Raw genomic sequence first — 51,088 nt, 5'->3', positions numbered from 1 at the left:
CTCACACAGTTTCACATTTGCAGCCCGTAATTTCTGGGGTTAAAGGCCAAAAATGTGAGCCTTTCCGGCGGCGTGGTTATCTGACCCAGCCTTTTCGATGCCGCCTCCTCCCCCATAGTCACTACCGAGTAGCCACCAAGCCTGCATCCGCGGACTGCAGCTTGCCGTCAACCATCTCCACGATTCGGTCGGCACCGTGAAGCTGCCCCAGGTCGTGGGTGATGTACAGGGTGGCCACACCCATCTTCCGCGTCACATCCATAATCAGTCGCGTCACCGCCCCTGCACTCTTCTGATCCAAAGCCGCGGTCGGTTCGTCGACTAGCAGCACTTCCGGCTCATTCATCAGTGCGCGCGCAACATTGACGCGTGCCTGCTGACCACCGGAAAGCTGGCTCACGCGACGGTTTCCCAGCCCAGTCAGGCCGACTGCCTCTAGCAGCTCATCCGCGCGCTTCTCCGCTTCACGACGGCCACCCGCCGGCCACCCGAAAACACGGCCCAGTCGCCGCATTGCGATGAGCTGCTGCTTAACCGTCAGCGCTGGCAGAAGATTCGGCTGCTGGAAAACGATGCCGATGTGTTCGCGACGAATCTTGGCAGCATCCGCGCCGCGAGCGCTCAGATCAATGGCCTTCCTTTCCGCACTCTCGTCCGCGCCTGCACCGTTCGCGTCCTGCTTGTTGGAGTACAGCGTGACATGTCCGGTATCGGCACTCTTCAAACAACCTGCGATGGTCAACAGAGTCGACTTGCCGGAACCCGATGGTCCGACCAGTCCCACTACCTCGCCTGCCCGGATCTTCAGCGAGATGTCATCCAAAATGGTGCGTTTGTTGTCGCCATCTTGGACGGTCAGCGAGATGTTCTTTAGAGCGAGTGCCACGGGAGCCTGGTTGTCGATGTAGGTAGTCATTTTGTCCTCAATTCCTCAATTCCTCAGTTGCAGGTTGTGCATGATTAACGCGATGTGAGTGTTCTGTGGGAAGCCGCCGTGCTAGGCCGTACTAACGAGCCACTACGCATTCGCCAATGCGGTGGTCGGATCGACGCGGAATACCGGCACCAGTGCCAGCAGCGCACCAACTACGCCGGTCACGGCCAGAATGAGCCCCGGTACGACGGTCGTGGAAGCATCGACCACAATTGGCATGACGTCGCCGCTCTGCAGAGCCCAGCCCGCCGCTGCAGTCACCGCAACACCGCCGCCGACTCCGATTGCCAGCACGGCCAGGACCTGCGCCAGAGAGTCAGCCACCAGCACGGAGCGGGACGCACCGAGCGCCGAGGAAATGGCCACACCACGCAGTCGTTGAACAGTCCACACGGTGAAGAACGCGCCTACCACCAGCGCAGAAATCACATACAGCATCGAGGTCATCGCGTTCAGCGAAGTCTGCTCACCCTGGTAGGAAGCCGACAGGTTATTGCGCTCGCCGTCGCGCAGAATTGTTCCTTCCGGGACATTCGGCAGCTGCGTCGCAGACTCGTCGACAACCATCGCCGCCGGCACCATCTGCCCCGGCGTCAGGTCTTCCATCACACCGCGCCCGGCATAAATGACCGCTTGGTGATCCAGCCACTTATCCCCCGCCACGCGAGCAACGGTGGTCTCGTGCTCGCCCATCGCGCCAGATAGGGTCAGCGAGTCACCTTCCGCAATGGCGGTTTCACCGACACCGTCGGTGACGGCCACCTGGTCGTCGTTAAGCGAAAAGTCGGAGATGACGGTGACGGGCGTTTCATCGACGCGCGCACGACTGACGTAGACATCGCGGACGTTTGCGCCGTTGTCGCTCGCCCACGTCTGGACGCTCTTTCGCGCCGTCTCGCCGATACTTGACGACGACAGCGACGTGGCCCCCTCCGAGATGACGACGGCGTCGTTTTTGTCGTAGACCTCGTCCAGTGCGGAGACGGACTGGGCGGACAGGCCGGCGGCCAAAGCCGAGAGGAACGTGACCATCACAGCAATCATCCCGACGGTGATGGTGATCAGTGCGGCACGGCCTGGAGCGGCTCGAAGTTCTTTCATTGACTGGTACATACTCATTATGGTCGTGGATTCAAAGGCGGATTTAATCGCCATGGAGGTTGAACTTCGTCTCCAACTTTCGGTTGATGTTGACAATTCCGGCTCGTCAGCGGTGTTTTGGCAGGCGGAACTGCCCTAAGCTCGAGAGCGTGGATACTCCTGAGACCCTGAACCGCAGCTGGCAATTACTGCGGTTTGCCCTGGATGTTTTGGTGCTGGTGCTGCTGGCGGTATGCGTGGTTCCGGATCCGCAGTGGCGAATCATCACCTATGCGGCGTGTTTTCTAGCGGTGTACATCGCAGGTTCGGTCGGGCCGATTGGTCGGGCTCGGCATGGCAACGTAGCCAACGAGGTCGCGCTGACTAAGCCGCGTGGCCTGCTGTTGGGCTGGCTTGTGATTCTGCTGCTGTGCTGGGCGGCAATGTCGTTTGCGACGCTGGATGCCTCTTTCCTGGTCTTCCCGCTGTTTTTCGTAATTCTGCAGGTCACCGGTGGCCTAATGGCCGTGGTTATGGTGGTGGCAACGACGGCGACGGCAATCGGTGCTATCGCCGTCCACACTCCGCTGACATTTGGTGGTGTCCTCGGCCCCATTCTGGGTGGGACGTTTGTACTCACGGTGGGGCTGGGGTTCCGGCTCCTGCAGAAGGAGACTATCGAAAAGACCAAGGCGCTGGAGGAGCTCTCGGCTGCCCGCGCCCACTCGGAAGCACTGTCCCGTCGTGCCGGTGAGCTGAACGAACGCGCACGCCTCGCAGCCGACATTCATGACACCGTGGCGCAGGGGCTTTCCTCCATCCAGCTGCTGCTGCATTCGGTGGAGTCTCGCATGAAAAGTGCTCCCACTCAGCATGACCAGGCCTCGGTGGATTCGCTGCAACTCGCTCGCAAGGTCGCGGCCGACAACCTCGCCGAAACTCGGCGCATTATCGCAGCACTTCAGCCGGCTCCTCTCGAAGGGGCTGACCTATCCGGCGCGTTGGAGAAAGTCTGCTCCTCCACGGTGCTGGGCGATGCGGTCAGCTTCTGCGTTGACGGCACACCCACGCGACTGCCGGCCACCGTCGAAGCCACAATTATCAGGGTGGCCCAGGCGAGCTTGGCGAACGTCGTCAAGCATGCACACGCCACGCGCTGTCGCGTCACTCTGACCTATCAGCCCGACGAGGTTCTGCTCGACTGCGTCGACAACGGCATCGGCTTCGACCCCACCGCACCAACCAACGACGACAGCGTGGGTATCGCCAACGCGCGCCGACGCGTGGAAAAGCTCGGCGGCACCTTCACAATCGAGTCGGAACCTGGGCGCGGCTGCGGTGTCAGCGTCAGCATCCCGCACGAGCTCGCCTCTTAAAGTCCCGCGCCTGGTATGCAGGTAGGAAACGACCATTCACATCACCCGAGGAGTTAGCCAGGTGACCAAGCCCATCGGAGTCCTCATCGCCGACGATCACCCCATCGTCCGCGCTGGTCTTCGCGCAGTCGTTGAATCGGCGCCGGATATCGTCGTGGTTGGCGAGGCGGCCAGCGGTGACGAGGCGGTCGAGAAGGTGCGCGCATCGCTTGACGACGACTCTTGCGACCACATCGATCTGGTACTCATGGACCTTCGCTTTGGTGAGGCCCCTGGCACCGCTTCCCGCGCAGGCGGAGTTGATGCCACTGCAGCCATCCGCGCACTCGCCGGGCGCGGCGTGAAGGCTCCGGAGGTGTTGGTGGTGACCAACTATTCTTCGGACTCCGATGTGCTCGGCGCTGTCACCGCAGGCGCAGTTGGTTATCTGCTGAAGGATGCCGCTCCGGAGGAGCTCATCGATGGTATCCGTCGTGCCGTTCGCGGCGAGACCGTGCTGAACACGCAGGTTGCCGGGCGCTTGATGGGGCGGATGCGCAATCCCAATACGGCACTAACCCCGCGCGAACTCGAGGTGCTCGAGTTGGTCGCGCGGGGTATGTCGAATAGAAAAATTGCAGAGCAGCTGGTGCTCACTGAAGCGACTGTGAAGTCGCATCTGGTGCATATTTTCACCAAGCTAGACGTCAGCTCCCGCACCGCGGCTGTTGCTCGGGCGCAGGAGCTGGGAATGTTGGATGAATAGTAAGCGGTCTAACCCGTGTGACTTAAGTGATGGCCTCACTTAGAGGACAGGGGGTTACCAAGAGCTGGTCTCGTCGGCGTTGCCCTTCTTCCAGGTCTCCCACGGGATGTTCCAGTCACCTAGTCCATCAACACCGGAGAGCGTCTCACCAATCGTATTCTTCACAATCACGATGTCACCGCGCTTAGTGTTGTCCAGGAACCACTTAGCGTTGGCGTCAGTGACGTTGATGCAGCCGTGAGACTGGTTGACGCTGCCCTGTGCCCACGTTGACCACGGTGCACCGTGGACGTAGATACCGGAGTAAGACATCTGCGTTGCATAGTTAACCGGCGTGACGTAGCCACCGTTTTCCAGAGACAGGCCGTAGGTACGAGAGTCCATCACCATGGTCTCGTTGCGATCACCGATGATGTACTGGCCATTCGGAGTCGGGTGAACATTCGACCCCATAGAGATAGGCATGGAGTTTACGACTTCACCGTTCCTCTTAATGACCATGGTCTTCGTCGCGTCATCAGCGATAGCAATGACTTCATCACCGATAGTGAAGCTGGTTTCGGCGGACTCCGCACCGTACATATCGTCACCAAGATCCGTGCCGTAAATATCGGACTTCACGGTAACCTTGGTCCCCGGCTTCCAGTACTCCTTTGGACGCCAGCGCACCTCACTGTTATTCAGCCAGTAGAAAGCGCCTTCCACCTTAGGCTCGGTGGTCACCTTAATTGCTTCCTCAGCAGCCTTGCGGTCCGAAATACTCGCGCTGAATTTCACAGCAATAGTCTGACCGACACCCACGGTGGAACCATCCAGCGGGGACAGGTAACCATTTACCTGAGAAGTCGGCTCGACGGTGGTGAAAGAAGTAGCCAGCTTTTCTGTGCCCGAGGTGGCGTTAATCTCATAGGTCTTTGAGTAGCCCAGGGGTTCTGCAGTGGTCCACTTGGTACCACTGGAGTCGAGCTTGCCCTTGACCTCTTTGCCCTCAGGGTTGGTCATAACAACCTTGTCCAGGTGATGTCCCTCTTCCACCTGAACCGAAATCGGGTCAACCACCGAAACATCGGTGGCATCGTCCTTCACACTGGCGACAAGACCAACGTCCGACTTCTCCGCCTCTTGCTGCTCGGCATTATCGCCGCCGACGGTACAAGCAGCTAGCGAAATGGTGGCCGCAAATGTCACCACCGCCGTCGACAGGCGCTTAAAAGATTGCCGCATGATCGTGCTTCACTCCAACAGTGCAATTATTAAGTAGTAAGTCCCGGGGACACACTGTGACACACAGCGGAGTCCTGCTACAGCCCCTGGTGCGCCCTCGAAAAAGGTCAGACTACCCTGCAACGGCACTAGCCGCCGATAAAACGCCCGCCCTAGCTGAAAAAGCCGTAATGACTGCCCAATCGCAGTTTTCAACTCTTCACAGGGCGCAGCACGCAAAGTAGCCCAACGGTTCCTACAGTTAACCCTCTGGAAAAATGCTGTGCAACCCCCAAAAACCGGGGCACTTCAACCGACCTGGGAAAACGATGCACCTTTGAGGCTGCGTTACCGAAAAGTAATCAGTTCGCTATTCAAAAGTGCCACCGGACGTTACTAAACACCGCCGAACGTCACCGAACGTACCTACGGCATCAATGCACGCTCCCGGCGTTGATGACCTTGATACAACCCCCACCCCACTTTGAGGATTTTCAAACTTTTTTTGAACTTTTTTCAAACGGTTGCGCAAAACCCTTCAAAAAACATGCAAAAACGTCAGCTCAAAAACAGCACCTGACCAGCCGATTTTACAAACAATCAGAAACCTGGTTATATATCTTCTCGTTGCCGGCGAGGAGCTCACACAGAGAGCACCAAGCAGGAAACAGTAAGCGCCATTAGCTCAACTGGCAGAGCAGCTGACTCTTAATCAGCGGGTTCGGGGTTCGAGTCCCTGATGGCGCACGATACAGACCGGGAAGGTAGAAATACCTTCCCGGTCTTTTTGTTGCATAACAAGCGCAGTCGCCAACTTGTGCCCCACGCCTGACTCAAAAAGGGATTAGATACGCAAAAGCGCACGACCCCAGGTAACCACCCGAAGCACGTGCGCTAATTACTGAAAACTACTTAGCAGCAGTCTCAATCATCTCGCGAATGCGGTCGATTTCCTTGCTGCGATTGCGGTTACGACGAATGCCCATTGCGATGCCGCCAACAACGAGTGCGGCAACGACACCCAGTGCTGCCTGCACCTTAGGCTCATTCAGAGCATCGAAAACACGGGTCTTTGCGTCATCCGCAACGTTCTTCGGATTCGTTCGCACGGTTAGCTCATCCAGAGTACGGGCGAGCTGGTTACGGTTACGCTCAATATCGCGCTGGATATCTTCAATGCTGCGAGCCACGTAAACTCCCTAAAAAGTTGAATATCTAAAGTGATTGTTCGCCTAAAAGACTAACACTTCCACTACAGCAACGTGGGCGAGCACGGGGAAAAACTCAACGCATTGCTTCAGAGTCGCCACGCACCGCTCCAGAGTCGATACGATTAAGCCATGACTACTTCTTCCTCCAGCGACAAAGAATACGGCCAGAACAACATCCGACTGGAAGCTGGCGATCCTGCCCCAGCGTTTACTCTTCTCAACGACGCCGAGGAGCATGTCTCGCTGTCGGACTACGCGGGCAAGCCCGTGCTGATTTACTTCTACCCGCGGGCCAACACCCCAGGCTGCACCACTGAGGCATGCGACTTCCGCGATGAATCCGCAGCCCTGAACGATGCCGGCATTCCTGTCGTAGGTATTTCTCCGGACAAGCCGGCAAAACTCGCAAAGTTCCGTGAGGACCACGGCTTGAACTTCACCCTCCTGTCCGATCCGGACAAAGAAACTATGACCGCGTTCGGCGCTTTCGGCGAGAAGAAGAACTACGGCAAGGTTGTTCAGGGCGTCATCCGCTCGACTTTCCTGGTTAATGCCGAAGGAGAAGTTGAAAAGGCCTGGTACAACGTTCGCGCCAAGGGGCACGTCCAGCGCGTGCTGCGCGATTTGGGCGTGGAGTCTCAGTCTTCCGACAGCTAACTTGTCGCAAGACCTGCTCTGGTCCCGGTCCCAAACTCTCATCTCACATCATCCCGATTAGACGGTTTCGTAGTAGTGACTCAATCCCAGGACGCACCGAATATTCTTCGTCCCCGTCGCACTCCGGCTCAGCAACGCAGCCGAGAGCGGTACGCACGCATGCTCAGCTCGGCACGCTCCGTGCTCATCGAGCACGGGTTTGAGTCTTTTACTTTCGACGAAGTCGCTCGCCTTGCCGATATCCCCATTGGCACGCTCTACCAATTTTTCGCAAACAAGTATGTGATGATCTGCGAGCTCGACCGTCAGGACACCGAGGCCGTCATTGAGGAAGTCTCACGCTTCGGTGAAACAGTCCCCACCCTGAAATGGCCGGAGTTTCTCTCGGAGTTCATCGACCACCTGGCAAAACTGTGGCGCGAGGACGTTTCTAGAAGAGCCGTATGGCTGGCCGTTCAATCGACGCCCGCTACACGCGCGACCGCAGAAGATACGAAGGCACGCCTGGTCACCGAGATTTCAAAGGTGCTGCGCCCGCTGGTGCCGTCGTCAAGCGGTGCGGAACTGAATTTCATCTCCGACCTCATGATTAACGCGACGTACGCCCTGCTGAATTATGCGGTTGACCATCCGGGAAGTGATGCTGAACGGGAAGCTCATTACGAGCTGACGGTGCAGGAAATCAAACGCATGACTATCTCTTATCTCATGAGCGTCGCAGAAGCAGCAGACTAGAAAGCTCCCCTCCTCACCTCGGCAGGGGCATTTATTGCCCTTACCAATACGCGGAGGGTAGGCTTGCCTTAGTTTACGCTTTACTCTGGTCAGCGCGGTGGGGTTGCTTGTTTTTCGCCGTGCCTGCGCCGGAACTCCCAAACAGAATCAGAGGTTTACATGTCCACGACGCAGGGCGCTTTCCGACGGAGCCTGCTTCCCCGCTCTATTGTTCTAGCTTCGGCAATCGTAGTGAGTACGGGATTTCTACCCGCAGTCCCCGCATCGGCACAGTCGCTGCCATCGATTGGACAGCTCGGCGGTTCGCTCCCCGGCATCGGTGACCTTCTCGGCGGTAGCATCGATCAGTCTGAGCGCCAGCTCTCCGTGACCCCTGCCACTGATCTTTCCGACGGCGCCACCGTGACCATCAAGGGAGTCGGCTACCCCGCTAACGCAAATATTTACCTGGCCCAGACAATCGAGAAGCCAAAGTCGGGCTACCCCTCGACCTATGGCGAAGCGGCCAAGGTCACGGTCGGCGCTGACGGAAGTTTTACGCAGGAGATGAAAGTCGCGACCAGCTTTGGCGATGTCGACTGCACCTCCACCCAGTGCTACGTAGCCTCCTTTACTGCGTTCCCTAATCTTTCTGACCGCAGCAATGACCAGTGGGTCCCCATCACTTTCAAGGCGGGTGCTACTTCCCAGGCTGCTCAATCGCAGGGTTCCACCGGCGCGGCACCGAGTGGTGGCCAGAGCACTGGTTCGGGCTCACAGTCACCGTCGCAGTCACGAGGTAGCGCATTGGTGAGCCTGTCCAAGACCTCAGACTTGAACCCGAGCGGCGACACCATTCGAGTTGAAGGCAAGGGATTCAAGACCTCTGGACCGGGCATCTACGTCGGTATCGCGCAAAATGACCAGATGGATGTGACCAACGCCGATTCCTTCGGCCCGGATACCAAGTTTGTGTCTACCTCTCGCGGCAACCTGAAGTCCGACGGCAGCTTCAGCGTGGATCTTCCGGTCAGCGCGAAGTTCGGCACGGCAGACTGCATGCAGAACGCTTGCTCGGTCTACACCATTGCTGCTCACGGTTCTTCCGACCGCAGCCAGGACACAGCGACAGCAGTATCGTTTGCCGGCGGAGCTGCTAAGCAGGACGCTACCCTGCCGTCCGGCGGTGGCTCCTCACAGTCCGCCGGCAGCGCAAGCTCCAGCGCCAGTGGCAGCACAGGGTCTAGTGGGTCGAGTAGCACCACCGGTTCCAGCGGCTCCAGCAGCTCCAACGACAGCAGCTCCTCGACCGGAACCCCGGCGGTAAGCCTGTCCACCACGGAACTGAACCCATCGGGCAGCACCGCAATTACCGTCTCCGGCACCGGATTCAAAACCAGCGGCAACGGCATCTACGTCGCAGTGGCTGAGAAGAACAAGTTCTCCACCACCAACGCTGATGCTTTCTCCGCCGCTGAGTTTGTCCGCACCTCCCAGATGTCCTCCGACGGAAGCTTCTCTACCACGCTCAATGTCGAGGCCGTCACCTCGGCCGCCAACTGCGTCGAAAATGACTGCGCACTCTACACCTTTGCTGCACATGGTTCTTCCGACCGCAGCCAGGACACGGCCACGGATCTCAGCGTCGGTGGCTCCGCCAAGGAACGCGAAGAAGCTGTGAAGGCCGGTGCCTCCAAGACCGGAGAGTCCAAGGCCAGCGGCGCATCCAAGGCATCTGGCAAGGCTTCCGCAAGGTCCAACGCTTCCGGTAATGGGCTCGACGAAGCTGTGCAGACTCAGCAGGCCGCGACCAATTCCCCGCTCCAAACCGCCGCAGTCGCCGGAACCGGCGCAATCCTGGGCGCGCTAATCTTCGGTGCTGGCATCCTGGTCGGTCGCCGTCAAAAGTCCGTCGATTAGCACCGCGCCGGACTAGTCCAAGCGTACGACGGCGATTGCGTAGTCGCCGTCGTGCGAGATGCTTAACGACGGCCCCAGCTGCCACTCCTGATCGTGGAAATGGCGGCTTACAGCTCCGTGGAGACTGATGCTCACGCGACCGTAGGCATCCGGCTGCACCTCTATTTCCCGCCAGTCCAGCCGATCTCGCGCAATCGGCGGCTGGCTGCCGAAGATAGTCTGCGACCAGGCCTTGATGAAGGCTTCCTTCGCAGCCCAGCGGCCCGCTAAGTGACGCGCCAGCGCGCCGCCGACTGCTCCGCGGCGCTTTGCTATCAGTAGCTCAGCCGGTGTGAAAACCGCCTGCGCGAACTGACTTCCTGGCATATTCAGCTGCTCTTCGAAGCTCGGAATATAGACGAGGTCTACGCCAATCATGGCTGGAGGACACCATCGATCAGACGGGCGCCATCGGAAAGCAGAACGGCCTTTTCCAATGCAGCGGGTGAACCGAACCGACCACCGTCCGCCAGGTTTCGCTCGCGTGGACGCTCGTAGAGAGTTTCCCCACCGTAAATAGCCTCATCAATGCGACGCAGACCAGCCGCTTCGCGGTTGTGCGCCGCGCTACGCCAGCGTTCCGCAGCCTCAGCGCCATCGTGCTGCACTATCGCTTGATAGAAAGCTTCCGGATGGACGACTGCCACCAGTGCCGAGACATGTCCGAACCCGAGCGAGGTAACAAAGCCAGCCTTCAGCGGCAACGTATTGCCGAAATTGACTGCCTTCGTTGGCCATACCAAACGAGAATGCTCAGCCAATGCGGGATCGACGCAGTCCAGCGATCGATTACCTGGCACAATGCCGCTACGCAATACTTGAGTCAGACCAATGATCTGGAACGCTGCAGCCCCACCCTTGGCGTGTCCGGTCAGGGATTTCTGAGAGACCACCAGCAGCGGGTTCGAGCGCTCGCGACCGAGTTCATCTGCAATGCGTTCATGCAGTTCAGACTCATTGGGGTCATTGGCATTGGTCGAGGTATCGTGCTTGGACAACACCGCGACCTGATCCCCAGTGACATCGAGTGCTGCAAGTGCGCGAGCCAACCGAGACTTCTCGCCGCCCTGAGCTGCCGCTAGTGCACCCAAACCCGGCGCCGGGATGGATGTGTGCGCGCCGTCGGCGAAGGACTGGGCGTATGCGACGACACCGAGCACGGGGAGTCCCATGTCACGAGCGATGTCTCCGCGAGCCAACAGCACCGTTCCGCCACCTTGCGATTCCACGAAGCCTCCGCGTCGACGATCGTTAGGCCTGGAGAAGTACGCATGGTCGATACCCTTATCTTCCATGGTGGCGGAGTCAGCTGTGGCGGCCATGTCGCCGAAACCTGTGATCCCCTCTGCGGATAGGTCATCGAAGCCACCCGCGACAACGAAATCTGCCTTACCCAGGGCTATCTTGTCGACGCCCTCCTCCACCGACACCGCTGCCGTCGCACAGGCTGCGACAGGGTGAATCATCTGCCCGTAGCCACCGACATAAGACTGCATAACGTGGGCGGCAATAACATTTGGCAATGCCTCCTGCAGGACGTCATTGGCTCGCGGTTGCCCCAGCAGGCCGTCGATGTAGAGACTGCGCAGCGACTCCATCGCACCAATACCTGTGCCCTGCGTCGACGACACTCGCGCCGGGTTGACCGCTTCCAGCAGTTGCGCTGGGCTGAAGCCCGATGACAGGAACGCATCAACAGTACAAACGATGTTCCACAAGCTCACGCGGTCCAGATTGTCCATCATGTCCGCCGGAATACCGTAGCGTGCCGGGTCAAAGCCCTGCGGAATTTGACCGCCAACATAGCGGCTCATCGCCATTCGGCGCGGAACCTGAACCGGCGTGCCAGCGGCTCGTGTCACAAGCCACTGCCCTGTCTCGGCATCGAAGCTCGCAGTGGTGTTGTCCGGGTTGGAACTGACAAAAGTCTCCGCTGCCGCGCGATCGCGCACCGCAAAGCTCAACGCTCGATCCAGGTAGACCGTGGTCAGCTCAGTCATCGTATTATCAACCAAATCGCCATCATCGGCGTAACGACGCACACCAACTCGCGCCAACACTTCATCGCGGTAGCGCGAAGCAATGTCGCTTTCTGCCAACGGTTGCCCATCGGCATCGTGCCAGCCGCCCTCATAGGAAATCAGCCCCATTGACCAGGCCAATTCCACAATTCCCGCTGCAGAAATATCATCGACTTCGGCCTCAAAGCGCGTCCGGGAAGAACCGTACGGTCCAAGCTCGCCGGCGCCCACGATGACCACCATGTCCTCCGGAGCCGCTGCGATGTCACCAAAGGTTGGTGTTGTCTGCGAAATCGGTCGACGCGGGCTTGGCAGGCTGCTTAAGACACGGCTTGACGACGGCTCCTGCGAGCGCGCCCCGCTAGCGACCTCGGAGTTTTGAGCTGATAGGCCAGCCGCCTGTGCAGCCTCCTGCGCCAATTGCGCAATGTTGAGGTCAACGTCACCCAATCCACCGGTGAGATCGGCCTGAATCGGGCGGGTTTGAGCATTCTTCCGAGTCTCCGAGCTCGCGAGCTCAATCAGTTCAGCTGCCATTTCTTCGGTGGAGAAGGTGCGAACTCCCTTTGCTTCCACTGCAGCAACCAGCGGATCGTTTCCACCCATCAGATTGGTTCCTCGGACCCAACCAATCTGTGCATGAGCCAGAGTGGTGCGGGTGCGCCAAGCGTCCTCCACATTCCAGCGCGCCACCACTGCGTCGAGGGCGGCCTTGGCTTCACCATAGGCACCATCGCCGCCGAAGCGACCACGGTTCGGTGAACCAGGCAACACCACATGCAAACGATGCTGCAGATTATTGTCCACGCCAAGTGCTGACATCCCTGCGATGAGTCGCTCCACCGACCACAGAAGCAGACGCATTTGGGTCTCGGACGCAGGACCGGCGTCGGCAAGCGAGCCCGAAACCGTAGGCGCCGCGAACGGGAATAGCAGCGTCGGTGACAGCGCGGGCTTGGTCACAACCACTTCCGCACCAATCGTTGTAGTCTGTTCGGTTCCAATCCAGTCGATAAGGGAATCCAAGTCCTGGAAGCTGGACAAGTTCGCCGGTACCACCCACAGCTTCGCCTCGCCCTGCGCATTCACGCGATAGAGCTGCTTGTAGAAGCTCAGGCGTTCGCGTCCAAGGCGTGAAGTGGTAACAACAACGGTTGCACCCTGAGACAGCAGCTGTGCAGTTACGGCGGAACCAATCGAATTTGGCGATGCGCCGGTAACAACTGCAATGTCGGAGCTCATCGGCAGTTCGTCCACATTCGTGATGACCTCGTCCGCCAACTGGCGGTAGATACTCGCCAACTGTGTCCGCCCTGCCTCGTCTGCCTTGGCAGCCCACCACTGTGCCTGCTCAACTGCGGTTTCATGGATACTGCCCGGCGCGGTGCCAGCCACATGCCCATCAGCGGCTACCCATAGGCGCGCAAGGTCATCGCGGGAGGTGGCCCAGCGGTCGTCGAGAAGCACTGCCTTGGTGGGCGTAAACGTCGGGGTGACCAGCTTCGGCCAGTCCGCGCCGAGTTCAGCGGTGACAAGATTTACCAGGTTGCTGTCGGCGTCTTCGGCATCGAAGTCAATGTCATCGGTAATCTCGTGGCCGAGTTGCTCCAGAATCGTGCGTGCCGCGGTAGCAAGAATGCCTCGCTGACCTGTCAGTTTATCTGCAAACTCAGTGAGTGCAGCCGAGTCGACCACCCCAGCACCACTGTCACTTGCCGACGGCTTAGCGACAGCTACACCTCGCTGCGTGGCGACCGCAAGGATCGCTTCATCGATCAGCTGGTTGAGTTCAGCAGTATTGGTTGGGGCGGCCGGAGCCAGATGCGCAAGATCGCCGCCGCGCAGGGATGCGCCCTCACGAGTACCGAGCATCACCTCAGCACTGACTGCGGTTGCCCACCCCTTGCCAAGCTGCCATTCACCCAGCACATAATCATCGAGGTAATTCGCGCCTGCACCGGCAGGACCGGTAATCCGGCGAATACCGTCGGCAATGGCTTCGGAGAGAATCGGACCGAATGCCGAATACGCACTGGCCAAGCTATCAATTTTGTCCTTTAGATCCGCCAGTTCCGCATCTGCTGCCCCCTCGATTGAACCGAGGTCGAATTCCACTCCGAGATCGAGCAGCAGTTGATTGCGTCGAGATGAGACTCCATCGACCAGAGTCTCGATGGAGTCAGCGGCACCGAGCTGGTCGGGGCGTACCTTCGTCCATTGGCAAATAAGAACTTCCAGCGCTTGTGCCGGGCTGACGGCAATATCAGCAACTTCGGTAGCCGGAGTGGCAGCACTCGTGATCGTAGTGGACTGTTCGGTCGCCGCGGATTGGTCGGGGGATACCGTCGGCGCCGCTGCTCCCGCTTCTCCTGTTTCTCCCGCTGCTCCTGATTCTCCAGATAGAGCCTGCGCCGAGTCCTGCTCCGTTGTCACCTCCGACTCGGGCTCAGTCTTTTCCGGCTGAATTTGGTCGCGCATAAACACTGCATCAGCATCACGTTCGAGATTGAGTACTCGAATGTCGCGGCTTCGGTGGCGGGGCAACTGGCAGGTACGAGCGGCCAGGTTTGCCAGTGTGGGCGCTGTGCCTACACCGACTTCAACAATGCGGCTGACACCGAGATCCTCAAGCAACAGATCCTGCGTTTCAATCCACCTCACCGGTGAGCAGAATTGCCAGGCCAGCAACTCGACCAGCAACATGCGGGCCAGGCGCGCCGGGTTTTCAGCGGCAGAGTCGAAATCGGCAAGGATGTTTTCCAGAATGTCTGAGTCGACAACTGCAGCCATCTGGCGGACGAACTTCTCAGTCAGCTCAAAAGAGGTCGCAGTGAGATTCGGGATATAGCGTCCCACCAGGAGTTCTGGAGCGATTTCCGCTGGCAGCAGCCGCTCCAGGTGTTTACGGAAGGAATCCACACCGTCGCGTAGGACACTGGAGTGGAATGGCACGTCAATACCTGGGATACGCACGTATCCCTTGCCGTCCGAGCTGCGGCGCTCGCACTGTTCAGCCAGTGCTGCAAGCCCCGCGACGGTGCCGGCGACGGCGTACTGCTTGCCTGCCAGGTTGAGATTTACGACTTCGAGGAACTCACCGATTTCCTGCGACAACCGATTAACAAACTCGGTGACCTCGTCCTCGCCTACGCCAATCTTGTCCGGACGCAGGGCGCACAAACCATAGTTGGACCTCCCCTGCTCATCACGTTCGACCAGTTCATGCATGGTCAAACCGCGGCGGTAGACAACCTCTAACACGGCGTCTGCGTCAAGCGCCCCAGCGAGAGCCGCCAGCGCGTTGTACTCACCGACAGAGTGTCCCGCAAAGTGAGCTGTTTCATCCAGCAGCCCTGCTTCACGGAGCTCCGCAACCTGTGCCAGCCCCAACGTCGCCATCGCAACCTGGGTGAACTGGGTCAGATTCAGAACACCCTCTGGGTGGAAGTAGCGCACACCATCCACGACCACCTCTACCGGGTTGTCCCGGACAATAGCCAGTACGGAAAAGCCAAGCTTCTCTCGGGTCATCGCATCAGCCTGGTCCCACACGCGGCGGGCCGCTACGCTGCGAGTCCGAGCAGACAGCCCCATCCCCTGTGATTGAATCCCCTGACCAGGGAAGACATATGCGGTCTTCGGTGCGGCGATTACAGCAGTGGCGGTCAATACCAGCTCGCCATCTACTGTGGCCGTGACTTCGCGGACTTCACCGGCGCCTGGGCGGTCATCAAAACCACGGCGTTCGACAGAGAATTTCACTTCCTGTCCAGGCAGAACCGGACTCAGCATAGTCGCAGTGAACTCAATCCCCCGGTTGCCAATGCCGGCATCCGACGTGGCGACAGCCGCATGCTCAGCCATCGCCGACAGCCACATTCCATGGACAATAACCCCTGGTAGACCAGCTAGCGCTGCTGCACGGGAATCGACGTGGATAGGATTGCGATCGCCCGTGACACAGCTAAATGGCTCCATCGCCTTAGGCGCTTCCACGGTCAACGCACCGCGGAAACTCCGTGGCGTATCCGTGACCGTTGGAAATGGCACAGTGTTGGTCCGTGCTGTCTCGCCGCCGTTTCGGCCACGAATGGCAAAGCATTCACTCAAGGTGGCGAGCAGCGTATCGCCATCACGAACCTCCGCGCGCACCACAACTAGTCGCCCTAAGTCCGTATCAACGATCTCGTCGACACGCGCACTAATCCGCAACGTTGTGGTTTTCTGCGGTAGAGCTCCAATCATACGAATGTGATGCTCAAGGTGAACAAGCGCGAGCATGCCCTCAACAACATCAATGCCGGTCTCAGTACGCGCCTGCGCGACTGCCGCAAAAATCGCTGGCCAAGCATGCCCAACCAACGCGTCCGGCACCGCCGCCTGTGACTCATCGCCGGCAGCTGCAATAGTGACCGCATCGTAGTCAGCCATCGCCATCGGATCCCACACGGATTCCCACTCCGCGACCCCATCGACGACGTTTGCAAGCTCACCGCCAGCTGCGATTCGCGTCAGCTCCCGCATCGCGGCCGCCGCATCCTCATGCTTAACGACGGGCACTGCGCCCACCGCTGCACTCTGACACAGGCGAATTCGCAGTTTCGTATTCTCACCCGCAGCATCGGGTAGCGGAACCGTCAGCTGTGCCCATACGAGGTCCTCCCCGCCCTCATCATTGCTCCCATCAGCTCCAATGATCTCCAAAATGGCACCAGTACCTGGGTGTTCTAGGCGTTGCGAACGAGAGACATCACTTGCATCAGATACACATACCCACTCATGTTCCGCGCCAAGTGCCAGCGCCGGATTCGGCTGCTGTCGGCCAGCCCACCAAATCACAGGTGCTGCGAGCATCCGGCTGAGGGCGTCAACAGGTACCTCCGGCAGGTAGCCGGTATCCATCAATGCCTGTGCGGTAGCTTTTTCAAACCGACCCAGAATCTCCGCTACTGGCTCATTCGCGCGGGTAATGCCCGAAACAGCCTGCGGCCCAGGGATGATGCAGACTTGATCCGCATCGTAGCGAGAGTCATGCGCCTGCCATAGGGAGTCCGATCGCCACCAGCGACGAACCTCAGCATCGATAACCGGAACGAACGGCACAGGCTTGCCCGGGGTGCGGCAGAGCTCAGAGATAAAGAAGGTGACATCTGCTGGATGGAGCTGGGTATCCAGGTCTAGCAGGCCGGACAGTCGCGAGATTTCGCTGCGCGGCTGGGTGCGCAAGCTGTCGCCGTCGGCAAGCGCGGCAAACGTGCCCGCGTCGACTGCACTTAGTCGTGCCTCTACGCGGTCGACGAGTGCGACGAAGCGCGTCGACCACGTTGGATCGAGGAACGTCCCCTCGGGCGCGCACAATTCGAGATAGCGGTTCAGCACCTCGGCATACGTCATGGTGCTGACATCTCCGAAGTACGGCTTCGCGGTGGAGTTAATTGCCTCGATGATCTCCGCGCGTCGTTCGGTGACCTTAGTGAGGTCACCTGCGACTTCGTCAAGCAATCTGCCTGCGCGTGCTGCGGCGTTTTCAATTTCGTGGATATCAGCACCCAACTGGCTACGCCCCGACGCCATGCCATCCATGGCGCTACCGGCGGGAATCCAGTTGTCAGTGCCGACGGTGTCGACCAGCATTTGTTTCACGGACTCAGAGGCGGTCGACTCCTTTGCCGCCATCGCAGCTGTGCCGATGATGACAGCATCTACCGGCATCGGCGCCAACCCGTAACGTGTCGACCACGTGCCCATCAGATAATCACGGGACTGTTCTGGCTTGCCGATGCCACCGCCAACAGCAAGCACTACATCTCGCCTGCGGATCTTTGCGTAGGTGTTAATTAGCAGGTCATCGAGGTCTTCCCAGGAGTGATGGCCACCAGCACGCCCACCTTCAACTTGCATGATGATTGGATACGGCGTGCCATGCTGCGCCAAGGTATCCGCGATTTCGAGCACCGACTCGATTTGTGCGATTGTGCCCGGCTTGAAGGAAATATACGGAATTCCGCCCTCGCGCAGCTGCTTTACTAGCTCTACTGCCTCGTCCACCTCGGGGATGCCCGCAGAGATGGTGACACCATCAATCGGTCGACCGGCTGCCACCGCACGCGGGAGCAAACGCCGGCTTCCAATGTGCAAACCCCACAGGTACGGATCCAAAAACATGGTGTTGAACTGTGCACTGCGGCCCTCCTCGAGCAGTTCGGAGAGTCGCGCCACATTAGCCTCGAAGATTTCCGGCGTGACCTGGCCGCCACCGGCCAGCTCTGCCCAGAACCCGGCATTCGCTGCAGCCGCCACAATTTCAGGGTCAACAGTTGTCGGGGTCATACCGCCGAGCAGAATTGGCGAGCGCCCGGTCAACTTGGTGAACTTCGTCTCGACACGGGGCTTAACCCCAGTGACCAGCCGCGGTGCAAACTCCAGCCACGATGTCGGATACTCAATGTCGCTCTCAGACAGGATGCTCCTCCCCGCAGCTGTTGCCGCAGCAATCACCGCCACGCCGTACCCTTCAGCGTTACGTTCTGTCAGCTTGACGACGCCCGTGTGTGGCCCCAGATCCAAAATGGTGGTTGCCCCTTGGTCGATGAGCCCCCGCACCTCAGCGCTCCAATCGCTGGAGTCAACCAAGATTGCACGCGCAAGCCAGTCAGCTGTTTCTGCATCCAGCCCAATGCGCTCAGCTCGCTCCACTACCCATGCCGCAGCAGGCGCCAGTGCTGGGTGATGGAATGCGCCGCTAACTGGCAAAACTGTACATTCGACAGCCCGCCCCTTCTGCTGCTGCGCTGTGAGCTGCTCTGCCAGCTGTTCTAGTTCATCTTGCTTGCCGATAACTACGCTGGTGGTCTGCGTATTCTTCAGACCGATGACACAGTCCTGGGAGAGGAAAGGTTCCAACTCCTCGACCGTTAGGCCAGAGATACTCATCATCGGCGCGCGCCCAAATCCGGCTACTCGGCTTCCGCGCGCACACGCCACACCGATGAGGCGAGCTAGTGCAAGCAGTTCTGCTGCCTTCTCTGGATGAGCGACAATCTCAGCGGTAAGAACACCTTGCGAATGACCGGTTACCGCTATCGCGTCATCGATATTAATTCCCTGCTTTGCCAGCAACTCAACAATGCCCAACTGTGCTAATACGATGCCCGGCACGCTGACTGCAGGGTTGGTTGTATCTCCGGTAAATGGGTCGTCTGTCACGAGTGAGATTGCCCAACCAAAGGGGTCGAAACCTGCGGGAAGCTGGCCGATGAGATCGTCGTCAAGCGGTGCGAGCAGTTCCTCAGCGCGAGTGAAAACTTCCCGTAGTTTCTTTGAGTTGCCACTGGCCATGACGCTGGAGAGAGTGTCCAGCCATGGTTGCGATTGACCGGCGAAAGTGACTGCAAAAGTACCCAGATCTGGAGCATTTACGACATTGGTCTGCAAAGTGGCGAGTTTTTCGTATTTCACGTGGCTGAGGTCCTTGTCTTGTGGGGTACGAAATGAAAACATCTTTTGTTTCCAAATCCTTGCCAGGACACTATGCCATAAATCATGAGGAATCCATCATGTTTTTCTGATGCGGTTCTGTGGTCATGTCAGAGGGAAAATAGTTTGGCCCCCTAAAGTAGGGAGTCCGGAATAGCAACGAGGTCAACGGGTCCAGCACCCCAAAAGCAAAAGAATTCCGCAGGTAGGAAACAGTGTTTCCCCGCTGGGAAACTACTTGCGCTTCATCCCCGCGGCAGCATCGGCTACGGAAAATGAAGCCACGATGACTGCGTCGATTTACACCTAATCGGTGATGAACATCACACTCAGAATGAGCGTCAATGTGCGACTAGAACGCTCAGTTTTCGCCAATTAATCGCCTAGCGCATCCAAGATTGCGGACTCCGCTTCTTCTAAGCGCCGCTCTGACTCTTCAAGGTCCTGCTGCGACCTACCGTCGCGCTCGACTTTGCCGTCGAAGATTGCGCAGGGATCATCGTTGACCACAGTGTCGTCGGGAACTATGCCACGACGCGCCATGTACTCATCCAGATGCATCGAGATGCTCAAGTTGCCTCCCTGCTTCCACCTTACGATTCAAGTTACGATTCGAGCAGCGTCATTGTATCGACAGGTTCGATCGCCCTACGCAGTGGAATGAGCGAACAGAGGTTTCCCAGAATGGTACTCACACGCGCTGTGCGGCTGCCCCGTTTTGTGTTCCCGCCAAAAGAGGCGGGACTGTCGCAGGCCTACAACTGGTCTGGCGGCCAGGGCTTTCCATCGGGGAAATACCGGTCATATTTCCAGCCCAGGCGAAAGGGGAGGACGTATTTCTGGGGACTGTTGTTCGCTTCCCACATTGATTTTGGCTTAGTCGCTTTCTCGGCTTCTTCCCGGTCGGTGTACACCCCGTAACAGATGGGGTCCCAGAAGTTGCTATCGGTGATTTCAAGAGTGGGGGTGCCGGTGAACACTCCGTAAAGGAGTTGGTCGCGGCTTTCGACCTCGACTTCGAAATCTTCCCAGGTGCCCATCATTCCGCCGGGTTGCGCGCGCCACCAGTTGTCAATCGCGAGGGCAGTTTCTTCGGATTCGACAAAGCCGCCGAGAGGTTCAGTGTTATCCGGGTAGCGGGGATAAACGACGCAGACAACAATTTTCATAGGCAATATTCTTGCGTTCTGCGGGAGGCCTACAGCTGGTCTGGTGGCCAGGGCTTTCCATCGGGGAAATACCGGTCAAACTTCCAGCCCAGGCGGAACGGAAGCACAAACTTCGGAGGGCAGTTGTTGGCCGCCCACATCGTCTTAGGTTTTGCCTCGCGCTCAGCTACCTTACGGTCTGTGTACACCCCGTGACAGATGGGGTCGTAATAGTCTGGCTCGTCAATTTTGTGGGCGGGCGTACCACTAAATACCCCGTAGAGAATCTGGTCGCGGCTATTGACCTCGACCTCGAAATCTTCCCAGGTGCCAATCATGTCGCCAGGTTGCGCGCGCCACCAGTCGTCTATCTTGCGGGCGGTCTCCTCGGACTCGACGAACCCGCCGAGAGGTTCCGTGTTATCCGGATAGCGGGGATAAACGACGCAGACAACAACTTTCATAGTCATGGTTCTACACCCTGCATGGGAGATTGGCGACCTCGGAGTAGCTTCGGGCGTAGTAGGTCTTCCCCCGATAGACGATAGTTCCCAACGTGACACCGATGAAGCGGGTATCTACTTTCCCGTTACATGTAAATGCAATGTTGTTCTGGTCTAGACGATTCGTGTTGTAGGCAGAATCGCGCACCCCGCTTAGGGCAAGCCTCCACGCGGTGTAGTATTTGTACCTCAAGTCGGAGCTGTGTTTGATACTCGTGACTGGGACGCTGCACTTTGTGTGTGGCTTGAAGCCAATGGTTCCCCAGTTACCTGACTTCCGTAGGTGGATGTAGTCCAGCCATAGGGTGCAGGGGCCATATTCCTTGACAGCCCGAACGGCGGTGGTGCCCTCGTCAAGTGGGGTATCAGATAGGACATAGGGAATCGCGATAGACCCAAGACTCTCGTCCACTTGGGCCTGGGCGGGCGCTGCTGTTCCTAGGCTGGCGACGCTGATTGCCACCGCTGTGAGTAGGGATATTGTGCGTGTGCGCATGGTTGGAGCCTTCCGTGAGTACGCTTACCAAACCGTTGGCGACAAGCTGCCCCGCGGTATTTTATTAGCTGGGCGACTGTCACTTATAGAATGGTTCACTTCCTGCCTCAATGAAAGACCTGTACCTTTCGGCTACCCCAAGCCGAGCTAGCCCGTGTCTACTCCTCTAGACACGAGCAGCTTGCCCCACGAAACTTGGCACATGCCTACATACACAGCAAAGGTGGAACGCTCCGGAGACCGGTGGGCTGTTGCAGTGCCCCAGGTTTCAGGACTATTCACCCAGGGTCGCAACCTTGTCGAGGAAAAAGACAGTTGCGCCGGGCGTTAGAGCTGTACCCGGAGATAGAGACAGACCCGGACACCGCCGAGATAGTCATTCAGATGGACACTCCCCGCGGGGAGGAGGCCGCCACAGCTATTGCCCGTAACCGTACCCTCCTCGTGGAAAAGGCGGCAGCCGCAGCCGCAACTGCTCGCGCCTCCCGCCACCTCGTAGACCGGGGATTGGCCTACCGCGATACAGCCACGCTGCTCGATATTTCATATCAACGGGTTGGGCAGCTCGTCACATAACCCACCTGCCACCTATCCACACACCCCGCCCGACGCGACTGTGCACCGCCCCATGCAGCAGTGCCCTCGCGCCGGGCGTTTCCTGTACGTGACCTAGGAAAAAGGAGACTTTTGATCGCGCCGAAGCGGCGTGCCAGGCGCTGTGACGGAGCGCACTGGTACCTACAACGAGGTGAAAGTCGAGCGTGAGCGGCGCATGACCGCGGTGGAGGGTAAGCAGGCACGTCAGCGTGCCACCCTTGGCGCAGAGATAGACTCCGACTACGCCGAGACGCTGGCCGAAGCAGACCGCACGGTGAACTCTGCGGTGGAGACAGTCAATGCGGAACTGGACGCGTGGCGCGAAACTGTCACCGCCGGGGTCTATTCCAAGACGGTCACGCGCTCGGAGACGGACCGCACGGTCATAGGCGAGACTACTAAGACTGGCGAGAGCGCACCATCTCTATGCCGCCGCAGGTTGTCGAGCAGCTGCGCCCACGGGTTGCAGGCCGCCACCCTGCCGAGCTGGTGCGGTACACCCTCCACAGCGACCCGTTTACTGACCCGCTGCTCTACCGACGGGTTCACATTCCTGGTGGACCTCCACCATGAGCACGTGCGCGGATGACGATGACACGTTTCCTAAGAGACTAGGCTGTCATGACCTCCTCACACCTCTGCCTCACTGCTCATTGCCTCTAGTGCCAATGTCATGCAGGTGCATAGGCAGCTGGGGCACGCGCGCGCCCGTCCATCACCCTCGATGCGTGCTCTCATCTGTTCGACACCGGACTGGGTGAAATCGGGCGGGAAATGGGCCAGATTTTGGGCACGCGGCCTAATGAGGGCGGAAAATCTGACGGGCTGGAGAACGAAGATACCCCGTGACCTGCATAGTCACGGGGTATTTATGTGTGCGCCTGGGGAGACTCGAACTCCCACGCCCTAAGGCACTGGAACCTAAATCCAGCGCGTCTGCCAATTCCGCCACAGGCGCCCGTCGCGAATCCGTGACAGTTACGTACAGTCCCCGTAAGCATGGACTACTTATTAGCCACCTACAGGCACAACGAACTTTCACAGCTCATTTGGACTGTACACACTTTAACGGGTTCGCCGCAGATTTCCTAATGTCCTAGCAGAATTCGTAATGCCGGATCCCCTGCCTTATCCAGCGAGCGCGCTAGCTTGGCAGGTCACGGACTAGCTATGGTGGTTATGTGTCCACTTCACAGCATTCCAATACCACTGACAAGCCAGCGAAGATTCCCACTCGTACCCGCGTGGTGCAACTAATCTTCTTGGCTCTTGCAGTCGGCGCCACTCTTGCACTCGCCTACTGGCAGCTCAGCAGGTGGAACACAACCAGCTCATTCCAAAACCTGGGCTACGCACTGCAGTGGCCAGCTTTCGGCCTGTTCTTTATTTGGGCCTACCGCAAGTACATGGAGTACGAACGCGAACGCCTGAGCGGCAATAGCGAGGCCGCATTTGAGGCTAAAGACGATGTCATGACGGAAATTCCAGACGACTTCCTGCCGACCAACCCAGATGGCTCGCGAAAGGTGCAGCGTGTGGATGAGACACAATCGACGGATTCTGGCACCAACGCCTAGGCGATAACTGCTTATTCGAGAAAAGGACTTTTAGTGACCAACATCAATCCAGATCGTCAAGAGCGCGTAAGGAAGGCACTGACGTACTTCTCCGTCACCGCCTATTTCACGGGTGTGATGCTGCTCTTGCTGTGTGCCGAGATGATTTACAAGTACCTCATCCTCGACAACTCCGCCGACGCGCCGCGGTGGTTCTTCTACACCGCCCAGATTCACGGCTTCGGCTACATGGCATTCCTCATTGCCACCGTAAACCTGGGTACCAAGGCCCGCTGGGAACCAGCAAAGTGGATTATCACCGCGCTCGGTGGCGTAGTCCCGTTCCTCTCCTTCTTCGTCGAGAAGAAGCGCCGCGAGGAAGTCGAGACCGCTTTCCAGCTGAAGTAGCGGGCTCTCGGCAGCCCGAGGGCTCGCCCGTGGGCTCACCCCAGGGCTATCCCTCAGACTCTGCCTCAGCCAGGATTTTCAGCGCCGGAGTCAAGGCACGCAGTGCACGCCCCCTGTGACTAAAAGCGTCCTTGTCTTCGGCGCTCATTTGTGCCGCAGACAAAGTGGCCTCAGCTTCGTTGCCCTCTCCAACTGCGGGCGCGAACACCGGATCATAGCCGAACCCATTGTCCCCAACAGGCTCGCGCAGAATGGAGCCAGGCCAGCGGCCCTCTACAACCAGCAGCAGGTTACCGGCTTCATCGAGGACGGCTGGGAAACCGCCGTCGGCTAGCGCGGACGGCACCTCCTTGACACCGGGGACGACCAACGCGCAAGCGGTACGGAAGGACGCCGTACGACGCTCATCTGGGCAGTCCCCCATCTGAGCGAGCAGCAGCTCGTAGTTAGCGACATCGTCTCCGTGGGTGCCGGACCAGCGCGCCGAGAGCACACCCGGCATACCGTTTAGCTCATCTACGCTGAGCCCCGAATCGTCAGCCAAGCACGCGTAGCCGGTGTGTGTCGCACCATCGAAAGCCTTGATGTAGGCGTTGTCCGCAAAAGTGCGACCGGTTTCAGGGCGCTCTGGGTACTCCGGGACGTCGCTAAGCGAAAGAAGCTCCACCGAATCAATACCCGCCGCACGCAGGATGCGGTCGAGCTCGACTAGTTTTTTAGAATTTCGGGTAGCGACAAGGAGCTTCACGGCAGCTCACCCGGGTACGGCGCACGCAGAACTTCCTGCTGCAGGGCGATGAGCTCACGAAGACCCTTTTCCGCAGAGTCGAGCATGTCATTCAGCTGACCTCGGTCGAAGGTGCCTTCCTCGCCAGTGCCCTGGATTTCGACGAACTTGCCCTCTGCGGTCATCACCACGTTGAGGTCGACCTCAGCGCGAGAGTCCTCCTCGTAAGGCAGGTCCAGGCAGACGCGGCCGTCAATAATGCCGACCGAAACAGCTGCGACTGGTGCCTTCAGCGGGGTGCCCGGCACTGCGCCCGCTGCATGCAGGTAGGTCAGGGCATCAGCCAGCGCAACGTACGCACCGGTAATGGAGGCGGTACGAGTACCACCATCCGCCTGCAGAACATCACAGTCGATGTTGATGGTGTTCTCACCGAGTTCCTTCAAGTCGATAGCTGCGCGAAGCGAGCGACCGATTAGACGGGAAATCTCGTGGGTACGACCCTTGACCTTGCCGCGCATCGACTCGCGGGGCATGCGCTCGTGGGTAGAGGCCGGCAGCATGGAGTACTCAGCAGTCAGCCAGCCCTCGCCGGAGTCACGCTTGAATCGCGGCACCGACTGCTCAACGGAAGCGGTGCACATCACACGCGTATTGCCGAAAGTAACCAGCACAGAACCTGCCGGATTGTCGGTGAAGCCACGAGTGATGGTCACCTTGCGCATTTCATCAACCGCGCGTCCATCGGCACGGCGAAAATCGGAATTAGCTGTAGTCATGCCAACTACCCTACCGCCCGGCGCGAAAGCGGTGCGACAGCTGTACGGAAACCCGATAATCGATGAGACTAGCCGCCTAGCTCCATGCCCAGGTAGGCCAATTCAACGTCACCGGTAAAGGTACTCTTCGCAGCACCCAGTGCTTCCTCACCGTCGGCGTATGGCGGAATGTGAGTCAGCACCAGCTTCTTGACCCCCGCCAGCGTCGCTGCCTTTCCGGCCTCATAGCCCGTCAGGTGCATGTCCGGCGGTGTGCCCTCTTCGTTACTGCACCATGTGGCTTCACAGATGAAGATATCCGCATTCCGCGCCAGCTCCACCAGTTCATCGGTCCACGCAGTATCTCCGGTGTATGCAATGGTCAGACCATCTGCTTCAATGCGGTATCCAACAGCTGGCACCGGGTGGACCATGTTATACGGCGTGACGACGGCGCCTCCGTCCGCTTCGCCCCCACCGACTAACAGTGGTTCACCGGGGCTACTCACAACCTGGTCAAAAGTGTCTTCCAGGTTGGCATCTTCTTCACTTCCCAGTGCTTTGCACATGGTGCCTATCCGGTCGTGAATGTCTCCGGGGCCAACCAGGAGATTCCGGGAACTCGCCGGGGCTGTCGGGTGGAAGCGACGCCAGACGAGCAGCCCTGGAATGTCTGCAGTGTGGTCTGGGTGCACATGAGTTAGTAACAAATCACAAGCTGCAGGATCAGAGATCTTCTGCAATTCGGCGAGGACACCGGGACCCAAATCAATGACAAAGGTTCGACCGTTATCCAGCTCAATGAGGTAGCCAGATGCTGGCGCCGATGGGCCACCCATGCTGCCTGTACATCCCAGAACCTTCAATCGCATACTTCAAGCTTGCCATGTAATTGATCAAAACCGAGCAAAAAACCAATGGAGTGTCTGGATTTAATAAGAAAGGTCACATTTGGGAATGCATAGTGACCTGGCTAATACCGGGCCCGAGGAAGCGCTTTGCCAGTGATGCAAAAACTTGCGGATCTCCAGTGGATTCAAATGTGCGCACAGGGGTCGGATTACTCTCCGGGTCAGCGAGCATGTCGGTCTTTGTGAGGATGCGCAGAACGTCCTTCGACGTCTCCTCCGCCGAGGACACTAGGGCGACGTCCTCCCCCATGGCCAGCTGAATCACACCAGACAGCAGCGGATAGTGGGTGCAGCCCAGCACGAGCGTATCTACACCATCGGCCTGCAATGGCGCGAGGTAGCCCTCTGCAAGTCCCAGAATCTGGCGACCAGAGGTAATTCCTCGCTCGACAAAGTCCACGAATCGCGGGCAGTCGACCGCGGAGACATCCACGCCGGGCACTGCATCAAAGAGATCTTGGTAGGCACGGGAGCGAATCGTGGCGGCGGTACCGATTACGCCGACTTTTCCGTTCCTGGTGGTCGAGACCGCACGGCGCACGGCGGGCAGAATGACCTCGACTACTGGGACTGGGTAGCGCTCGCGGGCATCACGCAAAAATGCGGCCGAAGCAGTGTTGCAGGCAATGACTATCATCTTGCAGCCGCGTGCAACCAGTTCATCGGCAATCGCTTCAGCGTGCTGACGAACCTCGGCGATGCGCAGCGGGCCGTAAGGGCCGTTGGCAGTATCGCCGATGTACATAATCGACTCGTGCGGCAGCTGATCCATGATGGCACGCGCCACTGTCAGCCCACCGACACCGGAGTCGAAGATGCCAATCGGCGCTGTTCGGTCGGGGAAGCCGCTATCCTGCGCCGTCAGCTGATTGACTGCCTGAGTTCCTGCTTCTGCTCCCACCGCTATCTGGACTCCTCATATCGTTGGTCAAACACCGAAGCTCCTATTCTAGGCCGTTTCCGCCAGGAGCTGATGCCGCTTACCTCGGGCTCTTAGCCACGTGCGCGACCGCGCTTAAACATCACCGCAGCCCAGATGCCCGCAAGCCCACCGAAGAGGTGCATCTGCCAACTAACAGCCATCTGTGTTGGCAGCACTCCCCAGATAAGACCCGAATACATCGATGCCAGAATCACGCCCAAAATAATCTGCATCACCCGACGGTTCACGAAACCGCGTACGACCAAAAACGCCAGCCAGCCGTAAATCAGGCCGGACGCACCGATGTGGACGGTATTTACACCGCCGACCAGCCATGTCAGACCGCCACCAACGACCGTAATCAAGAGCGTGACCTGCCAAAATAGCCGCTTCGACGACATTGCAATCAAACCGGCGAACAACGCCCCGGGCAGAGAGTTCGCCACAATGTGCCCGTAATCTGCGTGCAGCAGCGGTGCGGTCAAAATTCCCCACAGCGTCGAGGTTTCGCGTGGGCGCACACCGAAGTTGTTCAGCGCCCCACCAAAGATGAAATCGTTGACAAGAAAGACCGTCCATATAAGTACCAGGTACCCAATAGCCGTACTGATGGCCGCCCCGAGCCCGCCGTCGCGATCCTGCGGAACAATCTGATTATTCCGCCGCGTCTGCACGGGACCGCGCATCGGGTACTGCGCATAGTTCTGGTAATTCTGCTGTTGTCCCGAGCTCCATTGCGGATTCATTGGCGAACTTCCCTCACTACTTGTCCAGCATCTCTGACAGCGCGGCTACTCCCGCGCGCCCCGTTGCACTCATCACGGCATCGACAATAGCCATCTGCACCGCATCGGCCGCCATCGCAGCCAACAGCGCCACCACATCCGAGCCCACGGGTTCAGCGTTTTCGCTATCCGCTGCCTCGGCCGAGCTGAGCGCAAACAGCGTGTCACCGTCCATCGGTGCATGAGCCGGCCGAATCGCTCGTGCCAGCCCATCATGACCGCACATCGCCAACCGCTTCAACTGCGCAGTCGTCACCGGCGCATTGGTTATCAACGTGCCAATCGTCGTGTTTCGCGTGCTTGCCGACGACTCCCCGTCGCCAGCCGCATCTGCGAGAATCTTGGTTCTACCGACGAAAATCTGGTCCAACTGGGCCAATGCCTCCTTGCTGGCACCGGCAGCCGCCGGCATTCCGTAAAGGTGTCCCTCCGGGTCAATGACTGCACCAAAGGAGTTAACCACCATTGCGGCAGCCACAAAGTACTTACCATCGGCGGAGGTCACACGGGCTTGTCCAAAACCACCCTTAATTGCCCCGGCCATAGCGCCAACACCGGCACCTACTGTTCCGGAGGGAGTGTCCTCCGGGACGTCGTCAAGCGCGTGCGACAACGCTTCGCGCCCGAGTTCAGCGGTGGGCAGCGTCGGCTCACCTAACAGCAAGTCGAAGATGACAGCACCGGGAACGATGGGCACGAGGATATCTGGACGAGTTGGAGTGACCTCAAAGCCAATGCCGCGGTCACGCAGTTCGCGCATAACTCCGTCGGCAGCTGCAAGGCCGTATGCGGAGCCGCCAGCCAAAACGACAGCGTGGGCGCGTTCGACGGTATTCTCCGGTGCGAGCAGGTCGGTCTCGCGAGTGCCAGGACCGCCACCGCGGACATCGACAGCGCCGACAGCACCGCCTGGAGCGGCGATGACGGTGACTCCGGTATCCCCCTCAGCAGCATGGCCGATGGAGATGCCGTCGATGGAGTCGAGACATCCTGCGCCAATGTCGATGCTCGTGCCCAACGCAGCACTGCTGGCTTGGTGTCGAATGTCGGTGGGGCTGATTGCGAAAATCTCAGAATTCATTGTCGCCTACGGCACCTTTCACCACAGTTCATGGCAGTTAGCCTCAGTTGATTACTGCATCTTTCGGGGTTTTGCTCGGATTCGTTACTCACTCATAAGCTGATCCAGCAGTGACTCTTGGTTGTAGGACAGCCACTGGTACATCGCGTCGGTCTGCTCAATCTGCTCGATGGAGCCATTGAGGTTCTCCATGGAAACGTGCAGGTAAATACGTAGGTCATTGATTCCTGCAACCCAGGCATGGGCATCGCTTTCCGAAATGGATACCTGCCCCGACTCGGCGGGCTCCAGTGCGTCGATAATCGCACGCAGGGAATGGAGCTTGCTCTCTACAATCTCCGACTCATGCAGCTGGCGCATGAGGGCGTTTTCCCCCTCCACGCTCTCCTCACCCGGCTTGGTGAAGTCCGGCAACAGTCGCGCAAGCTTAGGATCGGCTGGGGCCTCGGAGTGTCCGACGGGCATTCCCGTCATTTCCGCGAGCTCATCCTTCGGCGCCGACCGGGCTCGCTCCATCAGCGAGTCCGCCACAGTAGCAGCCAGATTCAGCAGCAAATCCCGCTCCGTGCCTTCAAAAGCCGTGACGTACTTGATGCCACCGCCGAGAAGGGATCGCTTGCGCTTCCAAGGACGCATGTAAATTCTCTCCCGCTGTCGAATATCGGCTTAGTCAGCCTGCTCCATTGTTGCCCACAAGCCCGCCTTGTGGAGCTTCTTCACATCGGCCTCTACCTTGTCACGCTCACCGGAAGACACGATTGCCTTACCCTCCGTGTGAACCGTCATCATCAGCGCGTGCGCCTTCTTTCGGTCCATGCCGAAGAGCATCTGGAACACGTAGGTGACATAACTCATCGAATTAACCTGGTCATCCCACACAATGCACTGCCAGGGTCGGTTCGATTCCGTCACGACATCGGCATCCATAGTGGGCATCGGTGTTGCTGCTGGCATGCTCATAGGCACCAGGATAGTACGGAGTGGCGCGCGCTCGCCGGAACCGACTGCCCCGGCCAGCTTCAGCCGACTAGACTATTGACCGTGATTGATAAGCATTCCTCCACCGCCCTTCTCACCGATAAGTACGAACTGACGATGCTGCAGGCATCGCTTGCCGACGGATCCGGCGAGCGCCAGGTCGCCTTCGAGGTGTTTGGCCGTCGTCTGCCGAATGAGCGCCGCTATGGCGTTGTCGCTGGGACAGCGCGTGTATTGGATGCTATCCGCAACTTCCGCTTCACCGAGGAACAGCTGGCTTCGCTGGACTTCCTCGACGACCGGACGCTAGATTACCTGCGTAACTATTCCTTCAGCGGCCAAGTCGACGGCTACCGCGAAGGAGAGCTCTACTTCCCCGCCTCGCCCATTTTGACTGTGCGGGGCACTTTCGCCGAGTGTGTCATTTTGGAGACTGTTATTCTCTCCATTCTCAATGCGGACTCCGCCATTGCCTCGGCAGCGACCCGAATGGTCACGGCTGCCGGTGGGCGCCCGATTATTGAAATGGGTTCGCGTCGTACTCATGAAGAAGCAGCTGTGACCGCTGCCCGCGCCGCCTACCTGGCAGGTTTTAGCGCCACCTCCAACTTGGAGGCAGCGGCACGGTACAACATCCCAGCCTCCGGTACCGCTGCGCACGCGTGGACTCTGTTACACACCAACCCAGATGGCACGACAAACGAGACTGCAGCCTTCAAAGCTCAGATTGACACGCTGGGGACCGACACCACTTTGTTGGTGGATACCTACGACATCACCGAGGGCGTCAATACGGCCATTGAGGTCGCGGGGCCGGAACTCGGCGGTGTACGTATTGACTCCGGTGACCTCGGAGTTCTCGCTCGCCAGGTGCGTCAGCAGCTGGACTCGCTGGGCGCACACAACACCAACATCGTAGTGTCCTCTGACCTCGACGAGTTCGCCATTGCGGCGCTGAGGGCCGAGCCGGTCGATGTCTACGGCGTGGGCACCTCTGTAGTCACTGGCTCCGGCGCACCGACTGCGGGACTGGTCTACAAGATGGTCGAAGTTGATGGGGTGCCCGTCGCCAAGCGCTCGTTGGACAAGCGAAGCCACGGTGGCGTGAAGGCGGCGATTCGTACCTGCCGCCGTTCCGGTACCGCCGTGGAGGAAATCGCTTTCCCGCTCGGCTCGGAAATCCCGGATGTGGGCAACCTGCACTACCGCGATCTAACCATTCCGATGATGCGCGATGGCGAGGTCGTCGATGGCCTACCGACCTTGGAAGAGTCCCGCGATCACTTGGTTAAGGCGCTGGTCAGCCTCCCGTGGGAGGGGCTCGCACTTTCCCGTGACGAGCCGGTACTGTCCGTCCGTTTTCACGGCGTTTAGGCGGCGGGGGAACTGTGTCGGATACTCCCGAGCACGCAGATTTTGCAGAGCTATCGGACGGCTTTGAGGACTTTGACGATGTTGACGATGCTGACGAGCTAGCTTCGCCGAGAGCCAGCGTCCATGACTCGGACAGCATCGAAGCTCTTCTCGATGCAGCAGTGAAGGGACTTGGCGGAACAACTCGCCCGAATCAGGTCAAAATGTCCCGGTCGGTGGCCTCCGCCTTTGCGCGCGAGCGACACCTAGCGGTACAAGCCGGTACCGGTACTGGTAAGTCACTGGCCTACCTGGTGCCCGCCATTGTGCAAGCAATGGAGTCCGACGAGTCGGTAATCGTTTCCACGGCGACCATTGCGCTGCAACGCCAGCTGGTCGAACGCGACTTGCCGCGGCTAGTCAGTTCGCTAGAGCCACACTTGTCCCGCACGCCAACCTTCGCAATCCTCAAAGGCCGCTCAAACTACCTGTGCAAGTCCAAGGTCGGAAATGTCATCAAAGATCCCGTCATCGACGGTGATGAATCCGAGCCGACCGGTATGGGCGGCCCAACTGCTCTACTCAGCGAAGCGCAGCTCAGCCGAACCGCTGCCGAGGTCATGCGGCTACGCGAGTGGGCCAATGACACCGACACCGGCGACCGCGACAGCCTGGACAAGGGCGTCTCCAACGAAGCCTGGCGGCAGGTCTCCGTCACGGCCCGCGAATGCGTCGGCGCCATTTCCTGCCCTTTCGGCGAGGAGTGTTTCGCCGAACAAGCCCGCCGCGAGGCCTCCAACGTCGACATCGTTGTCACCAACCACGCCCTGTTGGCCATCGATGCGCTCTCCGACGCCATGATCTTGCCGCAGCACGACTGCGTCGTCATTGATGAGGCTCACGAGCTCGACGGCCGAATCACCTCCGTTGCCACCGACGAGCTCTCCCCTGCCGGTATCACCATGATGGCCCGGCGCGCCCGCAAATTCGGCGCCGCAGAGCAGGTCGATGATGTCACCGATGCCACGGATCTACTCGGCGAGACCGTCGCATTGCTTGCCGACGCCTACAGCGGCGCACTCGAAGAAATTCCCGGTGAGCTGGGAGCGGCACTAGCTTCGCTCCGCGATAGCCTGTGGCAACTGCAAACCACGCTGGGCACCTCTGGCTCAGGCAACTCTGGCGGGTCGGGCTCCGGGGGTTCGGGTTCCGACTCTGACAGCACGGAGCGCCAGACCGTGCGCGCAGCCGTGGAGAATATGCACGATACTGTCGTCCGGATTCTCGAGTTCAGCAGCGACGATGTCGTATGGCTTGGCGAGAACAAGACAGTTTATGTCGCTCCCCTGTCCATCGCAGCACTACTTCGCGAACGCCTCTTCGGCGAATCCACCGTCGTTTTGACCTCAGCAACACTTGCTCTTGGCGGCAAGTTCGATGCTATGGCCGCTGCCTGGGGGCTTCCCTCCGGCGGGTGGGATGGCTTGGACGTCGGCACGCCCTTTGACCCGCAGAAATCTGGCATCCTCTACGTCGCACGCGACCTGCCTCGTCCTGGACGCGACGGCGCCACGCCAAAGCAGTTCGCGATCATGGAACGCCTCATCCGCGCCGCTGGTGGGCGAACGCTGGGGCTGTTTTCTTCTCGCCGAGGCGCCGAGGCAGCGGCGGAGGAAATGCGCAAGCGCCTGCCTTACGACGTCCTGTGCCAAGGCGATGACTCTATCGGCGCTCTGGTTGATCGCTTCGCAGCTAATCCACAGACATGTTTGTTTGGCACGCTGACGCTGTGGCAAGGCGTCGATGTTCCTGGCCCATCGCTATCGTGTGTCATCATCGATCGTATCCCGTTCCCCCGACCCGACGACCCGCTACTGTCCGCGCGCTCCGATGCGGCTAATGCCGCTGGCCGAAACGGTTTTATGGAGGTTTCAGCGACACATGCAGCGCTACTGATGGCGCAAGGTTCTGGTCGTCTGCTACGTCAAGTCGATGACCGCGGTGTCGTCGCGGTACTGGATTCACGGTTGGCGACGGCGCGCTATGGATCCTGGATTGCCGCATCGATGCCTGACTTCTGGCGGACGACTGACCTCAATGTCGCTGCTGGTGCACTGACTAGGCTGACGCGGGACAGCTAGCTAGGTAGTCATTTCACATAAGAAATGACATTTTTCCCAAAATCTGCACGAACTGTCAGCACACCTACTACTGTGATGTGAAACACAACGAAGCTAACACGGTGATCCTTGTTCAAGGAATTCATCTGAAGCCTGACGCACGTGCAGAAAGGTTGTTTTCCCCTATGCCGCTGACTAGTAGTCTTCCCAACATCGATATTCCGGAGACCTCTCTATTCGATTTTCTGTTTGGCGAAATCGAGCCTCGGCACAAGGATAAACTCGCAGTAGTTGACTCCGGCTCAGAGGTAACTTTCGGGGATTTGAAGGCCAGCATTGAGGCCTTCGCGGGCGCTCTTGCTGCACGTGGAATTAAAAAGGGCGATGTTGTTGCCCTGCACTGCCCTAACTCCACCACCTTCGCAGTCGCTCTGCACGGTGTTCTTCGCGCAGGTGCAATCTGCACGACTGTTGCCTCGCTGGCAACTGCCGAGGACGTTGAAACGCAGCTGCGTATCTCTGACGCCAAGATGATGCTGACGACTTCGTCGATTGGTTGGGCCGGTGCTAACGGCGCTGAGGCCGCTGGCCTCCCGGAAGAGATGATTATCGGTCTGACGGGGCTTCACGGCATGGGTGAGCTGCTTGCTGAAGGCCATGCGGGACCAGATGTAGACGTTTCTCCCGATGACGTTGCTGTCATTCCGTTTTCTTCTGGCACCACTGGTGTGCCAAAGGGCGTCCAACTCACGCATCGCAATCTTGTTGCCAACGTGGCTCAGGCAGGAGCAGCAACTGTCGAGGCATTGGATGAGACAACCCCGGCGGTTACGATTCTGCCGTTCTTCCACATCTACGGTTTGACTGCTCTGCTCAATCTTTGCCTCTGGCGACGCACTACCCAGTACACGATGGGCAAGTTCGACTTGCTGGATTTCCTTTCCATTATTTCGGAGCACAAGGTCAAGTTTGCGTTCATCGCACCGCCGGTCGCAGTTGGGTTGGCCAAGCACCCGGCTGTCGATTCCTTCGATCTGTCCAGTCTGGAGACTATTTTCTCCGGCGCAGCTTCGCTTCAGCTGGATTTGGCGGAGCAGGTGGAAAAGCGCCTCGGCTGCACTGTCGCCCAGGGCTACGGTATGACCGAGTCCTCCCCTGCCGCGCACATTCGTATCGGACACGACAGCCCACTGGATTCCATCGGTCGAGCAGTCCCGAACACCGAGTACAAAATCGTTGACCTCGATACTGAGGACCTCGATGAAATCCCAGTTCCTGAATCAGGACGTTCCAAGTCCGGAGAACTGTGGATTCGCGGTCCTCAGGTAATGAAGGGTTATCTCAACAATCCCGAAGCTACGGCTGCAACGCTTGTCGACGGCTGGTTGCGAACAGGCGACGTTGCGGAACTCGACAAGGAAGGGAATGCGTACATTGTCGACCGCTTCAAGGAACTGATCAAGTACAAGGGTTACCAGGTACCACCGGCAGAACTTGAGTCCGTGCTTCTCGAGCACCCGGATATCGCTGATGCTGCCTGCAGTGGTGTCATTCGCTCCGATGGTGAGGAAATTCCGAAGGCATATGTGGTGCTCAAAGAAGGAAAGTCACTCACTGCTGATGAGGTAATGGACTTTGTTGCCGACCGCGTCGCACCGTACAAGAAGGTGCGAGTAGTCGAATTCATGGATGAGATTCCAAAATCGGCAACCGGCAAGATCCTGCGCAAGGATCTTAAGGCCATGGAGGCAGCACGCGCTTAGCTGTCCGCTACTGCCCCTGTGCCCCTGGCGTGACCGACACGGTGATTGATCCAGGGGCAATCTCTGTAAACCCAGCATCCTGAACTTCTACAGCACGTAGCTCTGGCGCTGGCCACAGCTCCCGCGGTGTTTCTTTCACATCTAACGCGTAGCCAGTTTGCGCCCACGCCCACGCTTCCTCAACCGACAGGCTGGCCGCATAGAGCATTGAGCCGTGTCCAACTTGCGCGGCCACCTTTCCTACGGACATATTCAGGTTCTTGTCCACCCAAATCACTGGCGGAGCAAAGGTGTCAGCACTCCCACGGTTGCCCGAGTCGTCGGGAGATGTGGTCTCCGGGTCGTCGTAAGGCAAATCGGTGCCGGAAATTTGTAGTTTGGCAATCTCTGGGTAGGTATCGTCGACAGGAGTTGGCACTAGTGCGCGAGCTTGCGCGCCGTCGACATCTACGGTGACACCCGGTGCAAGCTGAGCGCGTTGCCAGCCGATATTGCGAGCGCGACGTGTGAGCTTGCGGATGCGCGCGCCGTACCAAGACACCAGACCTTGTTGATAGGCCGAAGTGTCATCGCCTGCGCGCTCGTCGAGGCAACAAGCAACAACAGCCATCGCGGCGGCGCGGAGCAGCGCAGTGCGCGAGGGGCGTTCCTTCTTCGGCACCTCAAGCAAAATAGCCATTGCCCACGGCACATCCTCGCCATGGTCTTCCCTATCGGGTTGCGGCAGGAGGCTATGGGCAATGCGGAACCATTCCGGCACCGATGATGCGTCCGTGACAGCGGGATTCTTGTGATCCTGGCGTCGCACTACTGCTCCAACGGCACGCGGCGGAAGGTGCCATCTTCGCGGTCGGCATCGTCGATTTCATCGCGGGAAATACCCAACATGAACAGAATCGAGTCCATGAATGGAACGTTGACCGACGTGTCAGCGATTTCCTTCAGCGCCGGCTTCGCGTTGAAAGCAATACCGAGGCCCGCGACTGACAACATATCGATGTCATTGGCGCCATCGCCGACAGCGACGGTCTGGTGCATCTGAAGCCCAGACTCCGCGGCGAACGCCTTAAGACTGCGGGCCTTTTCCTGCCTATCGACGACACCGCCGACCACGCGACCAGTCAGCTTTCCGTCCTCAATCTCGAGGGTATTGGCCTTGTAAAAGTCCAGGCCGAGATCCTTTGCCAGTGGCTCCAGAATCTGGATAAACCCACCGGAGACGGCACCACACTTGTAACCGAGACGTTTCAGCGTGCGGATCGTAGTGCGGGCGCCAGGGGTCAGCTCGATGGAGTCGGTAACTTCCTCAAGGACGCTGACCGGCAGGCCTGCCAGAGCCTTAACTCGCTCGTGCAATGACTCAGCGAAGTCCAGTTCACCGCGCATAGCGCGCTCTGTAACCGCTGCAACCTCCGCCTCGCGACCAGCGTGGGCGGCCAGCATCTCAATGACCTCACCGGTAATCAAAGTGGAGTCCACATCGAAGCAAATCAAGCGTTTGGATCGGCGCTGCAAACCTGCGCGTTCAATTGCGATGTCAATGTCCTGGTCCTGTGCAAGCTCAACCAGCGCCTTACGCAGCGGAATGCCCGCACCCGGCTTCGGGTCCGGAATAGAGACAAGCAGCTCCAGGCCAGTAACTGGGTAGTCGGCAATACCGCGAATGGAATCGATGTTTGCACCGTAATCAGCAAGAGTGCGGCCGATACGGGAAATATCCTCAGCGTTGACCGGATTGCCCAACACGACAAGTGCGTGGGTGGAGCCATCGCTGCGCTCAATCGGCGCATCCAGCTGGAAACTGACAGTCATGCCGTGAGGCTTCAGTGTTTCAATGAGTCCCTCACGGAGAACACCGACCTTTTCTTCTGTGACACCAACAAGCGCACCGAGGCTCAGATTAGAGCGGAACACCGACTGTTCCACATCCAAAATTTGAACTCCGTGGGCCGCGAGCACGCGGAAGAAAGCTGCGGAGACACCCGGGCGGTCTCGGCCAACAGCGGTAATAAGCACCGGAGCTAGTCCCGGTGCCAACGAAACCGATAGAGCATCGGTATCTACAGACTGACTGGGAGAGGTAATTACCTGTTCATTCACCAATCCAGTATCGCATGAAGCCCCGGCAGAGCGCTCATCGCATAGTGGGATTCCGCACTTCAGTGGGTGGCCAGCGACAGGCGCTAGCCATCGCCTTGCTCTCTTGCCCTTCTGGCGCTCCCTGCGCCCCCTGCTCTTACTGCGCTCTCTTACTGCCTCTTCCCTAGGAAAGACTCTCAAAGACAAGACTAAGGCCCCATCACGGAGAACCGTGATGGGGCCTTAGCTTCGCGTAGTTATTAACTCAGAGTTGCATCAGCCATGTAGCCACTAGCTCTTAGAGCTGACGACCAACGTGGGCCTCTGCGCGCTGACGCTCAACCATGTGCGGGTAGTGCAGCTCGAACGCCGGGCGCTCCGAGCGGATGCGCGGCATCGAGGTGAAGTTGTGGCGCGGCGGCGGGCAAGAAGTAGCCCACTCGAGGGAGTTACCGTAACCCCACGGGTCATCAACAGTGACGACCTCACCGTAGCGCCAGGACTTGAAGACGTTCCAGACAAACGGGATAACAGACAGACCCAGGATGAACGCACCAACGGTGGAGATCATGTTCAGGGTGGTGAAACCGTCAGTCTCGAGGTAGTCGGCGTAACGACGCGGCATACCCTCGTTACCCAGCCAGTGCTGGACCAGGAAGGTCAGGTTGAAGCCGATGAAGGTCAGCCAGAAGTGAACCTTTGCCAGCTTCTCGTCGAGCATACGACCAGTCATCTTCGGGAACCAGAAGTAAACGCCCGAGTAGGAAGCGAAGACCAGGGTACCGAACAGGGTGTAGTGGAAGTGCGCCACGACGAAGTAAGTATCAGAGACGTGGAAGTCCAGCGGTGGGGAAGCCAGCATAATACCGGTCAAACCACCGAACAGGAAGGTCACGATGAAGCCGAGAGCGAAAGTCATCGGAGCCTCGAAGGTCATGTGGCCACGCCACATGGTGCCCATCCAGTTGATGAACTTAACACCGGTCGGGACCGAAATCAGGAAGGTCATGAACGAGAAGAACGGAAGCAGAACGCCACCGGTCACGAACATGTGGTGTGCCCACACAGCCATGGACAGACCTGCAATAGACAGGGTTGCGAAGACCATACCTGCGTAGCCGAACAGCGGCTTACGGGAAAAGACCGGAACGACCTCGGTGATGATGCCCACGAACGGCAACAGCAGGACGTAGACCTCTGGGTGACCGAAGAACCAGAACAGGTGCTGCCACAGCATTGCGCCACCGTTTGCCGGGTCGTAAATGTGACCGCCCAGCTTACGGTCGTACAAAACACCAAGAGCAGCTGCAGTCAGAATCGGGAAGATCAGCAGAGCCAGGATCGAGGTAACCAGGATGTTCCAGGTGAAGATTGGCATACGGAACATGGTCATGCCTGGTGCACGGAGGCACAGGACAGTGGTGGTCATGTTAATGGCGGAAGCGATGGTACCGACACCACCAACACCGACACCGACAATCCACAGGTCAGAACCGACACCCGGAGAGTGAATCGGGTCAGACAGCGGGGAGTACATGGTCCAACCGAAGTCAGCAGCACCACCCGGGGTCAGGAAGCCCGACAGCATCAGAATGCCACCAATGGTGGTCAGCCAGAAGCCGAAAGCGTTCAGACGCGGGAAAGCCACGTCCGGAGCACCAATCTGAAGTGGCAGAATGTAGTTAGCAAAACCCCAAACAATCGGGGTACCGAACAGAAGCAGCATCACCGTGCCGTGCATGGTGAACATCTGGTTGAACTGCTCGTTAGAAAGGAACTGAAGTCCTGGGGCGAAGAGCTCAGCACGGATAAGCAGAGCCATCAGACCGCCGACAAAGAAGAACGAGAAGGACATAATGATGTACATGATGCCCAGCTTCTTGTGGTCGGTCGTGGTCAGCATTTCCCACGCCCAGCTGCCCTTACGCTCATGTCCGAACGGCTGCGGCCGTTCCGGCGCTACAACGCCATGATCTGGACGAGGCGCTACTGCAGTCATTCTTCCTCCTTACTACGCGAAGATTTCCTGTAACTCACTACAGGGATTTTAAGTTTTGTCCTTGTGAGAATAGTGCAGGCGAGTACGCGACGGCGAACCCACCTACCGCTATGTGCCAGATTCTAGTCTGAACCTTGGAAAAAGTTAAGGCTAAGGGATTTTCCGGCTCACTTCCCCACTCAGCTAAGCACACTATTAGTTTCCTGAGAATTGTCTTAACCTGGGCTAACGCCTATTTAGCAGGAACCGTCGAGGCTAGGACTACTACCCCCGTGTGTGTGCTGTCACCAGAGTGAGGCTCGATGCGGAATGTTCCCTACACCTGTGCTTTTAGAAGTCCCAGTCCTCATCCTCGGTTACTTCAGCCTTACCCATGACGTAGGAAGAGCCGGAACCCGAGAAGAAGTCGTGGTTTTCGTCAGCATTCGGCGACAGGGCCGACAGGATCGACGGCGAAACGCGAGTCTCGTCGGCCGGGAACATACCCTCATAGCCCAAGTTGTTCAGAGCCTTGTTGCCGTTGTAACGCAAGAAACGCTTGACATCCTCGGTCCAACCGAGTTCGTCGTACATCTCTTCGGTGTACTGAATCTCGTTGTCGTAGAGATCAAACATGAGATCGAAGGTGTAATCCTTCAGCTCGTCACGTTCAGCCTGGGTCAGACGCTCCAGGTTACGCTGGTACTTGTAACCGATGTAGTAACCGTGAACTGCCTCATCACGAATAATCAGGCGAATAATGTCCGCGGTGTTGGTCAGCTTGGCATGGCTGGACCAGTACATCGGCAGGTAGAAACCCGAGTAGAACAGGAAGGACTCCAGCAAAGTGGAAGCGACCTTCTTCTTCTGCGGGTTATCGCCCTCGTAGTAATCGAGGATAATCTTGGCCTTCTTCTGCAGGTACTCATTCTCCTCGCCCCAACGGAACGCATCCTGAATCTCAGGGGTCGACGCCAGCGTCTGGAAAATCGACGAGTAGCTCTTTGCGTGCACCGATTCCATGAAGGCGATATTGGTGTATACAGCTTCCTCGTGCGGAGTCAGCGCATCCGGGATGAGCGATACTGCGCCAACTGTGCCCTGGATGGTGTCCAGCATGGTCAGACCAGTGAACACGCGCATCGTGGTGCGCTGCTCCAGTGCATTGAGTGTATTCCAGCTCTTGATGTCATTCGACAGCGGCACCTTTTCCGGCAACCAGAAGTTACCGGTCAGACGATCCCAAACCTCGAGATCCTTGTCATCAGGAATCGTGTTCCAGTCAATAGCCGCAACTGGGCATGCACGCGACTCTGGATTCTTCTCACGGTGGGCCGGAGTCGAGGGTGGGCAATCATCGAAACTCACGTGGAAACCTCTCCCTTTTTTCATTGATCTTGCCGTTTCCCGAACACACCTTATATATAAGGAATGTCCTTCACTCTTTACGAGTTCGAAAACAGCGGCTGCAGCGGTGGCTATTCCAGCCTTGTCCCACTACAAAACGTCAGGCTCCCGATGAAAGGAGCCACTACCCTTAGCAGCTTACCCACACTGCCCTCTTTCAGCACACCACTGTTGGCTATCTCTCCAATGAACACCTTTTATTTGTGCCCCCTCTCCTCATGCACCCACGTCACACAAAGAAAAAGGCGCTTGACGACGCAATGTCCGTCGTCAAGCACCAGGTGCAAAATGTTGCGCGAACCTAGGCGTGAACCTTCTCGCGGTTTTCTGCGGTGTCGTTGATGAGGCGGTCGGAGATGACGTACACCAGCAAACCTACGACAGCCATGAGCGCGAGCAACCAAGCGATAGTAGCGGAGACCCCTTCTGCTTCAGACTGCGCGATGGAAAGGGCGCTGAAGAAGGCCGGCCGAGAATCAACAAGCATGGCCGTTAACGCAATGCCAACCGGGACGGCGATGTTGATAGTCAGATTATAGAAACCGATTGCGACACCAGACTTGGCCGCGGGAATGTTCTGCAGTGCGGTCGCGACCAACGGCGCATACATGAGCGCGAACCCTGATGGGAACAGAATCATGGACACGATAACCGTGGCAACACCGGCCCCCGGCAGCACTGCGGGAATGAGCAACGCCACGATAATGATGCTGATAGCTGCGACAATAGCCTGCCTCGAAGACAGGAACTTGGCAATCTTGCCGGACATTACACCGACGATGACAGCACAGAGATAACCCGGCGCGAGAATGTAGGCAGCACCGTCGAGGTTAATGCCATAGAGCTCGTCGACCATATACGGCAATAGAATGACCGAATACCCCAACTGGACCATGTAAACCACGAGCACAACAATCAGCGCGCAAACGTAGCGGGCATTGGTAAAGAACGACGGGCTGACCACGGCGTTGCCGTGCGCCCGGATGTGCCAGACAAAGAGCGCGACACCCAACACAGCGGCCGCCAGCCACCACCATTGGACCTGCTGCTGGAACCGCTGCAAGAACAGCATCACCGCAGTGGAGATAGCCGCGATGAGGAACAGGCCGAATATATCCAGGTGACTCTTCTGCTGCTGCTCTTCCGGAACTGTCTTAATCAGGAACGGAATGGCAACTATCAGAATGAGCGAAATCAGGAACATAGCCGGCCAGGAAATGTAGGTAGCCACAATCCCCGAGGTCAACGTTCCAATCAGCAGCGCAGCTTGGAAGGCCGCGGTGGAAAAGCCGAGGTAGGTTTTCTGATCTTCTGGGCTTAGGTACTTGGTGACATAGATGACGTAGAGTGTCTCAGCCGCCGCCAGACCGGCAGTTTGAATAATGCGGGCAGTAAGCACCATTGGCCATACTCCCTGGAAGAAATAACCCAGTAGAGAGCCCACGGCGACAAAGCCAATACCGACAATCATCAATTTGCGGATACTGATGCTGTCCGCCAATGCGGCGTACACCACCGCTCCAATGCCAATCAAAATACCGGCGAGTGTCGCCTGCAGACTGGCCGTGGAGACACTGAGATCCAGAGATTCCGCAATCGGCTTGGTCATGAACTTAAAGCCATTGTCCAAGACCAAACAGAATACAAAGGAAAACAGCAAGACCGGGACTGCGGCCTTAGGGTTTGGCGCCGCAGCGTTGGACGCTGCGCTTTGAGAGAGATTCACGTTCAAGCTGGTATTACTGGCGGGATTGCTCATCGCACTGTACCTATTTCACACTTCAAGCCAATTGATTGCAGACCAGGACACTAGAGTCGAGCCAGCGGCAATGCGAGCTCCATCATCGTCGTGAAGGCCTTCTCACGTTCTTCCGGAGTGGTCTTTCCACCGGTGACGATGTTGTCCGACACAGTGAAGATTCCCATGGCCTCCACACCGGCCTCGGCGGCAGTGGCATAAAGGCCAGCAGATTCCATCTCCACCGCCAGCACACCCATGCGTGCCCAACGGTCGTTCACATCATCCTGGAAGTTGTAGAAAATATCGCTGGACAAGATGTTGCCGACGTGTGTTGTGATGCCCTGCTCGCGGGCGCGATCGCGAACATCTTCAATCAGACGGAAAGATGCGGACGGGGCGAATGTTCCCGGCAAGTTGTACTGCGATAGAAAATTGGAGTCAGTCGACGCCGTCTGGCCAATAACCACGTCATACAGGTCCAGCTCCGGCTGCAACGCGCCGCACGAACCGACGCGAATCAGCTTCTTGCAGCCGAAAACATGGATAAGTTCCCAGGAGTACAGCGAGATAGACGGAATACCCATACCGGACCCCATGACAGACACTTCCTGCCCCTGGTAGGTGCCGGTAAAACCCAGCATGTTGCGAACTTCGTTGAACTGAACGACATCGTCCAAATAGGTCTCCGCAATGAACTTCGCACGCAGCGGGTCACCTGGCAACAAAATAGTTTCTGCAATCGGCGCACCCTTTGGGTTGATGTGTGGAGTGCTCTTACCAGTGGTATCGGACATGGCTTCCAGCCCCTTCTCCCACTAGCCGTGGGTGAAAATTACGCGAACATTGGTGTACCACTGCCCAGGTTAATTACCTGCATTACAACCGTCAATAGTAATATTTACATTTGTTCCCAATTGGGTGGAGTGACGAAAAAGGCGCGAGAACGTCCCGACAAAACTCGGGGAAATTCTCGCGCCTTCAATGCGCTACAGCTAAAGCATTAGATGCCTAGCCCTCAAACACGCTTGCTTAAAGCATGCAGGATACGCAGCCCTCAACCTCAGTACCCTCCAGCGCAACCTGACGCAGGCGGATGTAGTACAGAGTCTTAATACCCTTGCGCCATGCGTAAATCTGCGCACGGTTGAGGTCACGGGTGCTCACCGTGTCCTTGAAGAACAAGGTCAGGGACAGTCCCTGGTCAACATACTTGGTAGCGACCGCGTAAGTGTCAATAATCTTCTCGTAGCCGATTTCGTAGGCATCCTGGAAGTACTCGCGATTGTCATTGTCCAAGTGCGGAGCCGGGTAGTAAACGCGACCAATCTTGCCCTCCTTGCGAATCTCAATCTGAGATGCAATCGGGTGAATCGACGAGGTCGAGTTGTTGATGTACGAAATCGAACCGGTCGGCGGCACTGCCTGCAGGTTGCGGTTGAACAGGCCGTACTCCATGACGTCGGCCTTCAGCTGCGCCCAGTCCTCAGCGTCCGGAATGTGTGCGGTGGAGTTCGCGAAGATCTCCTTTACGTGCTGAGTCTTCGGCTGAAACTCTGCCGGATCGAAGTTATCGAAGTACTTGCCGCTGGCGTAGTCGGAGTTCTCAAAGTTGACGAACCTCTGACCGCGCTCACGAGCAATCTTGTTAGAAGCGCGCAGGACAGCGTAGAGCACTGCTGCGAAGTAGGCATTGGTGAAGTCCAGGCCCTCTTCCGAGCCGTACATAATCTTCTCGCGGCCAAGGTAGCCGTGCAGGTTCATCTGCCCCAGGCCGATGGCGTGAGATCCGTCGTTTCCCTTGCGAATCGATGGCACCGAATCAATAGAAGTCTGCTCACTGACCGCAGTCAGGCCACGAATGGCAGTCTCGACGGTGCGACCGAAGTCTGGCGAATCCATGGTCATCGCAATGTTCAGCGAGCCAAGGTTACAGGAAATGTCCTCACCAACGTGCTCGTAGGACAGGTCTGCATTGTAAGTCGACGGGGTGTTGACCTGCAGAATCTCCGAGCAGAGGTTCGACATATTAATACGTCCCTCAATCGGGTTCGCGCGGTTAACCGTATCCTCGAACATGATGTACGGGTAGCCGGACTCAAACTGAATCTCAGCGATGGTCTGGAAGAACTGACGCGCGTTGATCTTCTGCTTACGAATACGCGGATCCTCGACCATATCCGCGTAGTTCTCGGTGATACTAATGTCCGCGAACGGCTTACCGTAGACGCGCTCGACATCGTACGGGCTGAAGAGGTACATGTCGTCGTTACGCTTGGCCAGCTCGAACGTGATGTCCGGAATGACAATGCCGAGCGACAACGACTTGATGCGAATCTTTTCGTCCGCATTCTCACGCTTGGTATCCAGGAAGCGCATGATGTCCGGGTGGTGCGCGTGCAGGTAGACAGCGCCAGCACCCTGGCGAGCACCCAGCTGGTTAGCGTAGGAGAAGGAGTCCTCCAGCAGCTTCATAACCGGGATGACACCAGAAGACTGATTCTCGATGTGCTTAATCGGAGCACCCTGTTCACGCAGGTTGCTCAGCAGCAGTGCCACACCACCGCCGCGCTTGGACAGCTGCAACGAGGAGTTGATGGCGCGGCCAATGGACTCCATATTGTCCTCGATACGCAGCAGGAAGCAGCTCACCGGTTCGCCGCGCTGGGCCTTACCGGAGTTGAGGAATGTAGGAGTAGCAGGCTGGAAGCGTCCGGTGATGATCTCATCAACCAGGTGCTGCGCGAGCCCCAAGTCGCCGTCGGCAAGCGTGAGAGCAACCATGCAGACACGGTCTTCGTAGCGCTCCAAGTAACGCTTGCCGTCGAAGGTCTTCAGTGTGTACGAGGTGTAGTATTTGTAAGCACCCAGGAAAGTCTGAAAACGGAACTTGTGGGCATAGGCCTGCTTGAACAGTGCCTTGACGTCCTCAAATTCGTACTTCTCCAGAACTTCGGCCTCGTAGTAGTGATTTTCTACCAGGTAATCGAGCTTCTCCCGCAAGTTGTGGAAGAACACAGTGTTCTGATTGACATGCTGCAAGAAGAACTGGCGCGCAGCCATGCGGTCTTTATCGAACTGAATCTTGCCGTCTTCACCGTACAGATTCAGCAGCGCATTGAGCGCGTGGTAATCCAGCTTGTCCTCACCCACCGGCTCCGCGACCTGCTTGCCCATTTCCGACACGTTGACTCCTTTAATATTCATTTGCCTGCACAGGGTCTGTTCAAACACTGCCCAGAGCAATCCAATCTAGCTATTTTCCTCGCACACCGCTTTACGACGGCTTCCGCGAGCGTATCCATTCGGTTGTCCTCAGTGCCCCTTCCCTCGACACTGAGGCTTGCCAACTTAGGCGCTGACTCTACCGTGGAAGAACTCCTCTAGCCCTTCTCGGACTCGCCGCACATCGTGGTCGGTTCCCATCAGCTCGAAGCGATATAGATATGGAACCTTGCACTTGTAGGAGATGACATCCCCTGCTTTACAGAAGTCCTCACCGAAGTTGAGATTGCCGGCAGCAATCACACCTCGGATGAAAGAGCGGTTGTGCTCATTATTAAGAAATTTGATGACCTGCGGAGGAACTGGCCTTGAGTTACCACCGCTGATGGAAACGCCACCACCATAAGTCGGACAAATGAGGACATAGGGCTCATCGACGATAAGCTCCGGCTCATTACGACGGATGGGAATGCGGGCATTTTTGATACCTAGCTTTTCAACAAACTTGTGTGTATTCCCCGTCGCCGAGGAGAAATACACCACCAGCATGAGAGCTTCACCCTTTACATCGCAAAACCCCCGCAATCTCCGTTTCCTGTGCGGTTAACGAAATCTGCGGGGAGGTGTGTGATTCTTAAGCTGCCTGGAGAGCCTTGATGCGGTCCGGGCGGAAACCCGACCAGGTCTCAGTGCCAGTGTCAACGACCGGCGCCTGGAGGTGACCGAGAGCCATGACGTAGTCCCGAGCCTCATCGTCCATGGTGATGTCGACGATATCGTAGGCAATTCCAGCCTTATCGAGGGCACGAGTGGTAGCGCGGCACTGGACACATGCAGGCTTGCTGTAAACGGTAACCATGACTCTCACAAACTTTCTGGCTTTGGGTAAGACCAATGAATCGGATCGACTTCGTACAAACAACGGAAGCGGCCGAGGAATCAGCGGATTGGTTGAATGACCGAAAGCTCCCAGGGTTCATGAGAAACCGAGTACGGGTGGCAGACAGGTCCTTTTAGCTCTCCTTGGCTCGACATCGAAAACACTACACTTGGTGCCTAGAAAACTCTAGTCATACTAGATGTAGTACTCACAACCATGGTATTCCCTGTTCGGAGATCTCTGGCGCACAAGATGTTGTACACAGACGCACCACAACCTTGTAATTTCACGCTAAAAATTCTAGAAAATCGTAGAAAAACAACTATCGGTCCATTTTGGTTAAACCAATTACTGCAAGACGGCTCGAGGCCAATCACACCAATACCAGGTGCCGCAGTGTCCCTGCTCTGCCCTATCCCTCCCCTACCCAACTTCGGATTCCGCAGCGATTTCAAAAATTACAGGCTGCACATGTGAAACTGTGCGAGTTTATGACACTTTCAAGCCATTTTTCGGGCCAATTTTGACATAAACGCAGTCAGTAACTTCCATCGCCCCATCGCTCCACCGCCCCCAGCCATAAACGCTGTCACCGCCTGAACCTGTCCCTCCAAAAACCAAAAACCGCAACCTTCAGCCACAGTAAAACTGCGACTTCAGATTGCGGTTTTGGCAATAAATGAGGAAGCTATTTGCTTCGCGCTAGCCTAAATAAGGCTTAGCCCTGGCGGGCCTTGAAGCGCGGCTCCTTCTTGTTGATCACGTAGACCTTGCCACGACGGCGCACGACCTGAGCGCCCGGCTTGTTCTTCAGCGACCGAAGGGACTTGCGGACCTTCATTCGGGCGCTCCTTTCTACTCGGCTCCGAAACGGGGATGTGCACACTGCACTCTCCCCGGACAATCACCCCAGTGACTGCCTGGCAACGCACCTTTCCTGATAATCCGAAGAAATATCAAAGAGTATGCGTTACGACACGAGTTGCCATACTACCTAATAAGCGGAATAACTCCAAAAATCCGGGGGAAACATGTTCTTTCACAGTCAACCCCAAGATCGTGACTCCCCACGTTGCAACTGCTTCCACTTCTCTACTTGGCAGCGGCAATCATGTACTCGCGGACCTCGGCAAGCGTCTTACCTGAGGTCTCCGGCACCGCCTTGATGGTGAATACCAGCGCAATTGCGCCCGTAATGGCAAAGAAGAAGAACGACCACGCACCACCGACAGCATCCACCATCGGAAGAAAAGCCTGTGCCACAAACCAGTTCGCAACCCATAGCGCGAGCCCTGCCAGCCCCATACCCAGGCCACGGGCCTCTGTCGGGATGATCTCGGAAATCAGGAGCCAGGTCGCCACCGACACAGCCGCCTGCTGGAACACGATAAATACGGTCATCAGCAGAAGCGACATCATGGCACCCGTCGAAGAGTTACTCGACAAACCATAGACGGGCGCCAGCACGAGCAGCGAGCTTGCACAGCCCACCAGACCGATAATCAGCATTCGCCGACGACCAACGCGGTCAATGATGCTCATACCAATTGCACACGAAATCACCGAAGCGATACCGATGATGATGGAGGTATAGACAGAGCTTTCCGTCGACAAGCCAACCTTGTTCATCATCGTCGGCGCGAAATACATAATCGCGTTCGCGCCCGTGACCTGTTGCGTCACGCCAATCAGCATCGCGATGATGACGGTGCGTCGCACCCACGGGGTTTTCACGGCCAGGCGCTCGGCTGCACGCTGATCGGCGCTTGACGACGCCTCACCAACGGCAACCTCAGCCAGGGTCGCCTCATCTCCCTGTATCTGACGCAGCACGGCCAGCGCCTTGCCCTCCTGTCCTCGACGGACGAGGTAGGCCGGAGTGTCCGGCAGAACCAGCATGCCGATGAGCAGCACGATGCCGGGGACAGCGCCTAATCCAAGCATGAGTCGCCAGTTACCGGAGGAGGCTAGGGCGGAGTTGGTGAGGAACGCCACCAGCTGACCAATCACGATCATCAGCGAGTTCAGGCTGACCAGGCGTCCACGCACATGCGGTGGTGCCATTTCGGAGATGTACATCGGTACGACGATGGAAACACCACCGATACAGACGCCGAGCAAAGTACGCGCAGTACCCAGCGAAAACGCACTAGTAGCGAAAGCACACCAGATACTGCCGATGATGAAGCCGACCGCTCCGAGCAGGATGGTGCCACGGCGCCCCAGAGAGTCCGCTACGCGACCACCCAGGAACGCACCGATAGCCGCACCGACCAAGAGCATGGCGGTGACAGTGGACTCCTGTCCTGGAGTCAGCTCAAAAGAGCGCTGGATATACAGCAGCGCGCCTGAGATGACACCGGTGTCGTAACCAAAGAGGAGGCCGCCCAGAGCGGCGATGATAGCCACGGCTATCGACCGAGTTGTGGTGGTTTCCCGGTTTGGTCCAGTCTTATTCTGTTCGGTTGTACTCACGCTGGAAATCTTGCCACCGTCCGGGCAAAGACCCCCTATCCGAACAGCACTTACTCGATAAAGATGAGAGTTTTGGCACTCTTCTGGCAGGAAAACCATCCCTTTTCCCGTCCGGAACTAACGGTAGAGTGAGGCTCATGACACCAGTAGGCACACAGGATTTCCCACATCCCCTCCAGTCGGAGATTATTAACGACCTCCACGTCCAGCCCACCATCAATGCCGCCGAGGAAATCAGCCGCCGAGTCGATTTTCTCTGCGATTATTTCCGCGCCGCGCACGCCAAGGGATTCGTGCTCGGAATTTCCGGCGGTCAAGATTCCACGCTGGCCGGACGTCTAGCGCAGTTGGCCGTCGAAAAGCTTCGCAACGGCGGCGAGGACGCCACCTTCATTGCCATTCGCCTCCCCCACGGCGTGCAGGCCGATGAGGACGACGCACAGGTGGCACTGCAATTCATTCAACCTGACCAAAGGCTAACTATCGATATCGAACCGGCCACCGCCGCGATGACCGCCCAGGTCACCGATGCCCTGGCCGGCAGCGCTATCAGCGACTTCAACAAGGGAAATATTAAGGCCCGCATGCGCATGATTGCCCAGTACGCAGTGGCGGGTGTTGACGGCGCTTTGGTCATCGGAACAGATCACGCCGCGGAGGCTGTCACCGGCTTCTACACCAAGCACGGCGACGGCGCCTGCGACCTCGTCCCGCTGCAGGGGCTGAGCAAGCGCCAGGGCGCGGCCTTACTCCGTCACCTCGGCGCACCATCCAGTACGTGGGAGAAGGTGCCGACGGCCGACCTGGAAGAAGATCGCCCTGCGCTTCCCGACGAAGTTGCGCTCGGGGTGACCTATACCGCCATCGACGACTACCTCGAAGGCAAGGCCGTCTCAGATGAGGATGCCGCGCGAATCGAGCACCTCTACTCCATTTCCCGGCACAAGCGAGCCGTCCCTCCTGGACCGGCCGATTCCTGGTGGCGCTAAGCTACTGTCCCGGGCCACCGATCTAGCACTGTCATCCCGCCCAAAAACTTCCCCCGGCTACTATCGCCCACCTGAGGGGTGCTGGATTAACGTCCCGTACTGAGCAGCAAACCTCTTAAGAGAAACCCCTTAAGAGAAGGTCTCCGCGCCAGCGTCCCAAATAGCTCCAACTGCGGCCAAGCTGTCTGCCGCACCGGCTTCGGCACTTGGTTCCAGCGCAGGTGAACCATCCTGGACGAGCTCGGCGGTCACCAAACCGTGCGCGAACGCCCACATGGCCAATCCCTTAGGCTCATCGCCGGCAACCTTAATGAATGCATCGCGAATCCAGGCATCCAATGACGAAGGCGAGACGACATTCACGAAATTAGTGCGACTCATCAGCCGGTAGCCATGCGGATCGTCGAGAACTGCCTGGCGGTACGCCTGCAGCAGAGACGCCGAAGTGCATTCCTCATCAATGGCAGCATGAATACGCTTGCCCAGATTCTCGAGACTCTCGGTCAGCAGCAGCTGGAGGAGCTCTTCTTTGCCGCTGATGTGCTTATACAGCGATGGCGCCTTCACATCGAGTCGCGCCGCTAGACGGCGCATACTGATTGCGCTCCAACCCGATTCGCGCAGCATCGCGCGCGCTTCATCTACGATCTTCTGCATACGTGGGGACTGCCTGCGCACATCGGGCTGCGCTGGCACCCCATCGGTCGATTCTATGGTGCACGTCACATTTGTGACTGTAACGCGTTGAATCTCACTTAGGGCGCTTTTGGGTAATTTAACCCAACAATTTTTAAAAAAACAGCTAACGGCGGTGCTCAGTCACTAAATGCTGCCT

Annotated in this window: 42 protein-coding genes and 2 tRNA genes; 14 read left to right on the top strand and 30 right to left on the bottom strand. The window is 57.9% G+C overall.

Annotation, left to right across the window (positions count from 1 at the left end; translation table 11 throughout):
• Positions 1-121 precede the first annotated feature (121 nt).
• Positions 122-916: an ABC transporter ATP-binding protein gene (locus tag HMPREF3135_RS10430; protein ID WP_069359094.1), complete on the bottom strand. Its 795-nt coding sequence runs from the start codon at positions 914-916 to the stop codon at positions 122-124.
• 102 nt (positions 917-1,018) lie between these two features.
• Positions 1,019-2,035, bottom strand: coding sequence for an FtsX-like permease family protein (locus tag HMPREF3135_RS10425; RefSeq protein ID WP_083310805.1), 1,017 nt, complete (start codon positions 2,033-2,035; stop codon positions 1,019-1,021).
• A gap of 149 nt (positions 2,036-2,184) precedes the next feature.
• Here HMPREF3135_RS10425 and HMPREF3135_RS10420 point away from each other — a divergent pair, with 149 nt between their 5' ends.
• Together HMPREF3135_RS10420 and HMPREF3135_RS10415 are read left to right on the top strand one after the other, a co-directional pair.
• Complete coding sequence (locus HMPREF3135_RS10420) at positions 2,185-3,390, top strand: sensor histidine kinase (protein WP_070439588.1); 1,206 nt, start codon at positions 2,185-2,187, stop codon at positions 3,388-3,390.
• A gap of 61 nt (positions 3,391-3,451) precedes the next feature.
• Positions 3,452-4,135: a LuxR C-terminal-related transcriptional regulator gene (locus HMPREF3135_RS10415; protein ID WP_083280654.1), complete on the top strand. Its 684-nt coding sequence runs from the start codon at positions 3,452-3,454 to the stop codon at positions 4,133-4,135.
• 54 nt (positions 4,136-4,189) lie between these two features.
• Here the strand turns inward: HMPREF3135_RS10415 and HMPREF3135_RS10410 are convergent, their stop codons facing one another.
• Complete coding sequence (locus HMPREF3135_RS10410) at positions 4,190-5,359, bottom strand: L,D-transpeptidase (RefSeq protein WP_070439581.1); 1,170 nt, start codon at positions 5,357-5,359, stop codon at positions 4,190-4,192.
• A 653-nt stretch (positions 5,360-6,012) separates the two neighbouring features.
• On the opposite strand from HMPREF3135_RS10410, the gene HMPREF3135_RS10405 reads away from it, so the two are divergent.
• Positions 6,013-6,085, top strand: a tRNA-Lys gene (locus HMPREF3135_RS10405).
• Between the two features lie 161 nt (positions 6,086-6,246).
• Here HMPREF3135_RS10405 and HMPREF3135_RS10400 read toward each other — a convergent pair.
• Positions 6,247-6,528, bottom strand: a complete 282-nt coding sequence (locus HMPREF3135_RS10400; RefSeq protein WP_038628049.1) for a DUF3618 domain-containing protein — start codon at positions 6,526-6,528, stop codon at positions 6,247-6,249.
• Positions 6,529-6,678: 150 nt separating this feature from the next.
• Here HMPREF3135_RS10400 and bcp point away from each other — a divergent pair, with 150 nt between their 5' ends.
• The 3 genes from bcp to HMPREF3135_RS10385 all read left to right on the top strand — a co-directional run bounded on the left by bcp (position 6,679) and on the right by HMPREF3135_RS10385 (position 9,840).
• Positions 6,679-7,206: a thioredoxin-dependent thiol peroxidase gene (gene bcp / locus HMPREF3135_RS10395; RefSeq protein ID WP_070439578.1), complete on the top strand. Its 528-nt coding sequence runs from the start codon at positions 6,679-6,681 to the stop codon at positions 7,204-7,206.
• Positions 7,207-7,365: 159 nt separating this feature from the next.
• A complete protein-coding gene (locus HMPREF3135_RS10390) occupies positions 7,366-7,941 on the top strand; it encodes a TetR/AcrR family transcriptional regulator (RefSeq protein ID WP_246818344.1) in 576 nt (191 codons plus the stop codon).
• A gap of 159 nt (positions 7,942-8,100) precedes the next feature.
• Positions 8,101-9,840, top strand: coding sequence for a neocarzinostatin apoprotein domain-containing protein (locus tag HMPREF3135_RS10385; protein ID WP_083280653.1), 1,740 nt, complete (start codon positions 8,101-8,103; stop codon positions 9,838-9,840).
• Positions 9,841-9,852: 12 nt separating this feature from the next.
• Here HMPREF3135_RS10385 and HMPREF3135_RS10380 read toward each other — a convergent pair whose 3' ends face one another.
• From HMPREF3135_RS10380 to HMPREF3135_RS10360, 5 genes are all read right to left on the bottom strand, one after another.
• The gene (locus HMPREF3135_RS10380; protein ID WP_038628039.1) at positions 9,853-10,257 is read right to left on the bottom strand and encodes a holo-ACP synthase AcpS; all 405 of its coding nucleotides are present in this window, start codon (positions 10,255-10,257) and stop codon (positions 9,853-9,855) included.
• The gene (locus tag HMPREF3135_RS10375) at positions 10,254-19,400 is read right to left on the bottom strand and encodes a type I polyketide synthase (protein ID WP_246818343.1); all 9,147 of its coding nucleotides are present in this window, start codon (positions 19,398-19,400) and stop codon (positions 10,254-10,256) included. The genes HMPREF3135_RS10380 and HMPREF3135_RS10375 overlap by 4 nt, the downstream gene beginning before the upstream one ends.
• 351 nt (positions 19,401-19,751) lie before the next feature.
• Positions 19,752-19,949: a hypothetical protein gene (locus HMPREF3135_RS10370; protein WP_038628037.1), complete on the bottom strand. Its 198-nt coding sequence runs from the start codon at positions 19,947-19,949 to the stop codon at positions 19,752-19,754.
• Between the two features lie 182 nt (positions 19,950-20,131).
• Positions 20,132-20,545, bottom strand: coding sequence for a hypothetical protein (locus HMPREF3135_RS10365; protein ID WP_038628034.1), 414 nt, complete (start codon positions 20,543-20,545; stop codon positions 20,132-20,134).
• Positions 20,546-20,574: 29 nt separating this feature from the next.
• A complete protein-coding gene (locus HMPREF3135_RS10360; RefSeq protein WP_038628031.1) occupies positions 20,575-20,994 on the bottom strand; it encodes a hypothetical protein in 420 nt (139 codons plus the stop codon).
• 913 nt (positions 20,995-21,907) lie between these two features.
• On the opposite strand from HMPREF3135_RS10360, the gene HMPREF3135_RS10350 reads away from it, so the two are divergent.
• Both HMPREF3135_RS10350 and HMPREF3135_RS10345 read left to right on the top strand, forming a co-directional pair.
• Positions 21,908-22,099, top strand: a complete 192-nt coding sequence (locus tag HMPREF3135_RS10350; RefSeq protein ID WP_141737473.1) for a hypothetical protein — start codon at positions 21,908-21,910, stop codon at positions 22,097-22,099.
• A gap of 142 nt (positions 22,100-22,241) precedes the next feature.
• Complete coding sequence (locus HMPREF3135_RS10345) at positions 22,242-22,709, top strand: hypothetical protein (protein ID WP_141737474.1); 468 nt, start codon at positions 22,242-22,244, stop codon at positions 22,707-22,709.
• 287 nt (positions 22,710-22,996) lie between these two features.
• On the opposite strand, the gene HMPREF3135_RS10340 is transcribed toward HMPREF3135_RS10345, so the two are convergent.
• A tRNA-Leu gene (locus HMPREF3135_RS10340) sits at positions 22,997-23,078 on the bottom strand.
• Between the two features lie 223 nt (positions 23,079-23,301).
• Here HMPREF3135_RS10340 and HMPREF3135_RS10335 point away from each other — a divergent pair.
• On the top strand, positions 23,302-23,697 hold the full coding sequence (locus HMPREF3135_RS10335; protein ID WP_038628021.1) for a hypothetical protein: 396 nt from the start codon (positions 23,302-23,304) through the stop codon (positions 23,695-23,697).
• Positions 23,698-23,730: 33 nt separating this feature from the next.
• Positions 23,731-24,084, top strand: a complete 354-nt coding sequence (locus HMPREF3135_RS10330) for a DUF3817 domain-containing protein (RefSeq protein ID WP_005511118.1) — start codon at positions 23,731-23,733, stop codon at positions 24,082-24,084.
• A gap of 46 nt (positions 24,085-24,130) precedes the next feature.
• On the opposite strand, the gene HMPREF3135_RS10325 is transcribed toward HMPREF3135_RS10330, so the two are convergent.
• The 8 genes from HMPREF3135_RS10325 to clpS all read right to left on the bottom strand — a co-directional run bounded on the left by HMPREF3135_RS10325 (position 24,131) and on the right by clpS (position 30,228).
• A complete protein-coding gene (locus HMPREF3135_RS10325; RefSeq protein WP_038628019.1) occupies positions 24,131-24,832 on the bottom strand; it encodes a non-canonical purine NTP pyrophosphatase in 702 nt (233 codons plus the stop codon).
• Entirely contained in the window at positions 24,829-25,590 is a 762-nt protein-coding gene (gene rph / locus HMPREF3135_RS10320; RefSeq protein ID WP_038628017.1) for a ribonuclease PH, read from the bottom strand. The genes HMPREF3135_RS10325 and rph overlap by 4 nt, the downstream gene beginning before the upstream one ends.
• A gap of 68 nt (positions 25,591-25,658) precedes the next feature.
• Positions 25,659-26,441 (bottom strand): MBL fold metallo-hydrolase, encoded by a 783-nt coding sequence (locus tag HMPREF3135_RS10315; RefSeq protein ID WP_038628014.1) that lies wholly within the window; start codon positions 26,439-26,441, stop codon positions 25,659-25,661.
• Between the two features lie 73 nt (positions 26,442-26,514).
• Positions 26,515-27,345, bottom strand: a complete 831-nt coding sequence (gene murI / locus HMPREF3135_RS10310) for a glutamate racemase (protein WP_049182076.1) — start codon at positions 27,343-27,345, stop codon at positions 26,515-26,517.
• A 128-nt stretch (positions 27,346-27,473) separates the two neighbouring features.
• Entirely contained in the window at positions 27,474-28,148 is a 675-nt protein-coding gene (locus HMPREF3135_RS10305) for a rhomboid family intramembrane serine protease (protein WP_038628009.1), read from the bottom strand.
• 16 nt (positions 28,149-28,164) lie between these two features.
• On the bottom strand, positions 28,165-29,268 hold the full coding sequence (locus HMPREF3135_RS10300; protein ID WP_038628006.1) for a P1 family peptidase: 1,104 nt from the start codon (positions 29,266-29,268) through the stop codon (positions 28,165-28,167).
• Positions 29,269-29,352: 84 nt separating this feature from the next.
• Positions 29,353-29,904, bottom strand: a complete 552-nt coding sequence (locus tag HMPREF3135_RS10295; protein ID WP_038628003.1) for a DUF2017 domain-containing protein — start codon at positions 29,902-29,904, stop codon at positions 29,353-29,355.
• Positions 29,905-29,934: 30 nt separating this feature from the next.
• Positions 29,935-30,228, bottom strand: coding sequence for an ATP-dependent Clp protease adapter ClpS (gene clpS, locus HMPREF3135_RS10290; RefSeq protein WP_005511165.1), 294 nt, complete (start codon positions 30,226-30,228; stop codon positions 29,935-29,937).
• 81 nt (positions 30,229-30,309) lie between these two features.
• Between clpS and HMPREF3135_RS10285 the strand changes: the two genes are divergently transcribed.
• The 3 genes from HMPREF3135_RS10285 (at position 30,310) to HMPREF3135_RS10275 (ending at position 35,482) form a co-directional block, all read left to right on the top strand.
• Positions 30,310-31,620, top strand: coding sequence for a nicotinate phosphoribosyltransferase (locus HMPREF3135_RS10285; protein WP_038628000.1), 1,311 nt, complete (start codon positions 30,310-30,312; stop codon positions 31,618-31,620).
• A gap of 137 nt (positions 31,621-31,757) precedes the next feature.
• Positions 31,758-33,740, top strand: a complete 1,983-nt coding sequence (locus tag HMPREF3135_RS10280; protein ID WP_187402571.1) for an ATP-dependent DNA helicase — start codon at positions 31,758-31,760, stop codon at positions 33,738-33,740.
• A gap of 164 nt (positions 33,741-33,904) precedes the next feature.
• Positions 33,905-35,482 (top strand): AMP-binding protein, encoded by a 1,578-nt coding sequence (locus HMPREF3135_RS10275; protein ID WP_038627995.1) that lies wholly within the window; start codon positions 33,905-33,907, stop codon positions 35,480-35,482.
• Positions 35,483-35,489: 7 nt separating this feature from the next.
• On the opposite strand, the gene HMPREF3135_RS10270 is transcribed toward HMPREF3135_RS10275, so the two are convergent.
• The 11 genes from HMPREF3135_RS10270 to HMPREF3135_RS10220 form a co-directional block, all read right to left on the bottom strand.
• A complete protein-coding gene (locus tag HMPREF3135_RS10270; protein WP_038627992.1) occupies positions 35,490-36,290 on the bottom strand; it encodes an aminoacyl-tRNA hydrolase in 801 nt (266 codons plus the stop codon).
• Positions 36,290-37,582 carry a phosphoserine phosphatase SerB gene (serB, locus tag HMPREF3135_RS10265; protein ID WP_070439568.1) on the bottom strand — a complete coding sequence of 431 codons (1,293 nt, stop codon included), beginning with the start codon at positions 37,580-37,582 and terminating at the stop codon, positions 36,290-36,292. The genes HMPREF3135_RS10270 and serB overlap by 1 nt, the downstream gene beginning before the upstream one ends.
• 277 nt (positions 37,583-37,859) lie before the next feature.
• Positions 37,860-39,560, bottom strand: a complete 1,701-nt coding sequence (gene ctaD / locus HMPREF3135_RS10260; protein ID WP_005511131.1) for an aa3-type cytochrome oxidase subunit I — start codon at positions 39,558-39,560, stop codon at positions 37,860-37,862.
• A 330-nt stretch (positions 39,561-39,890) separates the two neighbouring features.
• Positions 39,891-40,931 (bottom strand): class 1b ribonucleoside-diphosphate reductase subunit beta, encoded by a 1,041-nt coding sequence (nrdF, locus tag HMPREF3135_RS10255; RefSeq protein ID WP_187402712.1) that lies wholly within the window; start codon positions 40,929-40,931, stop codon positions 39,891-39,893.
• Between the two features lie 316 nt (positions 40,932-41,247).
• Complete coding sequence (locus HMPREF3135_RS10250) at positions 41,248-42,705, bottom strand: MFS transporter (protein ID WP_038627985.1); 1,458 nt, start codon at positions 42,703-42,705, stop codon at positions 41,248-41,250.
• A gap of 50 nt (positions 42,706-42,755) precedes the next feature.
• Positions 42,756-43,481: a purine-nucleoside phosphorylase gene (gene deoD / locus HMPREF3135_RS10245; protein ID WP_038627983.1), complete on the bottom strand. Its 726-nt coding sequence runs from the start codon at positions 43,479-43,481 to the stop codon at positions 42,756-42,758.
• Between the two features lie 235 nt (positions 43,482-43,716).
• Positions 43,717-45,861: a class 1b ribonucleoside-diphosphate reductase subunit alpha gene (gene nrdE / locus HMPREF3135_RS10240; RefSeq protein WP_187402564.1), complete on the bottom strand. Its 2,145-nt coding sequence runs from the start codon at positions 45,859-45,861 to the stop codon at positions 43,717-43,719.
• Positions 45,862-46,035: 174 nt separating this feature from the next.
• On the bottom strand, positions 46,036-46,458 hold the full coding sequence (gene nrdI, locus HMPREF3135_RS10235) for a class Ib ribonucleoside-diphosphate reductase assembly flavoprotein NrdI (protein ID WP_038627981.1): 423 nt from the start codon (positions 46,456-46,458) through the stop codon (positions 46,036-46,038).
• Between the two features lie 85 nt (positions 46,459-46,543).
• A complete protein-coding gene (gene nrdH / locus HMPREF3135_RS10230; RefSeq protein WP_005511161.1) occupies positions 46,544-46,768 on the bottom strand; it encodes a glutaredoxin-like protein NrdH in 225 nt (74 codons plus the stop codon).
• 739 nt (positions 46,769-47,507) lie between these two features.
• The gene (ykgO, locus tag HMPREF3135_RS10225; RefSeq protein ID WP_005511141.1) at positions 47,508-47,630 is read right to left on the bottom strand and encodes a type B 50S ribosomal protein L36; all 123 of its coding nucleotides are present in this window, start codon (positions 47,628-47,630) and stop codon (positions 47,508-47,510) included.
• Between the two features lie 251 nt (positions 47,631-47,881).
• Entirely contained in the window at positions 47,882-49,363 is a 1,482-nt protein-coding gene (locus HMPREF3135_RS10220) for a sugar porter family MFS transporter (protein WP_141739594.1), read from the bottom strand.
• A gap of 38 nt (positions 49,364-49,401) precedes the next feature.
• On the opposite strand from HMPREF3135_RS10220, the gene nadE reads away from it, so the two are divergent.
• Positions 49,402-50,253, top strand: a complete 852-nt coding sequence (gene nadE, locus HMPREF3135_RS10215) for an ammonia-dependent NAD(+) synthetase (protein ID WP_049181988.1) — start codon at positions 49,402-49,404, stop codon at positions 50,251-50,253.
• Between the two features lie 129 nt (positions 50,254-50,382).
• On the opposite strand, the gene HMPREF3135_RS10210 is transcribed toward nadE, so the two are convergent.
• Positions 50,383-50,979 carry a TetR/AcrR family transcriptional regulator gene (locus tag HMPREF3135_RS10210; protein ID WP_246818342.1) on the bottom strand — a complete coding sequence of 199 codons (597 nt, stop codon included), beginning with the start codon at positions 50,977-50,979 and terminating at the stop codon, positions 50,383-50,385.
• Between the last annotated feature and the right edge of the window lie 109 nt (positions 50,980-51,088).

Origin of the sequence: Corynebacterium sp. HMSC14H10, assembly GCF_001807105.1 — a bacterium.
GTDB classification, from domain to species: Bacteria; Actinomycetota; Actinomycetes; order Mycobacteriales; family Mycobacteriaceae; genus Corynebacterium; species Corynebacterium jeikeium_D.
This window is presented reverse-complemented; position numbering and strand designations above follow the sequence as displayed.

What these genes read in the sequence shown, in the direction of transcription:
- HMPREF3135_RS10360 (WP_038628031.1), bottom strand. Translation starts at nt 20,994, where the DNA reads ATGACTATGAAAGTTGTTGTCTGCGTCGTTTATCCCCGCTATCCGGAT.
- HMPREF3135_RS10365 (WP_038628034.1), bottom strand. Translation starts at nt 20,545, where the DNA reads ATGAAAATTGTTGTCTGCGTCGTTTATCCCCGCTACCCGGATAACACT.
- HMPREF3135_RS10350 (WP_141737473.1), top strand. Translation starts at nt 21,908, where the DNA reads ATGGACACTCCCCGCGGGGAGGAGGCCGCCACAGCTATTGCCCGTAAC.
- HMPREF3135_RS10425 (WP_083310805.1), bottom strand. Translation starts at nt 2,035, where the DNA reads ATGAAAGAACTTCGAGCCGCTCCAGGCCGTGCCGCACTGATCACCATC.
- HMPREF3135_RS10390 (WP_246818344.1), top strand. Translation starts at nt 7,366, where the DNA reads ATGCTCAGCTCGGCACGCTCCGTGCTCATCGAGCACGGGTTTGAGTCT.
- HMPREF3135_RS10275 (WP_038627995.1), top strand. Translation starts at nt 33,905, where the DNA reads ATGCCGCTGACTAGTAGTCTTCCCAACATCGATATTCCGGAGACCTCT.
- bcp (WP_070439578.1), top strand. Translation starts at nt 6,679, where the DNA reads ATGACTACTTCTTCCTCCAGCGACAAAGAATACGGCCAGAACAACATC.
- ctaD (WP_005511131.1), bottom strand. Translation starts at nt 39,560, where the DNA reads ATGACTGCAGTAGCGCCTCGTCCAGATCATGGCGTTGTAGCGCCGGAA.
- rph (WP_038628017.1), bottom strand. Translation starts at nt 25,590, where the DNA reads ATGACTACAGCTAATTCCGATTTTCGCCGTGCCGATGGACGCGCGGTT.
- HMPREF3135_RS10375 (WP_246818343.1), bottom strand. Translation starts at nt 19,400, where the DNA reads ATGTTTTCATTTCGTACCCCACAAGACAAGGACCTCAGCCACGTGAAA.
- HMPREF3135_RS10380 (WP_038628039.1), bottom strand. Translation starts at nt 10,257, where the DNA reads ATGATTGGCGTAGACCTCGTCTATATTCCGAGCTTCGAAGAGCAGCTG.
- nrdF (WP_187402712.1), bottom strand. Translation starts at nt 40,931, where the DNA reads ATGAAAAAAGGGAGAGGTTTCCACGTGAGTTTCGATGATTGCCCACCC.
- HMPREF3135_RS10250 (WP_038627985.1), bottom strand. Translation starts at nt 42,705, where the DNA reads ATGAGCAATCCCGCCAGTAATACCAGCTTGAACGTGAATCTCTCTCAA.
- nrdH (WP_005511161.1), bottom strand. Translation starts at nt 46,768, where the DNA reads ATGGTTACCGTTTACAGCAAGCCTGCATGTGTCCAGTGCCGCGCTACC.
- HMPREF3135_RS10300 (WP_038628006.1), bottom strand. Translation starts at nt 29,268, where the DNA reads ATGAATTCTGAGATTTTCGCAATCAGCCCCACCGACATTCGACACCAA.
- ykgO (WP_005511141.1), bottom strand. Translation starts at nt 47,630, where the DNA reads ATGAAGGTCCGCAAGTCCCTTCGGTCGCTGAAGAACAAGCCGGGCGCT.
- nrdE (WP_187402564.1), bottom strand. Translation starts at nt 45,861, where the DNA reads ATGGGCAAGCAGGTCGCGGAGCCGGTGGGTGAGGACAAGCTGGATTAC.
- HMPREF3135_RS10385 (WP_083280653.1), top strand. Translation starts at nt 8,101, where the DNA reads ATGTCCACGACGCAGGGCGCTTTCCGACGGAGCCTGCTTCCCCGCTCT.
- HMPREF3135_RS10315 (WP_038628014.1), bottom strand. Translation starts at nt 26,441, where the DNA reads ATGCGATTGAAGGTTCTGGGATGTACAGGCAGCATGGGTGGCCCATCG.
- deoD (WP_038627983.1), bottom strand. Translation starts at nt 43,481, where the DNA reads ATGTCCGATACCACTGGTAAGAGCACTCCACACATCAACCCAAAGGGT.
- nadE (WP_049181988.1), top strand. Translation starts at nt 49,402, where the DNA reads ATGACACCAGTAGGCACACAGGATTTCCCACATCCCCTCCAGTCGGAG.
- clpS (WP_005511165.1), bottom strand. Translation starts at nt 30,228, where the DNA reads ATGAGCATGCCAGCAGCAACACCGATGCCCACTATGGATGCCGATGTC.
- HMPREF3135_RS10305 (WP_038628009.1), bottom strand. Translation starts at nt 28,148, where the DNA reads ATGAATCCGCAATGGAGCTCGGGACAACAGCAGAATTACCAGAACTAT.
- HMPREF3135_RS10410 (WP_070439581.1), bottom strand. Translation starts at nt 5,359, where the DNA reads ATGCGGCAATCTTTTAAGCGCCTGTCGACGGCGGTGGTGACATTTGCG.
- nrdI (WP_038627981.1), bottom strand. Translation starts at nt 46,458, where the DNA reads ATGCTGGTGGTGTATTTCTCCTCGGCGACGGGGAATACACACAAGTTT.
- HMPREF3135_RS10295 (WP_038628003.1), bottom strand. Translation starts at nt 29,904, where the DNA reads ATGCGTCCTTGGAAGCGCAAGCGATCCCTTCTCGGCGGTGGCATCAAG.
- HMPREF3135_RS10220 (WP_141739594.1), bottom strand. Translation starts at nt 49,363, where the DNA reads ATGGTTTTCCTGCCAGAAGAGTGCCAAAACTCTCATCTTTATCGAGTA.
- HMPREF3135_RS10430 (WP_069359094.1), bottom strand. Translation starts at nt 916, where the DNA reads ATGACTACCTACATCGACAACCAGGCTCCCGTGGCACTCGCTCTAAAG.